We start from the raw sequence: 56355 nt of genomic DNA, 5'->3' as shown, positions 1-56355 counted from the left end.
TCGAGTTTCGCAACGGTCACGTGCGCGTCGGCGAGCAGGTCATCAGCTTCGACACGCTCGCGCAGCAGGCGTGGATGGGCCAGGTGTCGCTGTCGAGTACCGGCTATTACAAGACGCCGAAGATTTTCTATGACCGCAGCCAGGCGCGCGGCCGGCCGTTCTATTACTTTGCCTTCGGCGCGGCCTGTACCGAGGTGCTGGTCGACACCCTGACCGGCGAATACAAAATGCTGCGCACGGACATTCTTCATGACGTCGGCGCCTCGCTTAACCCGGCCATCGACATCGGCCAGGTCGAGGGCGGCTACATTCAAGGGATGGGCTGGCTGACGACCGAGGAACTGGTCTGGAACGACAAGGGCAAGCTGATGACCAACGGTCCGGCCGGCTACAAGATTCCGGCCGTGGCCGACATGCCGGCGGACCTGCGGGTGAAGCTGGTGGAGAACCGCAAGAACCCGGAAGACACGGTGTTCCACTCCAAAGCCGTGGGCGAACCGCCGTTCATGCTGGGCATCGCTGCGTGGTGCGCGATCAAGGACGCGGTGGCGAGTCTGGGCGATTACAGGCATCAGCCGAAAATCGACGCGCCGGCGACCCCGGAACGGGTGTTGTGGGGGTGTGAGCAGATGCGCGCGTTGCGGGTTGCGGCGCCGGAAGCGGAAGGTGTCGCCCATGAGCTGGCGGGTTCGCCGGTGTAGATCGTTTAGATCGTTCCCATGCTCCGCGTGGGAATGCAGCCCGCGACGCTCCGCGTCGACTAGGCGACGCGGAGCGTCATGGAGGGCGTGCCCACGCAGAGCTTGGGTACGATCAACATGGCTACGATCGATGCTTGAGGAGAATCACATGAATAACTGGATCAGCGCCCTCGCCGACTTGCAGCACTTGGGCGAGGCCTGCGTGCTGGTGACCATCATCGAGGAGCGTGGCTCGACGCCGCGCAATGCCGGCTCGAAAATGGTCGTCAGCGCCGGACGGATCTTCGACACCATCGGCGGCGGTCACCTGGAATACAAAGCCATGGAAATCGCCCGGGAGATGCTCGCCAGCGGCAGCCAGCAAACCCGTCTGGAGCGCTTCAGCCTCGGCGCCAGCCTGGGTCAGTGCTGCGGCGGCGTGAACGTGTTGCTGTTCGAACCCATGGGCCAGCCCCAGGCGCACATTGCGGTGTTCGGTGCCGGCCACGTCGGGCGGGCGTTGGTGCCGCTGCTCGCCAGCCTGCCCTGCCGCGTGCGCTGGATCGATTCCCGCGAGGCCGAGTTTCCCGCGCACATGCCGGAAGGCGTGACGCAGATCCTCAGCGAGGACGTCATCGAAGAAGTCGATAACCTCCCCGCCGGCAGCTATTGCATCGTCATGACCCACAATCATCAGCTGGACCTGGAACTCGCCGCCGCCATTCTCAAGCGGGGCGACTTCAGCTATTTCGGCCTGATCGGCTCGAAGACCAAACGCGTTAAGTTCGAGCATCGCCTGCGTGATCGTGGCTTCGACGCCGCTGTGGTGCAGCGGATGCTTTGCCCCATGGGCCTGACCGAAGTCAAAGGCAAATTGCCCATGGAAATCGCCGTGTCCATCGCCGGCGAAGTGATCGCCACCTACAACGCTCATTTCGGCGAGCAAAGCACCACCGCCGAACCTGTCGCCAAGCTGCTGCCGGTGTCCCGCCGCAGCCAGGCCCAATGAATCCCGGAAGAACGATCAACTGACATGACCTCTGATATCAGCACCACCAGAAAAGCCTACCGCGCCGCCATCATTCACAGCATCGCCGACCCTGCCGAAGTGGCCGTGGAAGCGTCGTACGAGTATTTCGAAGACGGCCTGATGCTGGTCGAAAACGGCAAGATCCTCGCCCTCGGCAATGCCGACGACCTGTTGGGGACCCTCGCCGACAATGTTGAAATCGTGACCTATAACGACGCGCTGATCACCGCCGGTTTCATCGACACCCATATCCACCTGCCGCAGACCGGCATGGTCGGGTCCTACGGCGAGCAGTTACTCGACTGGCTGAACACCTACGTCTTTCCCTGCGAGAAACAGTTCGAAGACCCCGAGCATTCGGCGCAGGTGGCCGACATCTTTCTCAAGGAATTGCTGCGCAACGGCACCACCACCGCGCTGGTGTTCGGCAGTCGTCACAAGGAGTCGGTGGAAGCGCTGTTCAGTGCGGCGGAAAAGCTCAATCTGCGCCTGATCGCCGGCAAGGTGATGATGGACCGCAACGCGCCGGATTATCTGGTGGACACCGCTGAATCCAGCTACGTCGACAGCAAGGCGCTGATCGAGCGCTGGCACGGCAAGGGCCGCCTGCATTACGCCGTCACCCCGCGCTTCGCCCCGACCAGTACACCTGAACAATTGATCCTCGCCGGCCAGTTGCTGACCGAATACCCCGACCTGTATATGCAGACCCACATCAGTGAAAACCTGAAGGAAGTCGAATGGGTCAAGGCGCTGTTCCCGGAGCGCAAGAACTACCTGGACGTGTACGACCATTTCAACCTGCTCGGCGAGCGCTCGGTGTTCGCCCATGGCGTGCACCTGTGCGACCAGGAGTGTGAGCGCCTGGCAGAAACCGGGTCAGCCATCGCCTTTTGCCCGACGTCCAACTTCTTCCTCGGCAGTGGGCTGTTCAACTTGCCGATGGCGGAAAAGCACAAGGTCAATGTGGGACTCGGAACAGACGTCGGTGCTGGCACCAGTTTCTCGCTGCTGCACACGTTGAACGAGGCGTACAAGGTCATGCAGCTGCAGGGCGCCAAGTTGAGCCCGTTCAAATCGCTGTACCTGGCAACACTGGGCGGGGCACGGGCGCTACGCCTGGAAGACAAGATCGGCAACCTGCAGCCGGGCAGCGAGGCAGACTTCGTGGTGCTGGACCTCAACGCCACGCCGCTGCTGACCTACCGCATGAGTCAGGCCACGAGCATCGAAGAGCGGTTGTTTGTGTTGATGACCCTGGGGGATGACCGGACCGTGAGCGAAACGTATTCGGCGGGGGCGTTGGTGCATAAGCGCTAAAGCGCCGCGGCACCCGTAGGAGCGTGGCTTGAAAGCGCCGCTGCACCTGTAGGAGCGTGGCTTGTCCCGCGATCTGCCGGGAACCGGCAGCAAATCCGGCTCTGACTCAGTGCCGCAACGGGTATACGACGGGTTCCCCGCCGATCGCGGGACAAGCCACGCTCCTACTGGAGATTTGCGTTCGACACGGATTTTGGAGGCGGGTACGAAATGGTAGGAGTGAGCTTGCTCGCGAAGGCGGACTGTCAGTCAGCTTAAATACTGCTGGCCCACCGCATTCGTAAGGCAGCTCACTCCCACATTCAGACCGCGGTGCTGCGCCCTGCCTTTTTCTTGGGCAGCATCAGGTGCGAGAACACGGCGTGGAGGTCGTCGGAGGCGCTGTCTTCGTCGAGGTTGAGCTTGCTGTCGATGTGATCCATGTGATGCATCATCAGGCTCACCGCCAACGTTGCGTCGCGGGCTTCGATGGCGTCGATCAGCTGGGTGTGTTCATCGTACGAGCAGTGCGAGCGGTTGCCGCTTTCGTACTGGGCGATGATCAGCGAGGTCTGTGACACCAGGCTGCGCTGGAAGCTGATCAGCGGGGCGTTTTTCGCCGCTTCCGCCAGCTTCAGATGGAATTCTCCCGACAGACGAATACCCGCCCCGCGATCCCCTTTGGAAAAACTGTCGCGCTCGTCGCTGACCATCTGGCGCAACTCGCTGAGTTGTTCCGCCGTGGCGTGCTCGACCGCCAGCTCAGTGATCGCCTTCTCCACCAGACGCCGGGCGAAGAACACCTGTCGTGCCTCTTCGACGCTCGGGCTGGCCACCACCGCGCCACGGTTCGGGCGCAGCAGCACCACGCCTTCGTGGCCCAGGCGCGAGAGTGCGCGACGAATGATGGTGCGGCTGACGCCGAAGATTTCACCCAGGGCTTCTTCACTCAGCTTGGTGCCGGGCGCCAGACGCTGTTCGAGAATGGCCTCGAAAATGTGCGCGTAGACGATGTCGTCCTGGGTGCCGCTGCGGCCGGATTTGGCCGTGCGTGAGTGTTTCTTGAGAGGTTGCAGCTGATCGTTCATGGGCACTCGTGGTAACAGAATCCGGCGCGGGGCCTTGCCGTGATCAGGGCGGGTACGACCACTGTTGGAGCAACCAATAGCAGATATCCCGGCAAAGTCACAGTAAAAGTAATGGCGCATTGTACACAGCCGGCAAAGTCTGCACAGGCCCCGAAATGACGGGGCGTTATGCACACAATCCGACAAATATTCAGCACAGGATCGAAAACATTATTTGCATTATTTGTATACAAAAGCATAATCCCTTCGTGCACGTTTCTGACCTTTCAGTCAACTAATCAGCCTGACAGGTCCATCCGCCTCCCGGAGCCGGCAACCGGCTTTGTAATAACAACAAAAACGTCCCGAGGATTTCACTGTGGAAAGTCGCAAAACCGAAGCCACGCCGCTGGATCTCACGCTGCCGCGCAAAGGCCTGCTTGAACGCCTCTTCAAGCTCAGCCTGCACGGCACGACCGTCCGAACCGAGCTGCTGGCAGGGCTCACGACCTTCATCACCATGGCCTATATCATCTTTGTCAACCCCAACATCATGGCCGACGCCGGCATTGATCATGGCGCAGCCTTCGTCGCGACCTGCATCGCCGCCGCGCTGGGTTGCCTGTTGATGGGACTGTACGCCAACTGGCCGGTGGGCCTGGCGCCGGGAATGGGCCTGAACGCGTTCTTTACCTACACCGTGGTCGGCACCATGGGCTACAGCTGGGAAACGGCGCTGGGCGCGGTATTCGTCTCGGGCGTGATCTTCATGTTCCTGACCCTGTCACGTATCCGCGAATGGCTGCTCAACAGCATCCCGGTCAGCCTGCGGTACGCCATGGGCGCGGGGGTCGGGCTGTTTCTCGGGCTGATCGGCCTGAAGACCGCCGGTATCGTAGTGGACAGCCCGGCGACGCTCATCAAGCTTGGCTCGCTGCGCGAACCAGGCCCGCTGCTCGCCGCCATCTGCTTTCTGATGATTGCCGTGCTCAGCTATCACCGGGTGTTCGGCGCGATCCTCATCAGCATCATCACGGTAACGCTGGCCGGCTGGGGCCTGGGGCTGGTGCATTACAACGGCATTTTCTCCACGCCGCCGAGCCTGGCGCCGACCTGGATGGCAATGGACCTGGCCGGAGTGTTCAACGTGAGCATGATCAGCGTGGTGCTGGCATTTCTGTTCGTGCACATGTTCGACACGGCCGGCACGCTCATGGGTGTGGCACAGCGCGCCGGTTTGGTGCGCGAGGACGGCCGCATCGAGAACCTCTCGCGGGCCTTGAAGGCTGACAGCGCGTCCAGCGTGTTCGGCGCGATGGTCGGTGTGCCGCCGGTCACCAGCTACGTGGAAAGCGCCTCGGGCGTGGCGGCTGGGGGTCGGACTGGTCTGACCGCCGTGACCGTGGGCGTGCTGTTCGTGGCGGCGATGTTCTTCGCCCCGCTGGCTGGCATGATTCCCGCTTACGCGACCGCAGGTGCATTGATTTACGTGGCGATGCTGATGATGGGCGGCATGGCGCATATCGACTGGGACGAAGCCACCGACAGCATTCCGGCGATCGTCACGGCGATCATGATGCCGCTGACGTTTTCGGTCGCGGACGGGATTGCCCTGGGGTTCATCACCTACGTGGTGCTCAAGGCCGGCACCGGCCGCCATCGGGAAATCTCCATCAGCCTGTGGGTGCTGTGCGCAATCTTCATCGCCAAGTTCGTGTTTTTGTGAGACTGCGTAGATCACAAACTGGCCCTGAATGGCCGAGTGATACACACGCCCCGTAGGAGCCGGCTTGCTGGCGAACGCGATGTGTCAGACGGCACATCCGTGGCCGTCGCATCGCATTCGCCAGCAAGCCGGCTCCTACAGGTCGAACGCGCACAAGACATGACGCAGCCCAGCCAGCGGCGTTTTTCTGCTTTCAAATAAACAAGGAGAACACCCCATGACACTGGAAACCTGGCTGCTGTTCAGCGGCGCGGCGTTGGTGGTCATTCTGATTCCCGGGCCGCTGTCACTGCTGATGATCGGCAACAGCCTGAATTACGGCCTGCTGCGCTCCTACCCCGCCTTCCTTGGCGGCGTCTGCGCGTCGATCTGCCTGCTCAGCGCCTCGGCCCTGGGACTGGGCGCCTTGCTGCTGGCGTCCGAACAGTTGTTCAGCGCCTTGAAGATCATCGGCGGTCTGTACCTGTTCTACCTGGCCTGGCAAAGCTGGAAGCAGTCGCGCCGGCCCGCCACCGCAGCCGAAGTGCCCGAGGCCACCAGCAAACCCGCTTTCGGCTCACTGTTCTGGCGCGCGTTCGTGCTGGGCGGCAGCAACCCGAAAGACATCCTGTTTTTCGCTGCCTTTCTGCCGCAGTTTCTCAAGGCGGATGAGCCGTTCTTCGGCCAGTTGATCACCATGATCATCACCTGGACCGTCCTCGACCTGAGCTGCAAGTTGTTCTACGGCCTCAGCGCCCAGGGCGCGGCCCGCTATCTGCGCACGGGCAAGGGCCAGACCTGGTTCAACCGCATCAGCGCCGGTCTGTTTGGAACTGCTGGCACCGTCGCCCTGATCAGCCGCTGAGTTCAGCAACAGGAAAACAGAGCAAAAAAAAGCCCGCAGTGTGGGGCGGGCAAGAGGAACGCGGGGAGCAACACGCGGCAGCGATCTAGCTGCCGCGATAAGTCGAATAGCTGTAGGGCGAAATCAGCAGCGGCACGTGGTAATGGTCTTGCCCGGCGTCGATGCCGAAGCGCAGCACCACTTCATCGAGAAACGCTTGTTTGGCGGACTGCACGCCTTTGCCACGAAAGTACTCGCCGGCCTGAAACTGCAACTGATAGACGCCAGATCGGTAGTCATCGCCCTGCAACAGCGGTGCGTCGCAGCGGCCGTCGCTATTGGTGACCGCCTCGGCGACTTTCTCCAGCCGGTCGCCCTCGACCCGATAAAGTGCGACGTGGATTGAGCTGCCGGGGCAGCCATGTGCAGCGTCCAGCACGTGAGTGGTGAGTCGTCCCATGGCGTGTCGTTGCCTCATTCAGTGAGAAATAGAGAGATGGCCTGCACCCGCAAGGGGCGTCAGTGGTAAGACATGAGCAGGATTAAGACAGTTTATTCTCGGATTGTACACAATTTAAATCAGCTAAATTTCCATCACTTGTCCGCTGCGGGCCTTCGCCCTGAAAATCAGTGCAGGCCGCAAAGCGACAACCTGATGAGCGCTTTATCTGACCACTCAGGCAGGTTTCTTGCACGGTGATACAGCGTGGCTCAGAGTGGGGTGGAATGAAAAAACAGGGTTACAAGTTGTAAATAAAGTTGTATACAATCTCACCATCGCAGCGACCGTCGCGGCACCCGGATACATCGGCCTGACGACCACCGCCACAGAACACATGTAGATAAGGAAGATTGCAGTGAGCGCCGACTACCCACGCGACCTGATCGGTTACGGCAGTAACCCGCCCCATCCCCGCTGGCCAGGCAACGCCCGTATCGCGCTGTCGTTTGTGCTCAATTACGAGGAAGGCGGCGAGCGCAACATTCTGCATGGCGACAAGGAGTCCGAAGCGTTCCTCTCCGAAATGGTCGCCGCGCAACCGCTGCAGGGCCAGCGCAACATGAGCATGGAATCGCTCTACGAATACGGCAGCCGCGCCGGCGTGTGGCGCGTGCTCAAGCTGTTCAAACAATTCGATATCCCGCTGACGGTCTTCGCCGTGGCCATGGCCGCCCAGCGTCATCCGGACGTAATCCGCGCCATGGTCGACGCCGGCCATGAGATCTGCAGCCACGGCTATCGCTGGATCGACTACCAGAACATGGACGAGGCGCAGGAACGCGAGCACATGCTCGAAGCCATCCGCATCCTCACCGAGCTCACCGGCGAACGTCCGCTGGGCTGGTACACCGGGCGCACCGGCCCCAACACCCGGCGGCTGGTGATGGAAGAAGGCGGTTTTCTCTACGACTGCGACACCTACGACGACGACCTGCCCTACTGGGAGCCGAACACCCCCACCGGCAAGCCGCACCTGGTGATCCCCTACACGCTGGACACCAACGACATGCGCTTTACCCAGGTGCAGGGTTTCAACAAGGGCGACGACTTTTTCGACTACCTGAAAGACGCCTTCGACGTGCTCTACGCCGAAGGGGCCGAGGCGCCGAAGATGCTTTCGATCGGCCTGCACTGCCGGTTGATTGGCCGCCCTGCCCGGCTGGCCGCCCTGCAGCGTTTCCTTGAGTACGTCAAAGGCCACGAGCAGGTCTGGTTCGCCCGCCGAGTCGAGATCGCACGGCACTGGCATGACGTCCATCCCCTCAACGGAGCCGCCGAATGAGCCGCTTTCAGACCCTGACGCCCTCTTCGCTCAGCCGCGATGAATTCGTCCGCACTTTCGCCGACATCTACGAACACTCGCCCTGGGTCGCCGAACAGGCCTGGGACCAAGGCCAGCTGCATGAGCTCGATGACATCGAGGCGCTGCACGCACGCATGAGCGACACCCTGTTGAGTGCTGATCACGCCGCGCAACTGGCGCTGATCAACGCTCACCCGGACCTTGCCGGCAAAGCCGCCGTGCAAGGCCAACTGACCGAAGCCAGTACCTCTGAACAGGCTGGCGCCGGTATCCACCAATGCACGGCCGAAGAGTTTCAGCGCTTCACCGAGCTGAACGACGCCTATAAAGCGAAGTTCGCGTTCCCCTTCATCATGGCGGTGAAAGGCAGCAACCGGCATCAGATCCTCGCGGCCTTCGAGACGCGCATTCACAACCCGGCAGACGCCGAGTTTGCCTGCGCCCTCGACGAGATCAACAAGATCGCGATGTTCCGCCTGCAAGCCCTCTGACCGACCTTTCCCACGCCCACTACCAAAGGCAGACAAAAAGAATGAAAGCTTACGCCGCACCCTTCGAGAAGTTCGTCAACCTGGCCGATGCGCGCTTGGGGACGAAGATCCTGTCCGTTACCGATGACTGGTTCGCCGACGCCAACCGCCTGTTCCAGCCGACCCCTGCGGTCTGGAAAGAGGGCGTGTTCGACGACAACGGCAAGTGGATGGACGGCTGGGAGTCGCGCCGCAAGCGCTTCGAAGGTTACGACAGTGCCGTGATTCGTCTGGGCGTCGCCGGTTCGATCAAGGGAGTGGACATCGACACCTCGTTTTTCACCGGCAACTACCCGCCATCGGCCTCGCTGGAAGCCTGCTTCCTGGCGTCGGGCGAGCCGGACGAGCACACCGAGTGGACCGAAGTGCTGCCGGCCGTGGAGCTCAAGGGCGACAGCCACCATTACCATGAGATCGGGGACGCCAAGGCGTACAGCCACTTGCGTTTCAATATTTACCCGGACGGCGGCGTGGCGCGTCTGCGGGTGTACGGCGTGCCTCATCGGGACTGGTCGGCGGTGGGTGACAACGAGCAGATCGACCTGGCCGCTGCGCTGAATGGTGGTCGTGCGCTGGCCTGCTCCGACGAGCATTTCGGGCGCATGAGCAACATCCTCAACCCGGGCCGTGGCGTGAACATGGGCGACGGCTGGGAAACCGCACGTCGCCGCACCCCTGGCAATGACTGGGTGATCGTGGCGCTGGGGCATGCCGGTGAAGTGGAGCAGATCGTCGTCGACACCCTGCACTTCAAGGGCAACTACCCGGACAGCTGCTCGATTCAGGCAGCGTTCGTCAAAGGCGGCACCGACAGCCAGATCGAAACCCAAAGCCTGTTCTGGCGCGAACTGCTGCCGAGCCAGAAGCTGGAAATGCACGCCGAACACACCTTCGTTGAGCAGATCAAGGCGCTGGGGCCGATTACCCATATCCGCCTGAACGTGTTCCCGGACGGTGGCGTGAGCCGGTTGCGGGTGTTGGGCAAGGTCGCGAGATAACACCTGACCTGTGGGAGCGTGGCTTGTCCCGCGATCGGCGACGAAGTCGTCGCAATAGCGGCAACTGCGCTCTGTCTGATACACCGCGTGCGCCGGTCTTGCTGACGCTTCGCGCCAGATCGCGGGACAAGCCACGCTCCTACAAAAGATTGCGTAGACCAAATACCACAGTGTTTTCATTTACGAATAACGAGAAAGAAGACCCCGCATGCGCACACTGATCATCGAGCCGTTGACCAAGGCAGCCTTCGCCCCGTTCGGCGATGTCATCGAAACCGATGGCAGCGATCATTTCATGATCAACAACGGCTCGACCATGCGCTTTCACCGTCTGGCCGAGGTCGAAACGGCGACGCCGGACGACAAGGCGATCATCAGCATCTTCCGCGCCGAGGCGCTGGACATGCCGTTGACCATCAGCATGCTGGAGCGCCATCCGCTGGGCAGCCAGGCCTTCATTCCGCTGCTCGGCCATCCTTTTCTGGTCGTGGTCGCGCCACTTGGCGATGCACCTGAACCCGAGTTGACCCGCGCCTTCATCACCAATGGCAGGCAGGGTGTTAATTACCATCGCGGCGTCTGGCACCACCCGGTGCTGACGATCGAAAAGCGGGATGACTTCCTGGTGGTTGATCGCAGTGGCAGTGGCAATAACTGCGATGAGCATTTCTTCGAAGAGAGTCAGAAGATGGTTCTCGATCCCCAACTATAAGAAGGGCCCGACCACCCGTTAAGCGGTGGAAGGCAAAGGGTAAAGACTGTGGCTGCACATCTGATGGAATGGCTGAATCTGGGCGTGCGCTGGATTCACATGATCGTCGGGATCGCCTGGATCGGCGCGTCCTTTTATTTCGTCTGGCTGGAGAACAACCTCAACCGCGCCAACCCCCGTGACGGTCTGTCGGGCGACCTCTGGGCGATTCACGGCGGCGGTATCTACCACCTGGAAAAGTACAAACTGGCGCCGCCGGCCATGCCGGACGACCTGCACTGGTTCAAATGGGAAGCCTACTGGACCTGGATGTCGGGCGTCGCGCTGCTGTGCATCGTGTTCTATTCCAACCCCACCCTTTACCTGCTGGCACCCGGCAGCACGCTGAGCGGCGGCGCAGGCATCGCCATTGGCGTCGGCTCATTGATCGCCAGCTGGACGATCTACGACATCCTCTGCGATTCGCCGCTGGGCAAGCGCCCTGCCCTGCTGGGCCTGGTGCTGTTCGTGCTGGTCATCGCGGCCTGCTTCGGCTTCAGCCAGGTGTTCAGCGGACGGGCGGCTTACCTGCACACCGGTGCGATCATCGGCACCATCATGGTCGGCAACGTGCTGCGCATCATCATGCCGGCCCAGCGCGCGCTGGTTGCCGCCATCGCCGAGAACCGCACGCCGGATCCGTCGCTGCCGGCCAAAGGCCTGCTGCGTTCACGGCACAACAACTACTTCACCCTGCCGGTGCTGTTCATCATGATCAGCAACCACTTCCCGAGCACCTACGGCAGTCAGTACAACTGGCTGATCCTCGCCGGGATCGCGGTGTGTGCGGTGCTGGTCCGTCACTTCTTCAACACCCGTCACAACAGTCACAAATACGCCTGGGCCCTGCCGGTCGGTGCGCTGGGGATGATGTGCCTGGCCTACGTCACCGGTCCTGCGCAAATGCCTCGCGGCCCGGACGTGGCGGAGAAAATCCAGTACCAGCCATTGCCGGGGACGGCCATTGGCGGTCATCGCGCTGATGAGCCCAAGCCTGAAGTCGCGCCAGCGCCTGCTCCGGCCCCAGCAGCTCCAGCCACTATCGCTGCCCCTGCCGCTGCCGCAACGGCCGAAGCGCAACCGGCGCAAGCCAGCACCGGCGGCGTGGATTTCGAGAAGGTCCACAGCGTGATTCAGGAGCGCTGCACCGTGTGCCACTCCGCCAAACCCACCAGCCCGCTGTTCAGCAGCGCGCCGGCCGGGATCATGTTCGACACGCCGCAACAGATCCAGCAACTCGCCCCGCGCATTCAGGCCCAGGCCGTGACCGCGCAGATCATGCCGCTGGGCAACATCACCCAGATGACCCAACAGGAACGTGACCTGCTGGGGCAATGGATCGATAAAGGGGCGCAGACGAACTAAGCAGCTCCAAGCTTCAAGCAGCAAGCTCCAAGCCAAGGCAGTACGCGATCCGCTTTAGCTTGAGGCTTGCTGCTTCACCCGATTCAAAGCTTCAACCCCAAAATAAAAACAAATGAGGTGTTGCATGTCCGAGTCAACTCACGCGCGCATCCCTGCCGCGCCGCCACGACAGCCCCTGCCCTTGCTGCAACTGATTCTGGTGGGCCTGCAACACGTCCTGTTGATGTACGGCGGTGCCGTTGCGGTGCCGCTGATCATCGGCCAGGCCGCCGGGCTTTCCCGGGAAGAAATTGCCTTTCTGATCAACGCCGACCTGCTGGTCGCCGGCATTGCCACGGTGGTGCAATCCCTGGGCATCGGTCCGCTGGGCATCCGCATGCCGATCATGATGGGCGCCAGTTTCGCCGCGGTCGGCAGCATGGTGGCGATGGCCGGGATGAGCGGCGTCGGCCTGCCGGGCATCTTCGGCGCGACCATCGCGGCGGGCTTCTTCGGCATGCTGATCGCGCCGTTCATGTCGAAAATCGTACGCTTCTTTCCGCCGCTGGTGACCGGCACCGTGATCACTTCCATCGGCCTGTCGCTGTTCCCGGTGGCGGTCAACTGGGCGGGCGGCGGCAGCAAGGCGGTGAGCTTCGGTAACCCTGTTTACCTCGGCGTCGCAGCGCTGGTGTTGCTGACCATCCTGCTGATCAACCGCTTCATGCGCGGGTTCTGGGTGAATATCTCCGTGCTGATCGGCATGGGCCTGGGCTACATCCTCTCCGGCTTCATCGGCATGGTCGACCTCAGTGGCCTGGGTCAGGCCGAATGGCTGAAGGTGGTCACGCCCCTGCACTTCGGCCTGCCGCAATTCAGCCTCGCGCCGATTCTGTCGATGTGCCTGGTGGTGGTGATTATCTTTGTCGAATCCACAGGGATGTTCCTCGCGCTGGGCAAGATCACCGACCGCGAAGTCACGCCGGGCATGCTGCGCCGGGGCCTGCTGTGCGACGCGGCCGCCTCGTTTCTCGCGGGCTTTCTCAACACCTTCACCCACTCCTCGTTTGCGCAGAACATCGGCCTGGTGCAGATGACCGGGGTGCGCTGCCGCTCGGTGACCATCGTCGCGGGCGGTTTTCTCATCGTGCTCAGCCTGTTGCCGAAAGCGGCTTATCTGGTGGCCTCGATTCCGCCTGCGGTACTGGGCGGCGCGGCCATCGCGATGTTCGGCATGGTCGCCGCCACCGGGATCAAGATCCTCCAGGAAGCGGACATCGCCGATCGGCGCAATCAGCTGCTGGTCGCGGTGAGCATCGGCATGGGCCTGATCCCGGTGGTGCGGCCGGAGTTCTTCAGCCAGCTGCCGCAGTGGATGGGGCCGATCACCCACAGCGGCATCGCCATGGCGACATTGAGCGCGGTGTTGTTGAACCTGCTGTTCAACGTGCTCGGCGGTGCCGACCGGGCGGCGATGGCCGGGCCGCTGCATTCACACTGAGGGGTGGTTGCCCTGTTTTCGACGGGAGTGCTCTGTCACAGAGCACTTGAGCACGGCTGCGCGAGTCAGTATCCTCCGCCGCCGCTCGAATTCAGTCCAATAACAACCCTGCAACTAACCTGACTGACCGGACAACTCTCCGATCAGCCTGTGCATCTTCCAAACGGCATCGATAAATCGACCCATCGACTGTTCTTTAAACAGCTGGCAGGACTTTTTTGTCTTTTTTCAAGGTGTTGGCTCAGCTCTTGCTATCCACTCAAAGCTGACCAAACAGACAACTTAGTTAATTAAAACCAAGGCGCCATAACAGAGCGTCAGTTCGCAAAAAACCACGACGTCAATCCAAGGGAGTAATTACATGAACCGCACGCTTTCCAGCCTGATGGCCGCCAGTTGCCTGCTTGCCGCCGCGCCGGCCATGTCGGGTGATCTGCTGCAGTGGCAGAGCAACAGCCTGACTTACCTCTACGGCAAGAACTTCGCCGTGAACCCTGAGAACCAGCAGACGTTCACCTACGAACATGCCGACGGCTGGAAATACGGCGACAACTTCGTCTTCCTCGATTACATCAATTACAACGGCAAGAAAGACGGCGGCCTGGGTAACGCCTCGACGTACGGGGAGATTTCCCCTCGCCTGTCCATGGGCAAGATTTTCGATCAGAAATTCCAGCTGGGGCCTATTACGGACGTGCTGCTGGCAACCACTTATGAGTTTGGCGAGGGCGATGTCGAGTCGTACCTGATCGGCCCGGGTTTTGACTTGAAGATCCCCGGCTTCGATTACTTCCAGCTGAACTTCTACAAGCGTTACAACGACGGCCACCGCGCCGGTTACGGTGCCTGGCAGATTACCCCGGTGTGGTCTTACACGATTCCGGTGGGCAAGTCGGACATTCTTATCGACGGCTTCATGGACTGGGTCGTGGACAACAAACAGTCCAACAGCAAAGGCGATTACCACTCCAACCTGCACTTCAACCCGCAGATCAAATACGACCTGGGCAAGGCGCTTAATCTTCCGGACCGGCAGTTGTATGTGGGCGTCGAGTACGACTACTGGAGCAACAAGTACGGCATCAACGACACGCGCTCTTTCGATACCGACCAGAACACCGCCAGTTTGCTGGTGAAAGTGTTCTTCTGATCGCCGCGACGCGGGGCTGACGGGAAGCCCCACTGGCCGTTGGCACGAGGCGTCCACTGCAGAATGTCCGGGGCATTACGCTCCGGGCAATTCATGCGCTTTTCATTTTGATACGACCGATTTTTAACTTCCGCTCCGGGATCATGGGCACCGTCGGCCACTGTCGGGCAGACACTCGAACCTCCCTGTCTGAACCACCCGGTAACTACAATGAACAAACTTCCGCAGATCACGCTCGCGTTCTGGGTCATGAAAATCTGTGCCACCACGTTAGGCGAAACAGCAGGTGACTTGCTGTCGATGACCCTCGACGTGGGTTATCTGATCAGCTCCCTTATCTTGATTAGCGTGTTTGTCGTCACGCTCATCACACAACTGGCCTCCAAACGCTATAACCCGGCGCTGTACTGGTTGGTGATTCTTTCCACCAGCACGGCGGGCACCACCATGTCCGACTTCATGGACCGCACACTGGGCCTCGGTTATGCGGCAGGTTCGGCCATTCTCGTGGCGATCCTGCTGGCTATCTTCACGGCCTGGTACTGGAGCGAAAGATCTTTGTCGGTCAGCCGTGTCACCACGCTGAAAGCCGAGCTGTTCTACTGGTTCGCGATCCTGTTCTCGAACACCCTGGGCACTGCGCTGGGCGACTTCCTGGCGGATGACTCGGGGTTGGGATTCATGGGCGGGGCACTGCTGATCGGTTCGGCGATTGCCGTGGTCGTGGTGCTTCACTACACCACCCGGTTGTCTTCGGTGGCGCTGTTCTGGATCGCCTTCGTGCTGACTCGCCCGTTCGGGGCGACATTGGGTGACGTGCTGACCAAACCCCATGAAAAAGGCGGGCTGGACTTCGGCACGGTAGGTTCTTCGATGGTACTGCTGGGCATTCTCGTGCTGCTGGTGGGCACCGCCATGTATTACAACCGCAAGCCCGCGCCGGCCTACGCGGCGATCAGCGACAAGTAAGGGCACGCGCTCCATCGAACTAAGGCGCGCTTGCCTGGGACCGAAGCACTTCAACCCTCGCTACACAGGCTGATGTTCAACGGTCACAGGCAAACGCGGCCAGGGTTACCCTCTCAGGAATGCCCTTCCCACGGCAGCGGCTTGCCCGCTCGCACCCTTGCGTTCAGCGAGCGCAACAGGTCGAGGGGATCCCGGTCTTTCATCGCATGACTCTGCTCGTCGACCCAGGTCATGACCTGCTGCCGGTCGAGCGTCGGCCGGCGGTGCAGGATTTCCACCAGTTGCCGCTCGCAATGCTGGGCATACGCAACGACGCTGGAAAACAATGGGCTGTTCATGCTGCCGACACCTCGCCACCGAATACGCGTTCAGCCTTGATAAGGCGCCAGTTCTGATAGTGCTGCTCTGTTAATACTCCCGGTACAACTCTCGGTACAGCCATCCGCCACACAATACCACTGGCGCGCGGTCCCGACAGTGGCAAGCCGGTGCGGGAAAGGGATGTCGTGGCGCGGGAGTGGCGATGTTGAGCCTGCGACGAGGCCGGTGCTAACATTCGCCACCGCCGAGCAGGCAAGGACATACCGGTTTATGAGCAGCATCCGCGAGCGCAACAAAGAACTGATCCTGCGCGCAGCCAGTGAAGAATTTGCCGACAAAGGATTCGCCGCCAGCAAGACCAGCGACATCGCCGCCAAGGCCGGTGTGCCCAAGCCCAACGTCTATTACTACTTCAAATCGAAGGACAACCTGTATCGCGAGGTGCTCGAAAGCATCATCGAGCCGATCATGCAGGCGTCGACGCCGTTCAATCGTGAGGGGGTGCCGGCCGAGGTGTTGACGAGCTACATCCGCTCGAAGATCCGCATCTCCCGCGATCTGCCCTTCGCTTCAAAGGTGTTCGCCAGCGAGATCATGCACGGCGCGCCGCATCTGACGCCCGAACAGGTTGAGCAACTGAATGGACAGGCCCGGCACAACATCGAGTGCATCCAGGGCTGGATCGACGATGGCCTGATCGCGCCGATCGACCCTCATCACCTGATGTTCAGCATCTGGGCCGCGACCCAGACCTACGCCGATTTCGACTGGCAGATTTCAACGGTCACGGGTAAGGCCAGCCTGGACGACGCTGATTACGAAGCGGCGGCCCAAACCATTATCCGGCTGGTGCTCAAGGGGTGTGAGCCTGACCGCTGAGGCTACTGGCTGTCGTGTTTGTCGTAGCCCAAGGCCTTGTTAACGCCTTGTAAAAGCTGGCCGAAACTCCAGGGTTTGCGAATGAACACGACCGGGTGAACGACGCCAGAGCTCTCGGGTGTCTCGTGACCTGACATGATGAGGATCGGGATGTGCGGATATTTGTTGCCCGACAGGTTCGCCAGATCGGCACCGTTCAACTGACCCGGCATCAGGATATCGGTGAGGAGGAGCGCCACGTCGTCCGAGTTGCTCTCGAGGTACTTCGCAGCCTCGTCGGCACTCTCCAGCGCAAAGGTCTTGAAATCTTCATCCTCGAGGATCTCGCAGACGAAGTCGCGAATGATTTCCTCGTCCTCAACTACCAGAATGAGTCTTTTGTTCGGTACGTCTGCTGCCATTTGCGCCACATCCACAATAATTATTTCCCATGCCTGCCCGGCCGGCCCTGTCCTGGACTCGGGTGTAGTCCGTACTGTGAGCAGCGCGAGCGCCGGAAATTCCATCGGGAAACAACATTTGGTCGAAACGTCGTACAGATTCGGGAAAAGAATGCCTACGGAAAGGCCCTTCGCCAAACCCCAGGCAATAAAAAACCCGCCGAAGCGGGTTTGTGCAACACCGTCCAACTTCCTGTTGGCCGCCAATGCCTGGCAACGGTCGATCATCCTTGATCCTGCAGCGGTCCGTTGCTGCAGTTGATGGATCCAATGTACCGCGCCGACGTGTCTCAACCTAGAGCCAAGTTCCTCAGCTTGTGTAAGCCTTTCGCTATAGCGGTATCGGATACGACGTCAGGCGAAGGCATTTCCTACGGCTAAATCTGGCTTATGGACCAGCAATTACAGATATATCCTTGGGGCACTCTCAGGTTTATCCCCGGCACGCCGAGACGCTTAATGACACCGCGTCCTCTCTCCGTCGTCTGACGGTCATCGATCCGCGGTCGAGGCGGTGTGCACGGCACGCTGGCCCTGAACGCCTGGCCCAATAAAAAGAACAAAGAAACGGAGTGACGATCATGAATATGCGCAATCTTTCCATCAGCCGCCGCTTGTGGCTGATTCTCATCGTCGCCGTGGTGATGCTGTTTACGTTGGCGGGGGCGATGCTCAAGCAGATCCACGACGATCTGTACGAAGCCAAGACCGTCAAGACCATGCACGTGGTGCAGACCGCCAGCGGCCTGCTTGACTACTACCATGGCCTGGAAACCGCCGGCACGCTGACCCGCGAGCAGGCGCAACAGCAGGCGATGGATGCCATTCGCGGGCTGCGCTACAACCAGACCGACTACTTCTGGATCAACGACCTGCGCCCGGTGATGATCATGCACCCGGCCAATCCCAAGCTGGTGGGCCAGGACCTGTCCGGCATCAAGGACCCGGACGGTTTTCAGGTCTTCAACGAGATGGTCACCCTGGCCAAGGCCAAAGGCGCCGGCATGGTCAACTACCGATGGCCCAAGCCCGGCGCCACTGACGCGGTGGGCAAGACCTCGTACATCTCGCTGTTCGCGCCGTGGGGCTGGATCATCGGCTCGGGCGTTTACATTGATGACGTGCAAGCCGAGTTCTACAAGCAGGTGGTCAAGGCGCTGTCGATCAGTGCCGGCATCATTCTGGTCATGGCGTTGCTGTTGATCTTTATCGCACGCAGCATCGCCGGCCCGCTCAAGGCCACCGTCGAGGCAATGGCCAATATCGCCAGCGGCGAAAGCGACCTGACCCGCACCCTGCAAACCGAGGGCAGCGACGAAGTCACGCAACTGGCCCGACATTTCAATGCGTTCACCGCCAAGCTGCGGCGAGTGGTCAGCGAGCTGCAGTCGTCTGCCGTCGGCCTCGGCCAGGCGTCGAGTGAGCTGGGCAGCAACGCCATTCAAGCTCAGGAGCGCAGCCAGCAGCAGTCGCTGCAGATGGAGCAGGTGGCGACGGCGGTCAATGAGGTCACCTATGGCGTGCAGGACGTGGCGAAGAACGCCGAGCACGCCGCCAGCGAGATGCGCAACGCCGAATCCCAGGCGCAGCAGGGTCAGGCCAACATCGACAGCAGCCTGAAGCAGATCGGGCACCTGTCCGGCACCATCGATCAGGCCGTGGAGGTCATTCGTACACTGGCCAGTGAAAGCACGCAGATCGGCGGTGTGCTGGAGGTGATCAGTTCGATCGCCGAGCAAACCAACCTGCTGGCACTGAACGCCGCCATCGAAGCCGCCCGCGCCGGTGATCAGGGCCGTGGCTTCGCCGTGGTCGCAGACGAGGTACGCCTGCTGGCCCAGCGCACGCAGAAATCCACCGCAGAAATCCAGACGATGATCGAGCGCCTGCAAGCCCATTCGGATGCGGCGGTAAAAGTGATCGCCGACAGCAGTCGTTCTTCGCAGCTGACGATTGAACAGGCCAACCTGGCCGGCCAGAGCCTGACCTCGATCAGCCAGGCACTGCGCAACCTCAACGGCCTCAACGCCTCCATCGCCAGCGCCACCCTTGAGCAATCCCACGTGGTGGAAGACATCAACCAGAACGTCACCCAGGCGGCGCAGCTGTCCCAGAGCACGGCGGTGGCGGCCGAACAGTCCAGCGCAGCGAGCCATCAGCTCAAGGGGTTGAGTGAACAGTTGAATGGGTTGTTGCGGCAGTTTCGGGTTTAAGCGACTGACGCCCTCCCGGCTAGAGCCGGTCCCACAGGGGCACGCAGTGTTAGTGGGACTGGCTTTAGCCGGGAAGAGGCCCGTTTTGACGCCATCAATATTTGCGGTGTGGCGCCTGGCGCTTTCCCGGCTAAAGCCGGTCCCACAGGGGCATTTTCCTCGTCCGGAGCAACGCGCTGGCGCAGCAAACCATGCCCTTGGGGGATGTGAGTGCCTGGGTGCCAATGAGGCGCGACGACCTAGTCCAGAAGTTCTGAAACCGAGACGGATTCGGCGCCCTGCACCAGATCGATCAACCAGGTGCGAAACGCCACGACTTTTTTCGAATTCGCGATTTCCAGCGGCGTTACCAAATAGAAACCCAGATCGGACTTCAGCTTGAGGTTGAACGGCGCGACCAACTTACCGGCTTTTAAGTCGTCATCGACATAGGTCGAGCGGCCAATACATACCCCCAGGCCGTCGATAGCAGCCTGTACGGCCATCATGGCCAGATCGAACGTCAGCCGCGTGCCTTCTGCCAGCCTCTTCGGCTGACCGGCGGCGCTCAACCACATGTTCCAGTCGTTGCTGGTCATGCCGCTGACCTGCAACAGCTTGTGATTGGCCAGGTCAACCGGGCTTTTCAGTGGCGTCGGTCCGGTCAGCAGCTTGGGGCTGCACACCGGGAAAATTTCGTCGGACATCAGCCAGTCCGACCGCAGCCCCTTCCAGTCGCCAAAGCCATAGCGGATCGCGGCGTCAATGCCGCCTTTGCGAAAGTCCACCAGATCGGTGGATGCCGTGACTCGCACATCGATATTGGGATACGCCTCCTGAAACGAAGCCAGGCGCGGCAGCAGCCATTTAGACGCCAGCGAGACCAACGTGCTGATGGTCAACGCGCTGTTGTTTGTGGATTCCAGCAGCATTTCCGTGGAATAGCGCAACTCATGGAATGCCGAGCGGATGCCCGGCAGATACGAATGCCCTTCAGTGGTCAGTGCCAGCCCATCCTTGAGCCGCAGAAACAGGCGAATGCCCAATTCGTCTTCAAGCCGGCGGATCTGGTGACTGATGGCGGTCTGCGTGACATTCAGCTCCTCCGCTGCTTTGGTAAAGCTCATATGGCGGGCAGCGGATTCAAAGGCTTTCAGTCCATTGAGAGAAGGAATTCTGGCAGCCATAAGGGACCGAGGGCTCATGAGATTTTGTCATAAGGTAGCACTCAAAAAGTCCTTTGCTAAGCCCAGCACAAGTCACCGATCCTGACGTCGCCGTTCGCTCAACACCCCACATGCCCCGTGCCCCGACGCGCGTCCGGTCACGCATCGCTTTCGCTCACAGGATAGACGGATGAAACTGTACTTCGCCCCCATGACCTGCTCACTGTCACCCCACATCGTGCTGCGTGAACTGGAACTGCCGTTCGAGCTGATACGCGTCAATAACAAGACCAAAGCCACGGCAGATGGCCGAGACTTCCGCGACATCAACCCTAAGGGATATGTCGCCGCGCTGGTGCTGGATGAGGGTCAGGTGTTGACCGAAGGTCCGGCGATCATCCAGTACCTCGCCGATCAGGTCGAGGGTAACTCGTTGGCTCCGGCCAATGGCACGTGGGAACGGACGCGTCTACAGGAGCTGCTGAACTTCATCAGCGCCGAAATTCACGCGGGCAGTGCACCGCTGTTCAATGCCGATATCCCCGAAGCCACCAAAGCAATCTTTCGCCACACCCTGTTCAAGCGTCTGGACTATCTAAACAGGGAGCTGATGCAGAAAGACTATCTGCTAGGCGCTTTCGGGCTCGCTGATGCCTACCTGTTCACGGTACTGAAGTGGCTGCCGTTCTTTAACATCGACGTCAAGCACTGGCCAGAACTGGCGTCATTCATGAAGCGGGTCGAAGCACGGCCAAGCGTCAAGGCCGCCATAGCCGCAGAAGAGGCAACGCAGGCGGTTTAAACGCAGACGATCAGTGCGGCCTTTTACGCGAACCGTTAAACCGGCAGTTCTGGTCGTACGGAATATGCGGGTCCAGCGCTGTTCGATGAGTACTCGCCTCCTGCCTTGTCGAAAAGTCGACTAAAGCCCATTATGTATACAATAATTACAACTATTGAATACATATATGCCAGCCATCCCTGCCCCGCCGCCCCAACGATGCCCCGACTGGGCCGAAACCCTGCTCAACGGCTTCAGTCAGGTGCTGCTGCAACGCAGCCCCCTCTGCGGGGTTTTCTGTCTGTTGGCGATTCTGATCAGCGCACCCTCCTCCCTGGGCGCCGCGTTGCTGGGCGCTGTCGCCGGTTTGCTCACGGCGCAACGGCGGGGCTATCCAAAAGTCAGGCGCCAGGCCGGGCTTTATAGCTACAACGGCGTTTTGCTGGGCCTGCTGATCGACTACCGCGTCGAATGGTCACCACTGGTGCCGCTGCTGATCATTGCCTGCGGCGGGCTGAGCGCGATGCTGATGCACGCTTGGCTGGAACGCACGCCACGGGCCTCCTGCCTGAACGCCTACACGGCGCCCTTCGTGCTGTTTGGCTGGCTGTTGTTGGTGTTTGTCGAACCGACGCAAGCGGCTGTCGCGGACGTGAACCCGATCCACGCGCTGCCCTTGGGTTTCGGCCAGGTCTTTCTGCTTGATCATCCGCTGGCGGGGGTGATGATCGGCGTCGGGCTGCTGATCGCCAATCGGCGCGCCGCGCTCTGGGCATTTGTCGGCTGCATCAGCGGAGTGGCGTTCGCGCTGTGGCCGTCGCAGCCGGATCTGGCGCTGCCCGGCCTGTGCGGCTACAACCCGGCGCTGGCCGGGCTGGCGTTCAGTCAGGCGCGGCACAGACCCTGGTTGCCGGCGAGCGCGATTGCGCTGTCGATTCTGTTGCAGCCGGGGTTTGCAGCCATGGGTCTGCCGACGCTGACCGCGCCCTTCATTCTGGCCTGCTGGCTGGTGCAGGCCAGCGCCCGGCTGCTGCGTCAGGGGATCGGTGATGACAGGTTGCGCTCCTGAGCACTTTGTCCCACGCTCTGCCGACCTTGCACGCGGAACGACCCCATGGACAGCAACATCAGCTGGCGCGAACAGCTACGCATCATCGTTTTTCAGAGTGACACCAAGCCCGGCCGGCGCTTCGACAAGATCCTGCTGGTGCTCATCCTGTGCAGCCTGCTCGTGGCGATCATCGACAGCATCGAGGCCGTGCACCGCAACTATGCCGCGCCACTGGCCTGGATCGAGTGGACCTTCACTTTCATCTTTGCGGTCGAGTATCTGGTGCGCCTGTACTGCTCGCCCAAACCCCTCAAGTACGCGTTCAGCTTCTATGGCCTGATCGACCTGCTGGCCATCGTCCCGGGCATCCTGGCGATCTATTACAGCGACGCGCAGTACCTGCTGATCGTGCGTGTGGTGCGCATGCTGCGGATCTTCCGCGTGCTCAAGCTCAGCCCTTATTTGAAACAGGCCAACTACCTGCTCGCCGCCCTGCGTGGCAGCAAGCAGAAGATCATCGTGTTTCTGGCCACCGTGTCGACGCTGGTGACGGTGTTCGGCACGCTGATGTACGTCGTCGAGGGACCCGAGCACGGCTTCACCAGCATTCCCAAAGGCATCTACTGGGCGATCGTCACGCTGACCACGGTGGGCTTTGGTGACATCGTGCCGAAGACGCCGATCGGGCAGATTCTGTCGTCGCTGGTGATGATCACCGGTTACTCGATCATCGCCGTGCCCACCGGGATTTTCACTGCCGAACTGGCCAACGCCATGCGCGGCGATCAGCTGCAGCACGACTGCCCGGTTTGCGCCAAGAACGCCCATGAACCCAACGCGGCGTTCTGTTCGCGCTGCGGCAATCCGCTGTTTCCCCGCAGCGAATCAAGGGACGCGCCTCACACCGCTCAAACTGACATAAGCACATGAGTTTTTGATCTATTGAGCGGCTGGGGACTTTGGTTATAGTCGCCAGCCACTGGCTATCTCGTCTGGTTATAACAACGGCTCTTCCAAGAGCGAATCACTCAACGCCCCCTGCTCAACGCCACAAGGAATCCACAGTGAAAAAAATCTTCGCCGCTTCCATGCTCGCCGCAGGACTGGCTCTGGGCAGCGCTGCACAGGCCGCCGCGCCATCGCTGCTCAACGTTTCGTATGACGTGATGCGCGATTTCTATAAGGACTACAACGCCGCGTTCCAGAAGCACTGGGAAGCCGAGCACAAGGAAAGCGCGACGATTCAGATGTCCTTTGGCGGATCGAGCAAACAGGCGCGTTCGGTGATCGATGGCCTGCCCGCCGATGTCATCACCATGAACATGGCCACTGACATCAACGCGCTGGCGGACAACGGCGAACTGGTGCCAAAGGACTGGGTCACTCGCCTGCCGAACAACAGCGCGCCGTTTACCTCGGCCACGGTGTTCATCGTGCGCAAGGGCAATCCGAAGGCGCTGAAGGACTGGCCGGACCTGGTCAAGGATGGCGTTGAAGTGGTGGTGCCGAACCCGAAAACCTCCGGCAACGGCCGCTACACCTACCTCTCGGCCTGGGGCTACACGCTGAAGAACGGCGGCGATGAAGCGGCAGCGAAAAAGTTCGTCGGCGAGCTGTTCAGCCATGTGCCCGTCCTCGACACCGGTGGCCGTGGCGCGACCACCACGTTCATGACCAACCACATCGGCGACGTGCTGGTGACCTTCGAAAACGAAGCGGAAATGATCGCCCGCGAGTTTGGTCGTGATCAGTTCGAAGTGGTGTACCCGAGCGTCTCCGCTGAAGCTGAGCCGCCTGTGAGCGTGGTGGACAAGGTGGTGGACAAGAAAGGCACCCGCGCGGTGGCCGAGGAATACCTGAAGTACCTGTGGTCCCCTGAAGGACAGGAAATCGCTGCCGCCAACTACCTGCGCCCACGGGATCCGGCGGTGCTGGCCAAGTACACCGACCGCTTCCCGAAAGTGGATTTCCTGTCAGTGGAAAAAACCTTCGGCGACTGGCGCACCGTGCAGAAGACGCACTTCAACGACGGTGGGGTGTTTGACCAGATCTATCCGGCGAAATAAGGCCCCCGGCTTAGTCCGCCAGGATCAAGAGCGTCTGCCTAACGGCAGACTTTTTCGCCTTCGGCGAGTTACTTGGAAAAGCACCCCAAGTAACCAAGGGTGCTTGCTCCTGGTTGGGCTCCTCGTTCCTCGGGGTTCCTTCACTCCGGTCTTGCTCCGTGGGCCCGCGCCGAACGGACATCCATGTCCGCAACGGCGCTCTCGCCGCATCCATGCGGCTCGGCCCACTGCGCAAAACCTGCGTTCAGCCTGCACCCAAGTCGCGATGGGTGTCGTCTGAGCTTCTTGCGTAAGAAGATCAAGATCAACAGCTTCCCGGCTGAAGCCGGTCCCACTAACAGACCGCGGGCGTATGTAGGATCGGCTTGATCGTTCCCACGCTCCGCGTGGGAATGCATCCCGTGACGCTCCGCGTCACCTCCCCAAGCCTTGATGCGCGTCGTATGCGGGACGCGGAGCGTCCGGGGCGGCGTTACCACGCGGAGCGTGGGAACGATCAGAATGGTGAGCAAACCGGCCTCTTCCCGGCTAAAGCCGGTCCCACTAACAGCAGCGCGTGCACCCAGTGGGACCGGCTTCAGCCGGGAAGCTCTTGATCTGCTCTTGATTTTCAAACGCAAAAAGCCCAGTCACCGCCAAACGCGACTTGGGTGCAGGCTGAACGCAGGTCTCGCGGAGTGGGCCGAGCGGCATGGATGCCGCGAGAGCGCCGTCAGGACATGGATGTCCGTTCGGCGCGGGCCCACGGAGCGTCGTCGAAGTGAGGGAAGCCGACGAGGTCGGGCCAAACTGAGAGCAAGCACCCTTGGTTACTTGGGGATGGTGCGACTTTCGACTTTTCCAAGTAACTCGCCGAAGGCGAAACGGTCTGCCCCCAGGCAGACGCCCTTGATCTTGATCTTGATCTTGATCCTGGCGTACTAGGCCCCCCGCCTAATTCAATTCCCGAACTGTTTACTCAACCCCGGCGGCACGCCACTGGCATCGGTCTCCTGCCAAGGCCCGCTTGGCGAAGTCGACCAGGTCCAGCCGTTGTTCCAGCGATAGTAAGTTCGCTGGCGATAGAACGTGTTCGGCACATTATCCAGCACATGCACGCCCAGGCGCGCGTCCCAATGGCTGTTGCCACCCGGCGGCGGAGCGAAGTGCGAGGAGGTTTTCGGGCCGGGCGCAGGAATCGGGGCAGAAGGCGGCGTCTCAGGCGCCGTGCGCGGAGTGCCGGGCTGGGGGGTCGGCGACGGACCCGGCATGGTCGGAATCGGCTCGGAACTCTGCGGCCCTGGATGCTGCACCGCACAGGCGGCGGTCAATCCCACCACCAGACTCAACAAGGCAAAACGGGCGACGCGATACATAGGGGCTCTCTACTCGTTGCGTTAACGGGGTTACTGATCGGGGCTGTCGATGGTCAGGGCCTGCAGCGCCGTCACGTTGCTCGGCAACGGCTGGCTGCGACCGATCCATTCGCCCGCCGTGGGCTGACCGGCGCGGGACACCCGGGCCACGAGTTGGACTTCGGGGAAGTTCGACAGTTTCAGCTGCGGTATCATCGCGTCGGCGTCAGTCAGCTCGACTTCCACCGGCAAATCGGCCACGGTCACGCGCTTGACCGCCAACGGTGCCGGCGGACCCGACACCGCGCGGGCAAACACAAACACCGTGTCGCCTGGCTGCACCTTGGTCTTCAACGCTTCCGACAGCGTGACGCGCACCTTCAGACGCGCGCCCTGCACCGCCACCGGCGGGGTGTTTTCCAGCGTGCCGCCGCTTTGCACCACATTGTCTCTGGCGCGTTTGATCCCGCCTTCCAGCGCCCCGCGGGAGGGATCGTTCGGCGGCAACACCGACAGCAGCCGCGTCCAATAGCTCACCGCCTCGTCGAAATGCTGGCTTTCGAAGGCGTTGATGCCCATCAGGCCCAGGCTGGTGACTTCCTTGGGATTGAGCTTCAGCGCTTCTTCGGCAATCCCCTGAATCTGCGGGGTCCAGGCCTTGTTGCCGGCGAAGTACAACGCCTGGGCCCACTGCCCGAGCAGTTCGGGCTGACGACCGGCCAGCTTGGCCGCGCGCTCAAACATCCGCGCGGCATCGGCCGGGCGATCCTGGGCCATGTAGGTCCGCGCGAGGAAATACGCGCTCTCGGCGGAATCCGGTTGCGCCTTCACCGCACGCTCAAGCCGCTCGGTCATCTGCGCCAGTGAACCCGGTGGCTGAGAGAACTCCCGGGTCAGCTCGACCTTGTCCGACGCGCCGAAATGCAGATACAGGCCCAACGCCAGGACCGGCACCAGAATCGCCGCGAGCAATGGCAGCGGCTTGCCAAGTCGCGACACCCGCTCGGCGCCCACGCCTTCAGTGTCGGCGAGCAATTCACGCGCAGCCTCGGCGCGACCGCCGTCCAGTTGCGCCGAGGAGAGCACGCCCTCCTCCTGCTGCGCTTGCAGCTCGGCGATGCGCTCCTGATACAAGGCGACGTTAAGGGCGGTGCGATCTTCCTCAGTCTGCGCGCGACGGCCACGCACCACCGGGATCAGCAGGAAACTCAGGGCCACCAGCAACAGCAGGCCGGCGGCCATCCAGAAATCGATCATTCGCGGTTCTTATCCAGCAAGTGGGCGAGGCGCTGACGCTCCTCGTCGGAAAGCACGTCGGCGTCTTCGCGGCCTGAGCGGCGGCGGCGCACGACAATCACACCAATCAACACCGCGCCGCCTAGCAGCAGGCCGGCCGGACCGAACCAGAGCAGCCAGGTGTGGGCATTGAGCTCCGGCTTGTAGCGCACGAACTCGCCGTAGCGATCGACCATGAAATCGATGATCTGCTGATTGCTCTGGCCTTCGCCGAGCATGCGGTAGATCTCTTTGCGCAGGTCGGCGGCGATGGGCGCGTTGGAATCGGCGATGTCCTGGTTCTGGCATTTCGGGCAGCGCAGCTCGCGGGTCAGCTCGGTGTAGCGGGCACGTTCGGCGTCGTCCTTGAAGGTGTAGGCATCAATCGCTGCCTGGGCCACACCTGCAAAACCCAGCGCCAATACCGCAGCGGCAGCCAATCGCCGCCCCCCCTGTAGCAGCGCGCTTGCCCGCGAAGAGGGTCGAACAGACGCCACATCATGACGGCTGATCATTGCTTGCCCTCATCCACCAGCGCCTGATACTGGCCCGCCAGCTTCTCGCGCCAGACTGTCTGGTCGATCACGCCAACATGCTTGTAGCGAATGACGCCCTTGGCATCGATCAAGAAGGTCTCCGGCGCGCCATAGACACCCAGATTCAAACCCAGGCTACCGGCCTCATCATTGATGTTCAGCTGATAGGGATCGTGAAAATCCTTAAGCCACTTCAATGCATCGGCATTCACATCCTTGTAATTGACGCCGTAAATCACCACGCCCTGCTTCGCCAGCTTCGTCAAAACCGGGTGCTCGTCGCGGCAGGCCACGCACCAGGTGCCCCAGACGTTAACCAGCGCCGGCTTGCCCAGCAGGTCGGCGCGGGTCAGCGGCTTGCCGCCTTGCACGGCGGGCAAGCTGAATTCAGGGAAGGGCTTGCCAATCAACGCCGACGGCAACTCCGACGGATCGAGATATAAACCTCGGTACAGCAAACCCGCCATGCCGAGAAACAGCACCAGCGGGATCAGCAACATCCAGCGCTTCATACCGCCGCCCCCGTCATGCCCAGCGCGTCACGCACTTTCGCGCGGACTTTGACGCGATAACGTTTGTCCAGCGCCGCCAGCAGCCCACCCAGTGCGGTGATCAGCCCGCCGAACCAGATCCAGCGCACGAACGGCTTGACGTGGACACGCACCGCCCACGCGCCGTTTTCCAGCGGTTCGCCCAGCGCCACGTACAGATCGCGGGTGAAACCGGCGTCGATGCCGGCCTCGGTCATCATCGAACGCTGCACGGTGTACAGGCGTTTTTCCGGGTGCAGCACGGTGATTTCCTTGTCGTCTTCCAGCACGCGAAGGGTGCCGCGATCAGAGGTGAAATTCGGGCCCTGGTAATGCTGGGCGCCCTCGAACACGAACCTATAGCCGCCCAGTTCCACCGACTCGCCCGGGGCCATGCGCAGGTCGCGTTCGGCGCTGTTCTGGCTGGACAACACCACGCCCAGCGCCAGCACCGCGATACCCAGGTGCGCCACTTGCATGCCCCAGTAACTGCGGGTCAGCGAGCGCATGCCCTTGAGCAATCCCTTGTGCCGCGTCTTGTCGAACAGGTCGCGCACGCCGGCCAGCAACACCCAGGCCGCGAGCAGGCAGGTGGCAAGCACCGCCCAGTGGAAGTCGGCCATGGCAAAACCGGCAATCACCGCCAAGACCGCGCTGCCGACCAACACCGGCGCGAGCATGCTCAATAGCCACTTGACCGGCGTGTCCTTCCAGCGCACCAGCACGCCCACCGCCATGACGGCCATGAGCAAGCCCATCAGCGGCACGAACAACGCATTGAAATACGGCGGGCCGACGGACATCTTCGCCCCGCTCAACGCATCCAGCACCAGCGGGTAGAGCGTGCCGAGCAGAATCATCGACGCCGCCACCACCAGCACCAGGTTATTGCCCAGCAGCAAGGTTTCCCGCGACCACAGGCCAAACCCGACGTGGCTTTTCACCACCGGCGCGCGGAGGGCGAACAGGGTCAGTGAGCCGCCCACCACCATCAGCAGGAAGATCAGGATGAACACGCCACGGGCCGGATCGGAGGCAAATGCGTGCACAGACGTCAGCACGCCCGAACGCACCAGGAAGGTGCCCAGCAGGCTCAACGAAAACGCCGCGATGGCCAGGAGAACCGTCCAGCTCTTGAACACGCCGCGCTTTTCCGTGACCGCCAGCGAGTGGATCAGCGCTGTGCCCACCAGCCAGGGCATGAACGAGGCATTTTCCACCGGGTCCCAGAACCACCAGCCGCCCCAGCCCAGTTCGTAATAGGCCCACCACGAGCCCAGCGTGATGCCGACGCCGAGGAAGGCCCAGGCGACGATGGTCCACGGCCGCGACCAGCGCGCCCATGCCGCATCAAGCCGACCGCCGAGCAGCGCAGCGATGGCGAAAGCAAACGCCACCGAGAACCCGACGTAGCCCATGTACAGCATCGGCGGGTGGACGATCAGGCCAATGTCCTGCAGCAACGGATTCAGGTCGCGGCCGTCCTGGGGAATCTGCGGCAGGATGCGGCTGAACGGGTTGGAGGTGAGGATCAGAAACAGCAGAAAGCCGACGCTGATCATGCCCATCACCGCCAGTACACGGGCGAGCATGACCTGAGGCAACTGTCGGGAAAAGATCGACACGGCGAAGGTCCAGCCGCCGAGGATCAGCGCCCAGAGCAGCAACGAGCCTTCGTGAGCGCCCCAGACGGCGCTGAATTTGTAGTACCACGGCAACGCGCTGTTGGAGTTCTCCGCAACGTAAGCCACGGAAAAGTCGTCGACCATGAACGAGTGGGTCAGGCAGCCAAAGGCAAACACAAGGAAGGCAAACTGCCCCCACGCCGCGGGCTGGGCGAGGCTCATCCACAGACGATCGCCGCGCCAGGCGCCCAGCAGCGGCACGATGGCCTGCACGATGGCGAAGCACAGAGCCAAAATCATGGCCAGGTGGCCGAGTTCGGGAATCATGATTTACCCCTGTTTGTCCGGGAGAGCGGCGGGCGTGGCGGCGGGCGCGGGCTGGCCGCTGTCTTTCAGCGCTTTGGCGACTTCCGGCGGCATGTATTTCTCATCGTGCTTGGCCAGCACTTCATCGGCGACGACCACGCCGTCGGCATTGAGCTTGCCGAGGGCAACGATGCCCTGCCCTTCGCGGAACAGGTCGGGCAGGATGCCGCGATAGGTGATGGGCACCGACTTGTTGAAATCGGTGACGGCAAACGTGACGTCCAGAGAATCCGACGAGCGCTGCAGCGAGCCCTGGACCACCATGCCGCCGGCGCGAATCCGCGTGTCACGGGGCGCTTCGCCGCCGGCAATCTGGGTCGGGGTGTAGAACAGGTTGATGTTTTCCTTCAGCGCGCTGAGTGCAAGGCTGACCGCAATGCCGACCCCGGCGAGGATCGCCAGGATGATCAACAGGCGCTTTTTTCGCAGCGGATTCACGTAATGCTCTCCCGGCGCAGACGGCGCGCCTCTTGTTGCAGGTAACGCCGACGCGCGAAAACCGGTGCCAGGACGTTGATCGCCAGCACGATGAAACAGATGCCATACGCCGACCAGACATACAGCCCGTGCCTGCCCATGGCGAGAAAATCGCTGAAAGACTCGAAGCTCATCGTTCGACTCCGTTGCGAGGAGGCGCTGAGTGGCCAAGGGTTTTCACTAACACATCCTTGACCCAACCAGCGCGGGCTTCGCGTTTGAGCACTTCCAGGCGCATGCGCAGCAGCAGCACCGCCCCGAAGAAGCAATAGAACCCCAGCACGGTGAACAGCAGCGGCAGCCACATCTCGGCAGGCATCGCCGGTTTTTCCGTCAGGCTGAAGGTCGCGCCCTGGTGCAGAGTGCTCCACCATTCCACTGAATACTTGATGATCGGGATGTTGATCACGCCGACGATGGCCAGCACGGCGCAGGCCCTGGCGGCGCTGTCGCGGTTAGTAATGGCGTTGCCCAGCGCGATCAGGCCGAAATACAGGAACAGCAGGATCAGCATTGAGGTCAGCCGCGCATCCCAGACCCACCACGAACCCCACGTGGGCTTGCCCCAGATCGCGCCGGTGACCAAGGCCAGGGCGGTCATCCACGCACCGATGGGCGCCGCGCATTGCAGGGCAACGTCGGCCATCTTCATCTTCCAGACCAGCCCGACCACGCCGCACACGGCCATCATCACGTAGCAGGACTGGGCCAGCATCGCCGCCGGCACATGGATATAAATGATGCGAAAGCTGTTGCCTTGTTGATAGTCAGGCGGCGCGAACGCCAGGCCCCAGACCACGCCGATGGCGATCAACAGCGCCGCAGCGATGCTCAGCCACGGCAGCAGACGGCCGCTGATGCCGTAAAACCATTTGGGCGAACCGAGTTTGTGGAACCAGGCCCAACTCAGGCCGCCTTTAGTCTTGGCACTTGTGTTCATCACGCTGCCTTTTCATCACGGTGCTTTTCATCACGGTGCTCGTTATCACAGTGCGTCTCAGCCAGAGGCGCTGTCAGGGCAAGGCGCTTCTTATGACTGAAGCGTCCGGGACCTGCCGACGGAAAAACTGTCCGCTCGGTCAGGGTGCGATTATTCGCCAACGCTGATCTTCAAACCAGCGGCAATTGCAAAGGGCGTCAGGGTTACCGCCAGTGCGGTCAGGCTGCCAAGCCAAAGCAGATAACCGGTCGCAGGCATGCCCTCAAGTGCGGCCTGCAAGGCGCCGCTGCCGAGAATCAGCACCGGGATGTACAGCGGCAGAATCAACAGCGCCAACAGCAGGCCCCCGCGCTTGAGCCCTACGGTCAACGCCGCGCCCACTGCGCCGAGCAGGCTCAGCACCGGCGTGCCCAGCAGCAGCGACAGCAGCAGCACCGGCAAACATGCGGTGGGCAGGCCCAGCATCAGCGCCAGCAGCGGGGACAGCAACACCAGCGCCAGCCCGGAAAACGCCCAGTGCGCCAGCACCTTCGCCAACACCAACAGCGCCAACGGTTGCGACGACAGCACCCATTGTTCGAGGGAGCCGTCTTCGAAATCGCTGCGAAACAGGCCGTCCAGTGACAGCAGCACAGACAACAGCGCCGCCACCCACACCAACCCCGGCGACAGGCGCTGCAGCAGTTGCGTGTCAGGGCCGACGGCCAGGGGAAACAGCGCGATGACGATGGCGAAGAACACCAGCGGGTTAAGCAGCTCGGCCGGGCGCCGAAACAGCAGGCGCGCTTCGCGGGCGATCAGCAGGGTAAACACCTGACTCATGCCGCCCACTGCCCCAGGTCCAGATCGCGATAGCCGGAGGGCGTGCGGCTCAGGGTGTGGTGCGTGGTCAGCACCACCGCGCCGCCGTTTTCACAGTGAGCGGCCAGATGAGCCTCAAGTTGCGCGACGCCCTGTTTGTCCAGGGCGGTGAAGGGTTCGTCGAGCATCCACAGGCGGGGGCCGGGCAGATACAGGCGGGCCAGTGCCACGCGGCGGCGCTGGCCGGCCGACAAGGTGTGGCACGGCACGTCTTCAAACCCACGCAGGCCGACCGCTTCGAGGGCGCGCCAGATGTCGGCAGCCTGCACCGGCGTGTGCAGCGCGCAGAGCCAGGCCAGGTTTTCCAGAGGGGTGAGTAAATCCTTGATGCCGGCGGCGTGGCCAATCCACAGCAGGTGGCGGGTCAACTCGTTGCGCTGACTGGCGAGGGGCTTGCCGTCCAGCAGCACGCTGCCGGCGGTGGGCTGCATCAGCCCGCACAACAGGCGCAGCAGGCTGGTCTTGCCGCTGCCGTTGGGGCCGCTGATCTGGACCATGTCGCCCGCGCTCAGCCGCAATTCGAGATCTTCGAACAGCAGGCGCCAGTCGCGCTCGCACGTCAGCGCCACGGCTTCAAGAACGGGGATGGACATGAAGGACCTTCTTTTCAGTAGCAGCGGCGCGGCGGTTCAAGTCGGGATCATGACGGCCGTTATACTGATGCAGCTTAACGGTGGACCGCCGACGAAGTCGGTGCCGGATTATACATACCCGGCCCCGCCATCCAGAGCGCAAATTTACCGAGTCGGGATCTGATGACAGGCGATATACCCAATCTTTCTCCAGTAACAGTGGCCACGGCCCTGCTGCGCGCCGGTGTGCCGGCCGGCGAAGTGCTCAAGCTGATGGAGCCGCGCGAAGGGCTGTTGATGTCGGGCCAGGTGGCCAGCGCTGAAGTGGTGAGCCTCAAGCAGTTGGGGCAGGACTTTCAGCTGTTGCTCAAACTGACCATGGACAACGGCCGGCAAACCACCCTCCCCGTCAGCAGTTCGCTGCCGCTGACGCCAGGCACCAGCGTCAACGTCGCCCAGGGTTCAGCCGACACCCTGACCATCAGCGTGCAGGACCTGCAGAAAGCCGCCACCAACAGCCTCACCAGCATCGACACGCGGCAGTTGCCTGCCGGCACCCTGTTGCAAGGCAAAGTGCTGACCACCCAGGTGGCGGCGCAGAATGTCGCGCAGTTGGCGGGGCAATCCCCCGGGCAATCGTCGGGTGGGGCGCAGCCGGCGAATTACCGCTCCATCGTCATCCTGCTCAACACGGCCCTGGCCGGCACCAGCCTGACCGTCGACAGCCCGCAACCGCTGCGGGTCGGCAGTCTGCTCAGCGCCCAGGTGCAGAACAGTCAGGCGCTGAATTTCGTCGCCCTGCCCAATCGTCTGGACGAACTGGCCCTGGCGCAGCAGCTGTCGACCCAGCAAAGCCGTCAGGGCTCGCTGCAGGGCCTGATCACGGCGCTGCAGAACATGCCGCCGCCGGCTGCCGATGGCGATAACCTCCCACCGTCGCTGCGGGCCAGCATCGAGCAACTGTTGGCCGATCTGCCGGACGTCCCGCAGATGACCACCGCCAAGGGAGTCGCCCAGGCCCTGAATGCCAGCGGGCTGTTCATGGAGTCGCGCTTGCTCGCCGGGCAGAACCCGACGCTGGTGCCGGACATGAAGGCCAACTTGCTGCGGCTGGTCACTCAACTCCTGCCGGGGCTGCCGGGCAACGTCAGTTATGACGCCGCTGCCGCCGGCAATACCCTGGCGCGGGCCATGCCCAGCGTGTTGCGCAGCGCCTTCGGCACCCTGGGGCTGGTGGCGCCGCCGAGCGAAACGATCAACTTCCCATTACCACCGCGCACCCTCGGCCATCCGGAGAGCAAGGACGATCTGGAGATGCTGCTGAAACTGGCGGCAGGGGCCATTTCGCGCCTGCAGAGCCATCAACTGGGCGGCCTCGAGCAGACCCGCACCCACGCCGACGGCACTCAGGTGACCACCTGGCAGCTGGAGATCCCGATGCGCAACGCCCACGACATCGTGCCGTTGCAGGTCAAGGTTCAGCGCGAGGAAACGCCAGAGCGCGACGACCCTTCCGATTCGCCGGTGCAGGAAGCCAAGGAGCGAGAAAAGCTCTGGCGGCTGGAGCTGGCCTTTGATCTGGAGCCCCTCGGCCCGCTGCACGTGCAGGCGCAACTGATTGCCGGGAGCATCGCCAGCCAGTTGTGGGCTGAGCGCGAAGGCAGCGCCGAGTTGATTTCCAGCGAGCTGGATAATCTGCGTGCGCGGCTGGTGGCGTGCGGTCTGAACGTCAAGGAACTGGAATGCAACCGTGGCGTGCCGCCCCAGGGGCCACGCGCCGTGCTCGAACAACGCTGGATCGACGAGAACGCCTGATGAGCAGACCCGAGCAGACACCGCGTCAGGCCATTGCCCTCAGCTACGACGGCCACCAGGCCCCGACGCTGACGGCCAAGGGCGATGACACGCTGGCGGAAGCCATTCTGGCGATCGCCAGGGAATACAAAGTCCCGATCTACGAAAACGCGGAACTGGTGAAAATGCTTGCCCGCCTGGAACTGGGCGACAGCATCCCCCAGGAACTGTACCTGACCATCGCCGAAATCATCGCGTTTGCCTGGCACCTGAAAGGCAAGTTTCCGGTGGGGTTTGACCCGGATGCCGGGCCGGTGGAACGGGATATCACGCCGCGTTGATTCAGACTCAGCCGGTCATATTCACCACGCCAATGGCCCTGTTAACGCGAATCTACTGCAGGAGCGCGCTTGCCCGCGAAGGCGTCGGCACCGCTGCCGCTGAATGACTGACTCACCGCGATCACTGTAGGAGCCCTCTTGCTGGCGAACGCGTCGTGTCAGTCGCCGAGCAGGTCACAGGAAAATCGCATTCGCCAGCAAGCCGGCTCCTACGGATGTTGCATACGACCGTGAGTATTCAACCGCCGCAAAACCCCGTGTAGGAGCGCGCTTGCCCGCGAACGCGTCGGCACCGCTGCCGCTGAATGACTGACTCACCGCGATCACTGTAGGAGCCGGCTTGCTGGCGAACGCGTCGTGTCAGTCGCCGAGCAGGTCACAGGAAAATCGCATTCGCCAGCACGCCGGCTCCTACGGATGTTGCATACGATCGTGAGTACTCAAACGCCGCAAAACCCAGTGCAGGAGCGCGCTTGCCCGCGAACGCGTTGGAACCGCTGCCGCTGAATGACTGACTCGCCGCGATCACTGTAGGAGCCGGCTTGCTGGCGAAGGCGTCGTGTCAGTCGCCGAGCAGGTCACAGGAAAATCGCATTCGCCAGCAAGCCGGCTCCTACGGATGTTGCATACGATCATAAGTATTCAAACGCCGCAAAACCCCGTGCAGGAGCGTGCTTGCCCGCGAAGGCATCGGAACCGCTGCCGCTGAATGACTGACTCACCGCGATCACTGTAGGAGCCGGCTTGCTGGCGAACGCGTCGTGTCAGTCGCCGAGCAGGTCACAGGAAAATCGCATTCGCCAGCACGCCGGCTCCTACGGATTTTGCGTACGGCCGTCGGTATCTAAACGCCGCAAATCCCAGTGCAGGAGCACGCTTTCTACCGATTACCGCCATGCATCTTGGTCATCAGCTGCGCTTCGGCCTGGGTCAGGCCGCAGGATTGGGTGAGTTCGTCGATGCTGGCGCCCATGCCGACCAGGCGGGCGGCCTGGGCGAAGGACAGTGTGGAAGGGTCGCGCTGTTCGAGCGCGGTGATCTTGTCGGGGAGCAGTGCGACGATGGAACGCAACTCGTGCAGTTCCTCGCCCATTCTCACCGTTCCGCTCTGGTAATTTTCCAGGCGCCGGGCCAGCTCGCGGATGCGCTGATCACGCAGCGAATCCGCTTCCAGCTGCTGCATGGCCAGGGTGCGCAGGCGTTTGGTGTGGGCCATGAACATCGCGACGCTCGCGACCCACAACACCGCCAGGAAAATGACCGCCACATCAAGAATCAATCAGATGTTCTCCAGCTCGGACCACTCTTCCTCGGACATCATTTTGTCCAGTTCCACGAGGATCAGCAGTTCGCCGTTCTTGTTGCACACGCCCTGGATGAATTTGGCGGATTCGTCGTTGCCCACGTTCGGCGCGGTTTCGACTTCCGACTGACGCAGGTAAACCACTTCAGCCACGCTATCGACCAGGATCCCGACCACTTGCTTGTCGGCCTCGATGATCACGATACGCGTGTTGTCGCTGACTTCAACCGGCGGCAGACCAAAGCGCTGACGAGTGTCGATGACAGTGACCACGTTGCCGCGCAGGTTGATGATCCCCAGCACGTAGCTTGGCGCGCCCGGCACCGGAGCGATCTCGGTGTAGCGCAGCACTTCCTGAACCTGCATCACGTTGATGCCATACGACTCGTTGTCCAGGCGGAAGGTGACCCATTGCAGAATCGGATCTTCGGAACCCTGTGCTGACGACTTCTTCATACCCCTAACCCCTTGCGTGTTGTGCCGTGCGGTCGACGTTTCTTACGCCGCCCTGTGTTGATCTGATGATGTTTATTGATGCATCTTCATCTGCTTGACCGCGCCACTGGCAATCAGCTCGGCCAGCTCGGAAACGTCCAGCAACGCACACATGTGCTCGATCACCGTCCCGGCAAGCCAGGGCCGCTGACCACGATGGGTGCGCCATTTGATTTCATTGGGGTCCAGGCGCAACGAGCGGCTGACCTGATGCACCGCCAGCCCCCACTCATAGCCCTGAACCGATATCACGTATTGCAGGCCCTGACGGAAATCGTCGCGGTAGCGGTCCGGCATGATCCAGCGCGCCGTGTCCAGCACCTTCAGGTTGCCGGCCTGGCTGGGCAGGATCCCGAGAAACCAGTCGGGCTGACCGAACAGCGGCGTCAAATCATGGCCCGCCAGCGGGTAAATCGAACCCAGGCACACCAGCGGCACCGCGAGAGTCAGACCGGCGACGTCGAACAGCAGGCATTCGAACGGCTCGGCCGCCCAGGCCGGGCGCTCGTCACCCGTGGGCGGAGGCGTCGGTGTGCGCTGGGCAGACAGATGCACGTCGACGACCGGCTCGATCAGGGCCACCGGTGGTTCTTCCACCGCCGGCGCTTCAACCTGCGGTTCTGGCTCAGGTTCAAACACCGGCGGCAGGATCACCGGCGGCAACGCCACTGGCCGTTCCATTACCCGTGCCGCAGCCGGTTCAGGCTGCGCCGAATAAGCGAGCGACACCGGCGCAGGCCGGCCCATGGAAGCAGGCTGCGACGCCGGCAACGCAGGGGGCAGCGCCGCAGCAACCGCCGCTGCTACCGCGGAACGCATGCGTGCGTCATGGGCCTGCTCTTCGAGCACGGCCGCTTGAAATTCATCCACAGACTCGACGACCTGCAGCTCCTCGGTCGCGTCATACAGCAACGCGTCCAGGTAGTTCTGCAGCGCCAGTTGTGGTCGTGAAGCGATGTCCAGGGGGCGGTTCATACAGGAGCCCGAAAAGTAGTGATGCGATTACCGCCTGAAACAGATATCGGCTGCATAGCCGATGGACTTGAGCGTGCAGGCGCGCCGCTCGACAAATAATGATCAGCGGCCACTCAGGCCACCTGCCCGACAAGCTGTTCGGTGAGCATGTGCTTGAGCAACGCGCGGTAGGCCAGCACGCCACGGCTCTTGTTGTCGAACTGTGACGGCGTCACGCCCGCGCGGCTGGCATCGCGCAGTCGCGTGTCCACCGGAATGAACGCATTCCAGACGTGTTCCGGGTAACTGTCGCGCAGCAGCTTGAGGGTGCTCATCGACGCCTGGGTGCGGCGGTCGAACAGCGTGGGCACGATGGTGTACGGCAGCGGCACCTTGCGCGAGCGGTTGATCATCGCCAGCGTGTTGACCATGCGCTCCAGGCCCTTCACCGCGAGGAATTCGGTCTGCACCGGGATCGCCAGTTGCTGGCTCGCCGCCAGGGCGTTGACCATCAACACGCCCAGCAACGGCGGGCTGTCGATGATCGCGTAATCGAAGTCCTGCCATAGCTGCGCCAGGCTCCTGGCAATCACCAGGCCCAGGCCGCTCTGCCCCGGCGACTGGCGCTCGAGGGTAGCCAGCGCGGTGCTCGACGGCAGCAGCGAAATGCGTTTGTCACTGGTCGGCAGCAGCAACTGGCCCGGCAAACCGTCCGGCACCACGCCCTTGTTGAGGAACAGGTCGAAGCTGCTGTGTTCCAGCGTATCGGGATCTTGCCCGAAATAACTGGTCATCGAGCCATGGGGATCGAGGTCCACCACGACCACGCGCTTGCCCGCCTCTGCCAGCAAGCCGGCTAAAGCGATGGAGGTGGTGGTCTTGCCGACCCCGCCTTTCTGATTGGCTACTGCCCAGACTCTCATGTACTCGTTTTCCCCCCGACCAAAGCGACGACCGGGTTTAAGGGGCAGATGACGAAGATTTGACGCCTTGCGGCGGCTTGGCCGGGACCGGTGCAGTTTGTGTGCCAGCACGACGCAGCGCAGCATCGGGTTTTGCATTGGCCGTGGTGCCCGAGCCCGTGAGGCTGCGGCGCACGTCCAGGTTGCGCGAGATCACCAGCACCACGCGACGGTTGCGCGCGCGGCCATCGGCGGTGGCATTGGAGGTCAGCGGCTGGAACTCGCCATAGCCCACCGAGGCCAGCCGCGCCGGGTTGATCCCGTCCATGGCCAGCATGCGCACGATGCTCGATGAACGCGCCGACGACAGCTCCCAGTTGGTCGGGAACTGCCCGGTGTTGATCGGCTGGTTATCGGTGAAGCCTTCGACGTGAACGGGGTTGTCGAACGGCTTGATGATCTTCGCGACCTTGTCGATCAGGTCAAACGCCTGATTGCTCGGCATCGCGTCGCCGCTGCCGAACAGCAGGCTGGAATTAAGCTCGATCTCGATCCACAGCTCGTTGCCGCGCACGGTCATCTGCTTGGAAGCGATCAGGTCGCCGAACGCCGCATTGACGTCATCGGCAATGGATTTCAGCGGGTCGTCTGCGGCCTGGCCCAACGCGGCGTCGGTCTGCTCGCTGTCCTGAACCAGCGGATCGGCAGGCCGGACGGTCTGCGGTTTCTGTTCGCCAATGGGGATCGGCTTGACGCTGCGCTCGGGCTCGTTGAACACCCCGACCAGCGCTTCGGACAGCACCTTGTATTTGCCTTCGTTCAACGACGAGATGGAATACATGACCACGAAAAACGCGAACAGCAAGGTGATGAAGTCCGCGTAGGACACCAGCCAGCGTTCGTGATTTTCGTGCTCTTCCTGGCGACGTCGGCGGGCCATCAGTCCATCACTCCATGAAGCCTTGCAGCTTCAGTTCGATCGAGCGCGGGTTCTCGCCTTCGGCAATCGACAGCAGGCCTTCGAGGAGCATTTCCCGGTAGCGCGACTGGCGGATTGCCACAGCCTTGAGCTTGTTCGCCACCGGCAGAAGAATCAGGTTGGCGGAGGCAACGCCATAAATGGTCGCCACGAACGCCACCGCAATGCCACTGCCCAGTTGATTGGGATCGGCGAGGTTGCCCATTACGTGGATCAGGCCCATGACCGCGCCGATGATGCCGACGGTTGGCGCGTAGCCGCCCATGCTTTCGTAGACTTTTGCCGCCTGGATGTCGCGGCTTTCCTGGGTGATGAAATCCACTTCCAGAATGCCGCGAATGGCCGCAGGCTCAGCGCCGTCCACCAGCAGTTGCAGGCCTTTGCGCGAATAGGCATCGGGTTCCGAGTCCGCCACGGCTTCAAGTCCGAGCAGGCCCTCCTTGCGCGCGGTGAGGCTCCAGGACACGACGCGATCAATGCCGCCGGCCAGATCGATGCGTGGCGGAAACAGAATCCAGATGAAGATCTGCATCGCCCGCTTGAACGCGCTCATGGGCGTCTGCAGCAGGCAGGCCGCCAGCGTACCGCCAAGGACGATCAAGGCAGCCGGGCCGTTGAGCAATGCGCCCAGGTGCCCGCCTTCGAGGAAGTTGCCGCCAATGATCGCGACGAACGCCAGAATGATCCCTATGAGCGTCAAGACATCCATCAGCTGCAGGCCTCCACCAAGTGGCGCCCGATGTCGTCGAGGCTGTAAACGGCGTCGGCCAGTTCGGCTTTGACGATCGCCATGGGCATGCCGTAGATCACGCAGCTGGCTTCGTCCTGCGCCCAGATCTGGCTGCCGCTCTGCTTGAGCAGACGCGCGCCTTCACGGCCGTCGGCGCCCATCCCGGTGAGGACGACCGCGAGGACTTTGTCGCTGTAGGATTTTGCCGCCGAGCCAAAAGTGATGTCCACGCAGGGCTTGTAGTTCAGGCGCTCGTCACCCGGCAGGATTTTCACCGCGCCGCGACCATCAACCATCATCTGCTTCCCACCCGGGGCCAGCAGTGCAAGACCGGGACGCAGGATGTCGCCGTCTTCGGCTTCCTTGACGCTGATGCGGCACAGCTTGTCGAGGCGTTCGGCGAAGGCCTTGGTGAAGGCGGCCGGCATGTGCTGGATCAGCACGATGGGCGCCGGGAAGTTGGCCGGCAGTTGGGTCAGCACCCGCTGCAAGGCCACCGGGCCACCGGTGGACGTGCCGATCGCCACCAGTTTGTAGGCCTTGCGCTTGGGCGCACCTGAGGTTGGCGCGTGGTGAGAGGCCGCCGGTGCATGATGCTGCGACGCCGGAGCGGGCGAACGTGCTGGCGCTGGCGCCGGACGTGAGGGGCTTGGTGCGGCAGACGTGCTGCGCGGTGCAGCGGGCGCAGCAGAGGGCGCGGGTGCCGAGGTAGCAGAAGGCGTGCTGCCATAACCGCTGAAACGACGGTTGCTGCGGGAGATGCTGTGCACTTTTTCGCACAGCATCTGTTTGACTTTCTCGGGGTTGCGCGAGATGTCTTCGAAATTTTTCGGCAGGAAATCCACCGCCCCGGCGTCCAGCGCATCGAGAGTGACCCGGGCGCCTTCGTGGGTCAGGGAGGAGAACATCAACACCGGGGTCGGGCAACGCTGCATGATGTGACGGACCGCGGTAATGCCATCCATCATCGGCATTTCGTAGTCCATGGTGATCACGTCGGGCTTGAGGGCCAGGGCTTGTTCAATGGCTTCCTTGCCATTGGTGGCAGTACCGACCACCTGGATCGTGGGATCCGAAGAGAGAATTTCCGAGACACGACGTCGGAAAAAACCCGAATCGTCCACGACGAGAACCTTGACTGCCATAAACACTCCAAAGAGCGCGCGCCACCCTGAAGGTCGGCGCGCCCTTAATCACGTAGCTTGGGTCACATTGGCGATGCGGGACAGGCCAGTGGGACCGGTTTTCGCGCGTTAAACAGGACCCGCGGGACCTGTAGGACCTATACCTGCAGGACCGGCTTTAGCCGGGAAAGCGTCGGGTATCACACCGAAAAATCAAGGGTGTTCACCCTGCCCTCTTCCCGGCTGAAGCCGGTCCCACTGAAAAACCTCGCAAGGCGCCCTCCGCATGCCGTTAGTGGGACCGGCTTTAGCCGGGAACACGTCAGTTGTCACACCGCAAAATTCACGGTGTCCACACCGGCCCCTTCCCGGCTAAAGCCGGTCCTACAGAACATCGCAAGGCCCCTACAGACATCGCAAGCCGCCCTGCCGAAGCCGATCCTGCTTAACCCATCCGTCGTGCCGCATAGCGCTTGAGCATGCTCGGGACATCGAGAATCAGTGCGATACGACCGTCACCGGTGATGGTGGCCCCCGACATGCCTGGCGTGCCTTGCAGCATTTTGCCCAGCGGCTTGATCACCACTTCTTCCTGGCCCACCAACTGATCGACGACAAAGCCGATGCGTTGCGTGCCCACCGACAGGATTACCACGTGACCCTCGCGTTGCTCCTCGTGGGCGGCCGAGCTGACCAGCCAGCGCTTGAGGTAGAACAGTGGCAGCGCCTTGTCGCGCACGATGACCACTTCCTGACCGTCGACGACGTTGGTGGTCGACAGGTCCAGGTGGAAAATCTCGTTGACGTTGACCAGCGGGAACGCGAAGGCCTGGTTGCCGAGCATGACCATCAGCGTCGGCATGATCGCCAGGGTCAGCGGCACCTTGATGATGATCTTCGAACCCAGGCCTTTGGTGGAATCGATGCTGATCGAGCCGTTGAGCTGGGCGATCTTGGTTTTCACCACGTCCATCCCTACGCCACGCCCGGACACATCGGAAATCTCGGTCTTGGTCGAGAAGCCCGGGGCGAAGATCAGGTTGTAGCAATCGGTGTCGCTGAGGCGATCCGCTGCGTCCTTGTCCATCACGCCGCGCTTGACCGCGATCGCACGCAGGACCGCAGGGTCCATGCCTTTACCGTCATCGGAAATCGACAGCAGGATGTGATCGCCTTCCTGTTCGGCCGCCAGAATCACACGACCGTTGCGGGGCTTGCCCGACGCCTCGCGCTCTTCAGGCGACTCGATACCGTGGTCGACCGCGTTGCGCACCAAGTGGACCAGCGGATCGGCCAGGGCTTCGACAAGGTTCTTGTCCAGGTCGGTTTCTTCACCCACCAGTTCAAGGCTGATTTCTTTCTTCAGCTGACGCGCCAGATCGCGAACCAGTCGCGGGAAGCGACCGAACACTTTCTTGATCGGCTGCATGCGGGTCTTCATGACCGCGGTCTGCAGGTCAGCGGTGACCACGTCCAGGTTGGAGACGGCCTTGGACATGGCTTCGTCGGCGCTGTTGGCGCCCAGACGCACGAGGCGGTTACGCACCAGCACCAGTTCGCCGACCATGTTCATGATTTCGTCCAGCCGCGCGGTGTCGACACGCACGGTGGTTTCCGCTTCGGTCGGCGGCTTTTCACTGGCCGCCGGAGCAGCAGCGCGGGCCGGGGCTGGAGCAGAAGCAGGAGCCGCTTTGGCCGGGGCCGCCGCAGCAGGCGCTGCTTTGGCCGGTTCGGCTTTGGCGGCGGGCTCAGGCTTATTGGCCGGTGCAGCAGGTGCTGCGGCAGGTGCTGCGGCAGCCACCGCAGGTTCAAACTTGCCTTTGCCGTGCAACTGATCGAGCAAGTCTTCGAATTCGTTATCGGTGATTTCGTCCGAGGCAGCGGCTTTCGACGGGGCGGCGGGCGCAACCGGCGCGGCAGGTGCAGCGGCAGCAGGAGCAGCAGGTGCAGCAGCGCCAACGGCCTCCGGCGAGAAAGAGCCTTTGCCGTGCAACTGATCCAGCAGCGACTCGAATTCGTCGTCTGTGATTTCGTCACTGGCCGGTGCGGCAGACGGCGTCGCAGCGGCCGGCGGCGTTACAGCGGCAGGCGGTTGCACAGCATCGACGGCGAACTGGCCTTTGCCATGCAGCTGATCGAGGAGTGATTCGAATTCGGCGTCGGTGATTTCATCGCTGGCCGCGGTGCCGGCCGGTGCAGCGGAAACCGCGGCCGCCGGTGCTGCGGCGACGGGTGCCGGTGCAGCAGCAACAGGCGCAGGCGCCCCTGCCGCTTGCGCCTTGACGGCGTTCAGCGAATCCAGAAGCTGTTCGAATTCAAGGTCTGTGATGTCTTCGGACGGTGCTTCAGCGACCGGTTCTTCAACTACCGGTGCCGCCGCAATTTCTTCTGCCGATGCCGGCTCAGCCAGGCGAGACAGCGCGGCCAGCAATTCAGGCGTGGCCGGGGTGACGCTGGAACGCTCGCGCACCTGACCGAACATGCTGTTGACGGTGTCGAGTGCTTCAAGCACCACGTCCATGAGCTCCGAGTCGACGCGGCGTTCACCCTTGCGCAGGATGTCGAACACGTTCTCGGCGATGTGACAGCATTCAACCAGCTCGTTGAGCTGGAGGAAGCCGGCGCCCCCTTTTACAGTGTGAAAACCGCGAAAAATTGCATTGAGCAGGTCCGCATCGTCCGGCCGGCTTTCCAGCTCGACCAACTGCTCTGACAACAGCTCGAGAATCTCGCCGGCCTCTACCAGAAAATCCTGAAGGATTTCTTCATCGGCGCCGAAGCTCATTGGGGGGTGCTCCTAAAATTAACCGTCAAACCGATCCGGAGGCTGCACTGACGGCCTGCGCGCCTTGCTTTCGTCGAAGCATTGGCGCGCGGGTCCAGCAGCCACTTTCACAGAAAACCTGAAGTCCGAATAAGAATGACCGAATCAGAATCCGAGGCTGGATAGCAGATCGTCAACATCATCCTGTCCGGATACAACGTCTTCACGTTTATCGGCATGAATCTGCGGACCTTCACCCTTGGAGTGAAGTTTTTCTTGTTCTTTTTGCTGACGGAACACTTCCTGGTCGTGCTCGATGCCCGCGAAGCGGTCCACCTGGCTCGCCATGAGCACCAGCTTGAGCAGGTTGCGCTCGACTTCCGTGACCAGTGTGGTCACGCGCTTGATCACTTGACCGGTGAGGTCCTGGTAATCCTGCGCCAGCAGAATGTCGTTGAGATGCGCAGAGACCTCGGTGGTCTCCTTCTCGCTGCGGGTCAGGAACACATCGACACGGCGGGCCAGATCACGAAACTCTTCGGCGCTGATCTCGCGGCGCATGAAGCGTCCCCAATCGGCGCTCAACGACTTGGCATCATCAGTGAGCCCGTGCATCAGCGGCGTGCTCAGCTCCACCAGGTCCATGGTCCGGTTGGCCGCGTTTTCGGTCAGCCTGACCACGTACGACAGCCGTTCGGTGGCGTCGGTGATCTGGGAGACCTCCTCGGCCTGCGGCATGTTCGGGTCGATCTGGAAGTTGACGATCGCGCTGTGCAGCTCGCGCGTCAGTTTGCCGACTTCCTGATACAGGCCGCGGTCGCGGGTCTGGTTAAGCTCATGGATCAGTTGCACAGCGTCGCCGAACTTGCCTTTTTCAAGGCTCGCGACCAGCTCTTGTGCGTGTTTCTTCAGGGTTGACTCAAAGTCACCCATTGTCGAATCTTTGGAATCCATAGCGCCCTCGCAGCGGACATCAGCTATTGACGCGCTCGAATATCTTTTCGATTTTCTCTTTGAGCACTTGCGCAGTGAACGGCTTCACCACGTAGCCGTTCACACCGGCCTGAGCGGCTTCGATGATCTGCTCGCGCTTGGCTTCGGCAGTGACCATCAGCACCGGCAGGCTGCGCAGACGCTCGTCGGCACGTACCTGACGCAACAGGTCAATGCCGGACATGCCCGGCATGTTCCAGTCGGTGACGAGGAAGTCAAAGGCGCCGCTTTGCAGCATCGGCAATGCGGTGAGTCCGTCATCTGCTTCGGCCGTGTTGGTGAACCCAAGGTCACGCAACAGGTTTTTTATGATCCGCCGCATCGTTGAGAAGTCATCAACGATGAGGATTTTCATGTTCTTGTCCAATTCGACCTCCAAGCAGTCTTTAACGCGTTCAGCACCTGAACGCGCGTTCAATCAATACCGGCTCCGAACAGAAAGAGGGATTGAAATCGACCGGGACGAGCGCAGCGAAACCGGATCATCTACGACCCGGTTCGACCGACTCCTGCCGTGTCTCTTCTGCTTCCCGCTCAACGTCTTGCACAGCCGGTCTTACAAGCAAAACACGCAGGCCTCTCGGCCTGCGCCTGATTCATGAACGTGCGCGCCACTCGCCAAGACGACCGCGCAACCGCGCCGCGCATTGGCTGTGCAACTGGCTGACCCGCGACTCGCTGACACCCAGGACCTCACCGATTTCCTTGAGGTTCAGCTCTTCGTCGTAGTACAGCGACAGCACCAGGCGTTCACGTTCGGGCAAGTTGGCAATGGCCTCGGCCAGCGCAGCCTGAAAGCGCTCGTCTTCCAGATCCCGCGACGGTTCGAGGGACTGGCTCGCGCCGTCCTCGTGCAGCCCTTCGTGTTCGCCGTCCTGCAACAGGTCGTCGAAACTGAACAGGCGGCTGCCCAGGGTATCGTTCAAAATCCCGTAGTAATCGTCGAGACTCATTTCAAGTTCGGCAGCAACCTCGTGATCTTTAGCGTCACGGCCGGTTTTTGCTTCGATTGATCGAATCGCGTCACTGACCATGCGCGTGTTGCGGTGAACCGAGCGCGGTGCCCAGTCCCCCTTGCGCACTTCGTCGAGCATTGCGCCACGGATACGAATACCCGCGTACGTCTCGAAGCTGGCCCCTTTGGTGGAGTCGTATTTGGTCGAGACTTCGAGCAAGCCAATCATGCCCGCCTGGATCAAGTCCTCGACCTGCACGCTGGCCGGCAGACGCGCCAGCAAGTGGTAGGCGATTCGTTTGACCAGCGGGGCATAACGCTCGATCAGCTCATACTGGGAGTCTTTGGACGATTTGCTGTACATGCGATAGCCACTTGCTGTCATGAGACGGGCCCTGCGCTGGTGTGATGCACGAGGCGTTCTACGAAAAATTCCAGGTGACCGCGCGGGTTCGCCGGCAGCGGCCAGGTGTCGACTTTCTGCGCGATGGCCTTGAACGCCAGGGCACATTTGGAACGCGGAAACGCTTCGTACACGGCGCGCTGTTTCTGCACGGCCTTGCGTACGCATTCGTCGTACGGCACGGCGCCCACATACTGCAGGGCCACGTCGAGAAAACGGTCGGTGACTTTGGTCAGCTTGGCGAAGAGGTTGCGCCCTTCCTGCGGGCTCTGGGCCATGTTGGCCAGGACGCGGAAGCGGTTCATGCCGTAATCGCGGTTGAGCAATTTGATCAGGGCGTAGGCGTCGGTGATCGACGTGGGCTCGTCGCACACCACCAGCAGCACTTCCTGGGCGGCGCGGACAAAGCTCACCACCGACTCGCCGATGCCGGCGGCGGTATCGATGACCAGCACATCGAGGTTGTCGCCGATGTCACTGAACGCCTGAATCAGCCCGGCATGCTGCGCCGGGGTCAGGTGGACCATGCTCTGGGTGCCCGATGCCGCCGGCACGATGCGCACACCGCCCGGTCCCTGCAGCAGGACATCGCGCAGCTCGCACCGCCCTTCGATGACGTCAGCCAGGGTGCGTTTGGGGGTCAGACCCAACAATACGTCGACGTTGGCCAGACCCAGATCGGCGTCCAGCAACATGACGCGACGTCCCAGCTCGGCCAGTGCCAGTGAAAGATTCACTGAAACGTTGGTCTTGCCTACGCCACCTTTGCCACCGGTCACCGCGATAACCTGTACGGGATGCATGCTGCCCATGTTAATTGTTTACCTTGTCTTGCTTAGACCTAAGCCACATGTCGGGCTGCACGTTCAGTGCCTGAACAATGCCTGGCAGACCATCGATGCAGGAAAATTCCACTGTCATTTTCTCTACCTAGCCCGCGCGCTTGCCGGTGCTGTGATAAAGATCCGCAAACATATCCGCCATCGCTTCCTCGCTAGGCTCCTCCTGCATCTGCACGCTGACAGCCCGGCTCACCAATTGGTGCCGACGCGGCAAATGCAGATCATCCGGTATCCGTGGGCCATCGGTGAGATAGGCCACAGGCAGTTCGTGTGTCACGGCCAGACTGAGCACTTCGCCCAGGCTGGCCGTTTCGTCGAGCTTGGTCAGGATGCACCCGGCCAGGCCGCAACGTTTGTAACTGTGGTAGGCCGCTGACAGCACCTGCTTCTGGCTGGTTGTCGCCAGCACCAGGTAGTTGCGCGCCTTGATGCCACGTCCGGCGAGGGTTTCCAGTTGCAGACGCAGTGCCGGATCGCTGGCTTGCAGGCCGGCGGTGTCGATCAACACCACGCGCTTGCGCAGCAGCGGCTCCAGCGCCTGTGCCAGGGACTGGCCCGGGTCGACGTGGGTGACCGGTACATTGAGGATCCGGCCCAGCGTCTTCAGCTGTTCCTGGGCGCCAATGCGGAAACTGTCCATGCTCACCAGCGCGATATTTTGCGCGCCGTATTTCAACACATATCGGGCCGCCAGTTTAGCCAGCGTGGTGGTTTTGCCCATGCCGGCAGGACCGACCATGGCAATCACACCGCCCTCTTCCAGTGGCTCGACGTCCGGCGTGGCAATCATGCGGGCCAGATGGGCCAGCAGCATGCGCCAGGTGTGGGCCTGATCGCCGGATTCCGGGACCATCGCCAGCAGATCGCGGGACAGCGGGCCGGAGAGGCCAACACGTTGCAGACGGCGCCACAGATTGGCCTGCTGCGGACGGCTGCCTTGCAGTTGATTCCAGGCCAGCGAGCCCAGCTGGACTTCCAGCAGTTCGCGCAGGCCGTTCAATTCGGAGCGCATCGCTTCGTAGGCGCGGTCGCCAACAGCAGGCTCGGCGTTGCGTTCTGCACGCTCGGCGGCCACAGCGGCGTGGATCGACGGGCGGAACGGTTCTTCCAGCGTTGGCTCGATCTGCTTGCTGTCATCCATCGCCAGGCCAACGAACAACTGGCGATTGGCGACAGTGTCCAGCTCGCTGCGGTGGGTCAGCTCAGCCTGAGCGGTGACGATGCGCGACTGGGTCTTGCGCAGCTCTTCTTCGAGTTCGATGTTCGGCACACGCGGGGCCAGCGCAGACAGCTTGTAATCCAGGGCGGCGGTCAGTTCCACGCCGCCGGCGATCCGCCGGTTCCCGATGATGGCGGCTTCAGCGCCCAGCTCATCGCGAACCAGTTTCATGGCTTGTCGCATATCGGCGGCGAAAAAACGCTTAACTTGCATGACTCACTACCTCAGCCGTTAGGCCCGACAGTCGCTACGATGGTGACTTGCTTATTGTCAGGAATTTCCTGGTAAGCCAAAACATGCATATTCGGTACAGCCAACCGTCCAAAGCGGGACAACATGGCGCGAACCGGACCTGCGACCAACAAAATAACCGGCTGCCCCTGCATCTCCTGACGCTGCGCCGCTTCGATCAACGAGCGCTGAAGTTTCTCAGCCATGCTCGGTTCGAGGAGAACGCCTTCTTCCTGACCCTGACCTGCCTTCTGCAGACTATTTAGCAATATCTGTTCCAACCTTGGCTCAAGGGTGATCACAGGCAGCTCCGGCTCAATGCCGACAATGCTTTGGACGATTGCGCGGGACAATCCGACCCGTACGGCAGCCACCAGCGCGGCAGTATCTTGACTACGCGCAGCGTTGTTGGCGATGGCTTCGGCGATGGAGCGGATATCGCGAACCGGCACCTGTTCGGCGAGCAGCGCCTGCAGCACCTTCAGCAGGGCCGACAGCGACAGCACGCCCGGGACCAGTTCTTCCGCCAGTTTTGGCGATCCCTTGGCCAGCAGGGTCATCAATTGCTGGACTTCCTCGTGGCCGATCAGTTCATGAGAGTGCTTGTAGAGAATCTGGTTCAAGTGGGTCGCCACCACGGTGCTGGCGTCTACCACGGTGTACCCGAGGGATTGCGCCTGGGCGCGCTGGCTGATTTCGATCCACACGGCCTCCAGACCAAACGCCGGGTCTTTGGCAGTGATGCCGTTGAGGCTGCCAAATACCTGGCCGGGGTTGATGGCCAGTTCGCGGTCGGGGTAGATCTCGGCTTCGGCCAGAGTCACGCCCATCAGCGTCAGGCGGTAGGCGCTGGGCGCAAGGTCGAGGTTGTCGCGGATGTGCACGGTCGGCATGAGGAAGCCCAACTCCTGGGAGAGCTTCTTGCGCACGCCCTTGATCCGCGCCAGCAGTTGACCACCCTGGTTGCGGTCCACCAGCGGAATCAGGCGGTAGCCCACTTCCAGGCCGATCATGTCGATCGGAGTGACGTCGTCCCAGCCCAGTTCCTTGGATTCCTGTGCGCGGGTCGGCGATGGCAGCAGCTCTTGCTGACGCTTGACCTCCTGCACGGCGGCCAGCTTGACCTGGGTCTGTTTCTTCCACAGCAGGTAGGCGCCACCGGCAGCCACCAGACCGAGGCTGATGAAGGAGAAGTGCGGCATGCCCGGGACCAGGCCCATGACAATCATGATCCCGGCCGATACCGCGAGCGCCTTGTGGGAGGCAAACATCTGGCGGCCCACCAGTTTGCCCATTTCTTCCGAACCGGACGCACGGGTCACCATGATCGCGGCCGCGGTGGACAGCAGCAGTGATGGCAATTGCGCCACCAAACCGTCACCGATGGTCAATAGCGCGTAGACCTTGGCGGCGTCGCCAAAGCTCATGCTGTGCTGCAGGACCCCGACCAGTACGCCGCCGATGAGGTTGATGAAGAGGATCAGCAGGCCGGCGATGGCGTCACCGCGGACGAACTTGCTGGCACCGTCCATGGAGCCGTAGAACTCGGCTTCCTGGGCGACTTCAAGGCGACGGCGTTTGGCTTCGGGCTGGTCGATGAGGCCGGCGTTGAGGTCGGCGTCGATGGCCATTTGTTTGCCGGGCATGGCGTCGAGGGTGAAACGCGCGCTCACCTCGGAGATGCGGCCGGCACCTTTGGTTACCACGACGAAGTTGATGATCATGAGGATAGCGAAGACGACGACACCGACGACGTAGTTGCCGCCGATGACGACTTCACCGAACGCCTGGATGACTTTACCGGCGGCGGCATGGCCGTCCTGGCCGTGGAGCATGACGACGCGGGTGGAGGCGACGTTGAGGGCCAGTCGCAACAGGGTGGCGACGAGGAGGATGGTCGGGAAGACGGAGAAGTCGAGGGGCCGCAGGGCGTAGATACAGACGAGCAGGACGACGATGGACAGGGCGATGTTGAAGGTGAAGAAGACGTCCAGAAGGAACGGCGGCATGGGCAGCATCATCATGGCGAGCATGACGAGGAGCAGCAGCGGTACGCCGAGCTGGCCACGGCCCAGGCCGATCAATCCGGTTCTGGCGTGGGAGATTATCTGAGAGCGTTCCACTGATGGGCACCTGCGCGTTAAATCAATCTTTTGACGCCGAAGCGTTGTATCGGGGTTATTGCAAGAAGGGGTCCAACATTTGGGATTGGGTGAAAATATCAGAGTGCCAGCATTCAGAATTGTGGCTGGCGACAGAAATGCAGTGTCTGGTCTATTGATGGAATCTGCCTGGGGGCAGATGTTTCGCCTTCGGCGAGTTACTTGGAAAAGCACCCCAAGTAACCAAGGGTGCCTGCTCCTGGCTAGGTCCCTCCTCCGTCGGGATTCCCTCACTCCGACGACGCTCCGTGGGCCCGCGCCGAACGGACATCCATGTCCTGACGGCGCTCTCGCCGCATCCCTGCGGCTCGGCTCACTGCGCGTCGTCTGCGTTCGGCCTGCACCCAAGTCGCGATTTGTGGTGTCTGGAATTTTTGCGCATGAAGATCAAGATCAAAAGCAGGTCAAAACCTTCCCGGCTAAAGCCGGTCCCACTGACTGCACGCGGTGCCCTTGTAGGACTGGCTTTAGCCGTGAAGAGGCCTGTGTGACCAGCACCCATTTCACTGAATGCACGCGCTGCTTTTTGTGGGACCGGCTTTAGCCGGGAAGGCGTCAGGTGCGACACTGCAAATCTGGCATCGCGCCTAAGGCCTGTGGCTGATCGTTCCCACGCTCTGCGTGGGAATGCCGACCTCGACGCTCCGCGTCCTCCGACCGAACGGGAGACGCTCATTGGCCAGTGCGTTCAGATCACTTTCACGGCGCGCCCAATGAACTGAATCGGCCCGGTAGGCTTGCCGGTCGGGGAGCCGTTGGGGTTTTCGAGGGTGAGTTCGAAGAGTTGGTTGGGCTGCAACGGTGGCAGTTTGCTCACCGGTACGGAGAGGGTCTGGCCGGGTTTGACCAGGCCCAGGGACACAGGCCCCTGCCAGCCGTCAGCCTTGGTCCAGAACTGGAGGGCCTTGTCGGTGGGGACTGGGGTGGCGCCCAGGGGTATCAGCTGGATTTCTTCAGGGTTGTTGGCCTGAATGACCCAGCCGGGGGCCTGGTTTTGTGGGGCGACCAGCACCACCAGATACGTCGTGGGGTTCACCGGGGCGGTTTGGGTCAACAGCAGCGAGCCCAGCAACAGGGTCGCAACCAGTCCTGCGCCGGCCAATCCGCGCCACAGTGGCAGGAGATCCCACCATGAGTGCGACTTCCCGGCCGCAGCCTTGACGGGAGTCCGGCGGTCGTGGCTGCTGACGCTGCGTTCGATCCGTCCCCACAGCCGCGGACTTGGGGTCTGTGGCTCGGCGAGTTCGGTCAACGCCAGCAGGCGCCCTTCCCAAGCGTCCACTGCTGCGCGCAAAGCGGCGTCCGTGGCGAGGCGGTTCTGGACGTCGAGTCGTTGCTCGGCCGGCAGTGTGCCCAACACGTACTCGCTGGCCAGTACGTCCATTTCATCGGCGCTGTCGTTTGACGGATAGCCTGTCATCCCATGCACTCCCGCAATGCCACCAGACTGCGTTTGATCCAGGCTTTCACCGTGCCCAGCGGCGCGCCCACTTTCTGCGAGATCTCCGCGTGCGAGTAGCCGTCGACGTACGCATGAAGAATGCAGTGGCGCCGCGCCGGTTCCAGTTGCTCCAGGCACCCGTAGATACGCCCCGAGCGGGCGCTGTATTCAAAACGGTCGACTTCGGTCGCAACGTCCATTGCAGCCTCGGCCAGCACCGCGTTTTCGCTCTGCTCGCTCACCTGGACTGTCTGCGCGTTGTCACGCATGAAATTCAGCGCCAAGTGCCGCGTCACGCTGAAGATCCAGCCACGGGCGGTGCCTCGCGCCGGATCGTAACTGCCGGCGCGGGTCCAGATTTTAATGAAGGCGTCGTGCACGATGTCCTCGGCCAGTGCGTCGCCGCGGACGATCCGCTTGGCGACGCCAAGCAGACGTGCGCTTTCCTGGGTGTAGAGGTCGTGCAAGGCCCGCCGCTCACCTCGAGCGCAGGCAGCCAGACAGGCTTCGTAGTCAAAACAGTCTTCAGGTAGGGACAAAATGTTCAACCGCCAACGAAAAGAAATACCCCGACCCAAAGGCCGGGGTGACGTCGGTGCAGCGTAGATGACTTTGTGCGTCAGCGGCGCGGCATGACGTGGGACGTTGGTCTACTTGGCCGCCCAGAAAATATAGTCCGCCTGATATTTCACGATTTCCTGCTTGCCCTTGGTCGCCATCGAACACTCCATCTTCGGCGCGACACCGCCTTTGGTCGCCACGCGCTGGATGTAGCTGACGTTGCTCATCGCGCCCTTGCCTTCCGCAGGGTTGGCTTTCACCAGCTGATACGGAATATCGCCCGTCCCGGCGGGGGCCACGGCGAGCTGGGTACCGGTGATCTTCGAACCGTCAGCGGCCTGCCACGTCGCCGGTGGCCCGAAGTACGTGCCGACCTGCTTGCCGCTGCGGTCATTCAATACCGCTTTCGGGCCGACGAATGTCCACTCGGTCTGGCCGGCAGCGTTGGGCTTGTCGCGGCACTCATAGGTGATCTCGCCCACGCCCACCGTCTCCATCGCGATCTTGTGACCGTCCGGAACCTTGACCGCGTCAGGCAACGCCATCTGCGCATACGCGCCCGGCGCCGTGGCCAGCAGGCAAGTGGCTGCCAATGAAACACCGAACGAACCCAGTAATTTTTTAGCGTTCATGCCATCTCTCCATTAGATAAACAGGTCAGCAGCCATCGCTACTGCTTGTACTACCCGGGGGAGAACGAACTGGATGCAGGGATTTGAAAATAAATGTGGGCGGGGAATAGCGACGGTACGGGAAGGTGAGCAGAGGGGGTCCGTTGCGCGACATGAAGTCCATCGCCAGGTCAGGCCCTGGACCCGGTGGACAGGGCTGTCCACCGGGTATAGCAGCGTTTACGCCAGCGGTTACGGCATCAGCACCGAGTCGACCACGTGGATGACACCATTGGACTGCATCACGTCAGCGATGCTAACCGCGCTCTTGCCGCCTTTGGCGTCCATCACCCACAGCTTGCCGTCATGGGGCATCACGGTGAGGGATTCGCCCTGTACGGTTTTCAGCATCACCTTGCCGCCGTTCATTTTGGCGTCCGCCATCAATTGTTTGGCGGTGTGGGTACCGGCGACGACGTGGTACGTCAGAATTTTGGTCAGGTCCGCTTTGTTCTCAGGCTTGACCAGGGTATCGACGGTACCGGCAGGCAGTTTGGCGAAGGCTTCGTTGGTGGGAGCGAACACGGTGAACGGGCCTTTGCTGTTCAGTGTGTCCACCAGACCTGCAGCTTTGACCGCCGCCACCAGGGTGGTGTGGTCCTTGGAGTTGACGGCGTTCTCGACGATGGTCTTGGTCGGGTACATGGCGGCGCCACCGACCATAACGGTGTCGGCGGCAAAACCAGGCGATGCAGCGAGGCAGAGGGCAGCGAAGGAGGCAGCGGCAATGCGTTTGGCAATGGTCAACATGGTACTTCTCCCAGATTCTTAGGTCCTTCGGATGAAGGTGAGAGAGATACGAAGCAGCTTCCGAAACGGATGCATCAAAGTGAAAATATTTTTCCCTGGGCGACGACCGGTCCGGTGGGCTGCCCGTTCGGAGACCCGTTCAACGGCTCAAGGGTGACCGCCAGCACTGCGCCGCTGGCGAGCAGGTCAGCCAGTTGCGGCGTTACGTTAAGCGTTGCCGAAGCATTGGCCGGCAGCACACCCAGCGATCGGGGCTTGCCATCGGCGGCGATCACCCAGGCTTCGGCACTCTTGCCTGGCCAGTCATTGTGGTGCGTGTTGACGAACAGCACGCTGCGCCGGTCAGGGTTGATCGTGGCGGCAAACAGCGTATCGCCGCTGCTTTGATCCAGACGCGCCAGCAGTGCAGGCCCTGATGCTGGCGCCGAAACAGGCTGCTGAAGGGTCAGCACAGACGCCAGCAACCCGGCAGCCAGCGCGGCGGTCGTCCAGCGCCAGAGCCCGAGGTTGTTCCACCAGCCTGACGCCCGTGACGGCGGATGACTGGCTCCCGCAAACAATCGCTGCTCAATCCTGCGCCAGGTAGCCGCCGGAGGGCTGGACGCGGGTAATTGACCCAGCCACTCGGCGAAGTGCGCCTGCCACTGCTCCATCGCGCGTTGATGGCGAGGCTCCCGCGCAATCATCGTCTCCACCCGATCACGCTCTTGGCGGTCGAGCACGCCAAGGGCGTACTCCGCGATCAGCAGGTCCGGGGTCTCGTCGGGAGGGAGGGGATGCTCGTTCATAGGCCAAGGCACAAGCGCAGTCGAAGCAACCCGCGACGAATCCAGCTTTTCATCGTCCCCAGCGCAATGCCGTGGCGCTCGGCGAGCTCGGCGTACGAGTAACCCTCGAAGAACGCGACGCGGATATAGCGTTGCTGCGCTTCTTCGAGGGTTTCCAGGCAGCGGTCCAACTGGCTGCCCTCCTGCTCGCGTTCGAGAGAGTCCGGGATGGAGTCCTGCGTGGATAATTCGGGGAGGGTTTCGAGAGGGTCGTGAGGGCGACGGGCCCTGCGCCGGTCAATGGCCTTGTTGCGCGCCATGGTCGCCAGCCAGGTCATGGCGCTGGCCAGTTGCGGATCGAAGCGAGAGGCCTTCAGCCATGCCATGATGTACACCTCTTGCAGGACCTCTTCAGCCTCGGCCCGATTGCCGGAATAGTGCAGGCAGATACCGAACAGCCTGGCCGACGTGGCGTGATACATCGCCTCGAACGCCAGTCGATCCCCTTTCCCGCAGGCCTGCAACAAGGCATTCAACGCCTCGGCGCCGGACTGGGCGTCAGATAACTGGGCTGCATTTGATCGAATGGTCAAGTGGCGAGGCCTTGAAGGAGACTGCGGTCACTCTAGACGGTTTTTGCCAGAGCGGTAATCCCCCGGCTACGCGAGCAGCCTTAATTGCGAAGATCAAGAGCGTCTGCCTAGGGGCAGACAGTTTCGCCTTCGGCGAGTTACTTGGAAAAGCACCCCAAGTAACCAAGGGTGCTTGCTCTCGGTTTGGCCCTTCGTTCCTCAGGGTTCCTTCACTCCGGTCTCGCTCCGTGGGCCCGCTGCCATCCGCCATCCATGGCGGGGGGCAGCTCTCGCCGCATCCATGCGGCTCGGCCCAC

General features: G+C 61.8%; 56 protein-coding genes (1 of these 56 only partly in view). 21 read left to right on the top strand and 35 right to left on the bottom strand.

The window, feature by feature from the left end:
• The 3 genes from xdhB to guaD all read left to right on the top strand — a co-directional run.
• A protein-coding gene (gene xdhB, locus ACQKEN_RS07035) for a xanthine dehydrogenase molybdopterin binding subunit (protein ID WP_427684672.1) crosses the window boundary here: on the top strand, positions 1 to 701 show its final stretch. Its footprint begins 1708 nt before the window's first position; only the last 701 of its 2409 coding nucleotides appear in the window; its start codon lies off the left edge, out of view; the stop codon is at positions 699 to 701.
• A gap of 148 nt (positions 702 to 849) precedes the next feature.
• A complete protein-coding gene (gene xdhC / locus ACQKEN_RS07030; RefSeq protein WP_427684670.1) occupies positions 850 to 1689 on the top strand; it encodes a xanthine dehydrogenase accessory protein XdhC in 840 nt (279 codons plus the stop codon).
• 24 nt (positions 1690 to 1713) lie between these two features.
• A complete protein-coding gene (gene guaD / locus ACQKEN_RS07025) occupies positions 1714 to 3030 on the top strand; it encodes a guanine deaminase (RefSeq protein ID WP_427684668.1) in 1317 nt (438 codons plus the stop codon).
• A 302-nt stretch (positions 3031 to 3332) separates the two neighbouring features.
• On the opposite strand, the gene ACQKEN_RS07020 is transcribed toward guaD, so the two are convergent.
• Positions 3333 to 4097 (bottom strand): GntR family transcriptional regulator, encoded by a 765-nt coding sequence (locus ACQKEN_RS07020; RefSeq protein ID WP_427684666.1) that lies wholly within the window; start codon positions 4095 to 4097, stop codon positions 3333 to 3335.
• Between the two features lie 358 nt (positions 4098 to 4455).
• On the opposite strand from ACQKEN_RS07020, the gene ACQKEN_RS07015 reads away from it, so the two are divergent.
• Together ACQKEN_RS07015 and ACQKEN_RS07010 are read left to right on the top strand one after the other, a co-directional pair.
• Entirely contained in the window at positions 4456 to 5802 is a 1347-nt protein-coding gene (locus ACQKEN_RS07015) for an NCS2 family permease (protein WP_282372148.1), read from the top strand.
• Between the two features lie 217 nt (positions 5803 to 6019).
• Complete coding sequence (locus ACQKEN_RS07010) at positions 6020 to 6646, top strand: LysE family translocator (protein ID WP_427684664.1); 627 nt, start codon at positions 6020 to 6022, stop codon at positions 6644 to 6646.
• A gap of 85 nt (positions 6647 to 6731) precedes the next feature.
• Here the strand turns inward: ACQKEN_RS07010 and uraH are convergent, their stop codons facing one another.
• Positions 6732 to 7085: a hydroxyisourate hydrolase gene (uraH, locus tag ACQKEN_RS07005; protein WP_427684662.1), complete on the bottom strand. Its 354-nt coding sequence runs from the start codon at positions 7083 to 7085 to the stop codon at positions 6732 to 6734.
• A 397-nt stretch (positions 7086 to 7482) separates the two neighbouring features.
• Here uraH and puuE point away from each other — a divergent pair, with 397 nt between their 5' ends.
• From puuE to ACQKEN_RS06965, 8 genes are all read left to right on the top strand, one after another.
• Positions 7483 to 8409 (top strand): allantoinase PuuE, encoded by a 927-nt coding sequence (gene puuE, locus ACQKEN_RS07000; RefSeq protein WP_427684660.1) that lies wholly within the window; start codon positions 7483 to 7485, stop codon positions 8407 to 8409.
• Complete coding sequence (gene uraD / locus ACQKEN_RS06995) at positions 8406 to 8921, top strand: 2-oxo-4-hydroxy-4-carboxy-5-ureidoimidazoline decarboxylase (protein ID WP_427684658.1); 516 nt, start codon at positions 8406 to 8408, stop codon at positions 8919 to 8921. Before puuE ends, uraD begins: the two co-directional genes overlap by 4 nt.
• A 41-nt stretch (positions 8922 to 8962) precedes the next feature.
• Positions 8963 to 9958, top strand: a complete 996-nt coding sequence (alc, locus tag ACQKEN_RS06990; RefSeq protein ID WP_427684657.1) for an allantoicase — start codon at positions 8963 to 8965, stop codon at positions 9956 to 9958.
• A 208-nt stretch (positions 9959 to 10166) separates the two neighbouring features.
• Entirely contained in the window at positions 10167 to 10670 is a 504-nt protein-coding gene (locus ACQKEN_RS06985; RefSeq protein WP_074889347.1) for an ureidoglycolate lyase, read from the top strand.
• Positions 10671 to 10718: 48 nt separating this feature from the next.
• On the top strand, positions 10719 to 12074 hold the full coding sequence (locus tag ACQKEN_RS06980) for a urate hydroxylase PuuD (RefSeq protein WP_427684654.1): 1356 nt from the start codon (positions 10719 to 10721) through the stop codon (positions 12072 to 12074).
• A 124-nt stretch (positions 12075 to 12198) separates the two neighbouring features.
• Positions 12199 to 13554 carry a nucleobase:cation symporter-2 family protein gene (locus ACQKEN_RS06975; RefSeq protein WP_427684653.1) on the top strand — a complete coding sequence of 452 codons (1356 nt, stop codon included), beginning with the start codon at positions 12199 to 12201 and terminating at the stop codon, positions 13552 to 13554.
• A gap of 361 nt (positions 13555 to 13915) precedes the next feature.
• Positions 13916 to 14704, top strand: coding sequence for an outer membrane protein OmpK (locus ACQKEN_RS06970; RefSeq protein ID WP_427684651.1), 789 nt, complete (start codon positions 13916 to 13918; stop codon positions 14702 to 14704).
• A gap of 210 nt (positions 14705 to 14914) precedes the next feature.
• Complete coding sequence (locus ACQKEN_RS06965; protein ID WP_427684649.1) at positions 14915 to 15673, top strand: hypothetical protein; 759 nt, start codon at positions 14915 to 14917, stop codon at positions 15671 to 15673.
• 113 nt (positions 15674 to 15786) lie between these two features.
• On the opposite strand, the gene ACQKEN_RS06960 is transcribed toward ACQKEN_RS06965, so the two are convergent.
• Complete coding sequence (locus ACQKEN_RS06960; protein ID WP_065988731.1) at positions 15787 to 16011, bottom strand: hypothetical protein; 225 nt, start codon at positions 16009 to 16011, stop codon at positions 15787 to 15789.
• 253 nt (positions 16012 to 16264) lie between these two features.
• Here ACQKEN_RS06960 and ACQKEN_RS06955 point away from each other — a divergent pair, with 253 nt between their 5' ends.
• Positions 16265 to 16873 (top strand): TetR/AcrR family transcriptional regulator, encoded by a 609-nt coding sequence (locus ACQKEN_RS06955; protein ID WP_122537323.1) that lies wholly within the window; start codon positions 16265 to 16267, stop codon positions 16871 to 16873.
• 2 nt (positions 16874 to 16875) lie between these two features.
• On the opposite strand, the gene ACQKEN_RS06950 is transcribed toward ACQKEN_RS06955, so the two are convergent.
• Complete coding sequence (locus ACQKEN_RS06950; protein ID WP_133775977.1) at positions 16876 to 17274, bottom strand: response regulator; 399 nt, start codon at positions 17272 to 17274, stop codon at positions 16876 to 16878.
• 620 nt (positions 17275 to 17894) lie between these two features.
• Between ACQKEN_RS06950 and ACQKEN_RS06945 the strand changes: the two genes are divergently transcribed.
• Positions 17895 to 19526, top strand: a complete 1632-nt coding sequence (locus tag ACQKEN_RS06945) for a methyl-accepting chemotaxis protein (RefSeq protein WP_427684647.1) — start codon at positions 17895 to 17897, stop codon at positions 19524 to 19526.
• Positions 19527 to 19765: 239 nt separating this feature from the next.
• Here ACQKEN_RS06945 and ACQKEN_RS06940 read toward each other — a convergent pair whose 3' ends face one another.
• Positions 19766 to 20692 (bottom strand): transcriptional regulator GcvA, encoded by a 927-nt coding sequence (locus tag ACQKEN_RS06940; protein ID WP_427684646.1) that lies wholly within the window; start codon positions 20690 to 20692, stop codon positions 19766 to 19768.
• Between the two features lie 169 nt (positions 20693 to 20861).
• On the opposite strand from ACQKEN_RS06940, the gene gstA reads away from it, so the two are divergent.
• From gstA to ACQKEN_RS06920, 4 genes are all read left to right on the top strand, one after another.
• Positions 20862 to 21473 carry a glutathione transferase GstA gene (gstA, locus tag ACQKEN_RS06935; protein ID WP_427684644.1) on the top strand — a complete coding sequence of 204 codons (612 nt, stop codon included), beginning with the start codon at positions 20862 to 20864 and terminating at the stop codon, positions 21471 to 21473.
• A gap of 166 nt (positions 21474 to 21639) precedes the next feature.
• Positions 21640 to 22521 (top strand): urea transporter, encoded by an 882-nt coding sequence (locus ACQKEN_RS06930; RefSeq protein WP_427684643.1) that lies wholly within the window; start codon positions 21640 to 21642, stop codon positions 22519 to 22521.
• A 45-nt stretch (positions 22522 to 22566) separates the two neighbouring features.
• Positions 22567 to 23433, top strand: coding sequence for an ion transporter (locus ACQKEN_RS06925; RefSeq protein WP_427684642.1), 867 nt, complete (start codon positions 22567 to 22569; stop codon positions 23431 to 23433).
• A 134-nt stretch (positions 23434 to 23567) separates the two neighbouring features.
• On the top strand, positions 23568 to 24569 hold the full coding sequence (locus ACQKEN_RS06920; RefSeq protein ID WP_427684640.1) for a sulfate ABC transporter substrate-binding protein: 1002 nt from the start codon (positions 23568 to 23570) through the stop codon (positions 24567 to 24569).
• A 938-nt stretch (positions 24570 to 25507) separates the two neighbouring features.
• Here ACQKEN_RS06920 and ACQKEN_RS06915 read toward each other — a convergent pair.
• The 10 genes from ACQKEN_RS06915 to ccmA all read right to left on the bottom strand — a co-directional run bounded on the left by ACQKEN_RS06915 (position 25508) and on the right by ccmA (position 33106).
• Entirely contained in the window at positions 25508 to 25924 is a 417-nt protein-coding gene (locus ACQKEN_RS06915; RefSeq protein ID WP_427684639.1) for a hypothetical protein, read from the bottom strand.
• A gap of 30 nt (positions 25925 to 25954) precedes the next feature.
• On the bottom strand, positions 25955 to 27160 hold the full coding sequence (gene ccmI / locus ACQKEN_RS06910; RefSeq protein WP_427684637.1) for a c-type cytochrome biogenesis protein CcmI: 1206 nt from the start codon (positions 27158 to 27160) through the stop codon (positions 25955 to 25957).
• On the bottom strand, positions 27157 to 27618 hold the full coding sequence (locus ACQKEN_RS06905; RefSeq protein ID WP_427684635.1) for a cytochrome c-type biogenesis protein: 462 nt from the start codon (positions 27616 to 27618) through the stop codon (positions 27157 to 27159). Before ACQKEN_RS06905 ends, ccmI begins: the two co-directional genes overlap by 4 nt.
• Positions 27619 to 27689: 71 nt before the next feature.
• Complete coding sequence (locus tag ACQKEN_RS06900) at positions 27690 to 28226, bottom strand: DsbE family thiol:disulfide interchange protein (RefSeq protein WP_427684633.1); 537 nt, start codon at positions 28224 to 28226, stop codon at positions 27690 to 27692.
• Positions 28223 to 30196, bottom strand: a complete 1974-nt coding sequence (locus tag ACQKEN_RS06895) for a heme lyase CcmF/NrfE family subunit (protein ID WP_427684632.1) — start codon at positions 30194 to 30196, stop codon at positions 28223 to 28225. Before ACQKEN_RS06895 ends, ACQKEN_RS06900 begins: the two co-directional genes overlap by 4 nt.
• A gap of 3 nt (positions 30197 to 30199) precedes the next feature.
• The gene (gene ccmE, locus ACQKEN_RS06890; protein ID WP_427684630.1) at positions 30200 to 30673 is read right to left on the bottom strand and encodes a cytochrome c maturation protein CcmE; all 474 of its coding nucleotides are present in this window, start codon (positions 30671 to 30673) and stop codon (positions 30200 to 30202) included.
• Entirely contained in the window at positions 30670 to 30846 is a 177-nt protein-coding gene (ccmD, locus tag ACQKEN_RS06885; RefSeq protein WP_427684628.1) for a heme exporter protein CcmD, read from the bottom strand. The genes ccmE and ccmD overlap by 4 nt, the downstream gene beginning before the upstream one ends.
• On the bottom strand, positions 30843 to 31652 hold the full coding sequence (locus ACQKEN_RS06880; RefSeq protein ID WP_427684626.1) for a heme ABC transporter permease: 810 nt from the start codon (positions 31650 to 31652) through the stop codon (positions 30843 to 30845). The genes ccmD and ACQKEN_RS06880 overlap by 4 nt, the downstream gene beginning before the upstream one ends.
• A 150-nt stretch (positions 31653 to 31802) precedes the next feature.
• Positions 31803 to 32474, bottom strand: a complete 672-nt coding sequence (ccmB, locus tag ACQKEN_RS06875; protein ID WP_205482733.1) for a heme exporter protein CcmB — start codon at positions 32472 to 32474, stop codon at positions 31803 to 31805.
• The gene (gene ccmA / locus ACQKEN_RS06870; protein ID WP_427684624.1) at positions 32471 to 33106 is read right to left on the bottom strand and encodes a cytochrome c biogenesis heme-transporting ATPase CcmA; all 636 of its coding nucleotides are present in this window, start codon (positions 33104 to 33106) and stop codon (positions 32471 to 32473) included. Before ccmA ends, ccmB begins: the two co-directional genes overlap by 4 nt.
• Positions 33107 to 33268: 162 nt before the next feature.
• Here ccmA and ACQKEN_RS06865 point away from each other — a divergent pair, with 162 nt between their 5' ends.
• Positions 33269 to 34900 (top strand): flagellar hook-length control protein FliK, encoded by a 1632-nt coding sequence (locus ACQKEN_RS06865; RefSeq protein WP_427684622.1) that lies wholly within the window; start codon positions 33269 to 33271, stop codon positions 34898 to 34900.
• Positions 34900 to 35220 (top strand): EscU/YscU/HrcU family type III secretion system export apparatus switch protein, encoded by a 321-nt coding sequence (locus ACQKEN_RS06860; RefSeq protein ID WP_427684620.1) that lies wholly within the window; start codon positions 34900 to 34902, stop codon positions 35218 to 35220. Before ACQKEN_RS06865 ends, ACQKEN_RS06860 begins: the two co-directional genes overlap by 1 nt.
• A gap of 880 nt (positions 35221 to 36100) precedes the next feature.
• Here the strand turns inward: ACQKEN_RS06860 and ACQKEN_RS06855 are convergent.
• The 20 genes from ACQKEN_RS06855 to ACQKEN_RS06760 all read right to left on the bottom strand — a co-directional run bounded on the left by ACQKEN_RS06855 (position 36101) and on the right by ACQKEN_RS06760 (position 56059).
• The gene (locus ACQKEN_RS06855; protein ID WP_133775873.1) at positions 36101 to 36499 is read right to left on the bottom strand and encodes a DUF2802 domain-containing protein; all 399 of its coding nucleotides are present in this window, start codon (positions 36497 to 36499) and stop codon (positions 36101 to 36103) included.
• Positions 36500 to 36979, bottom strand: a complete 480-nt coding sequence (locus tag ACQKEN_RS06850) for a chemotaxis protein CheW (RefSeq protein WP_065987319.1) — start codon at positions 36977 to 36979, stop codon at positions 36500 to 36502.
• Between the two features lie 72 nt (positions 36980 to 37051).
• Positions 37052 to 37993, bottom strand: a complete 942-nt coding sequence (locus tag ACQKEN_RS06845) for a chemotaxis protein CheW (RefSeq protein WP_427684618.1) — start codon at positions 37991 to 37993, stop codon at positions 37052 to 37054.
• Positions 37994 to 38106: 113 nt separating this feature from the next.
• Complete coding sequence (locus tag ACQKEN_RS06840; protein ID WP_192174161.1) at positions 38107 to 38895, bottom strand: ParA family protein; 789 nt, start codon at positions 38893 to 38895, stop codon at positions 38107 to 38109.
• A 37-nt stretch (positions 38896 to 38932) separates the two neighbouring features.
• Positions 38933 to 39814, bottom strand: coding sequence for a flagellar motor protein MotD (motD, locus tag ACQKEN_RS06835; protein ID WP_369307588.1), 882 nt, complete (start codon positions 39812 to 39814; stop codon positions 38933 to 38935).
• Positions 39815 to 39821: 7 nt separating this feature from the next.
• Complete coding sequence (locus tag ACQKEN_RS06830) at positions 39822 to 40562, bottom strand: flagellar motor protein (RefSeq protein WP_133775877.1); 741 nt, start codon at positions 40560 to 40562, stop codon at positions 39822 to 39824.
• Entirely contained in the window at positions 40562 to 41728 is a 1167-nt protein-coding gene (locus ACQKEN_RS06825; protein ID WP_427684615.1) for a protein-glutamate methylesterase/protein-glutamine glutaminase, read from the bottom strand. Before ACQKEN_RS06825 ends, ACQKEN_RS06830 begins: the two co-directional genes overlap by 1 nt.
• Positions 41729 to 42152: 424 nt before the next feature.
• A complete protein-coding gene (locus ACQKEN_RS06820) occupies positions 42153 to 44492 on the bottom strand; it encodes a chemotaxis protein CheA (protein ID WP_427684613.1) in 2340 nt (779 codons plus the stop codon).
• A gap of 144 nt (positions 44493 to 44636) precedes the next feature.
• Complete coding sequence (locus ACQKEN_RS06815; RefSeq protein ID WP_122536798.1) at positions 44637 to 45425, bottom strand: protein phosphatase CheZ; 789 nt, start codon at positions 45423 to 45425, stop codon at positions 44637 to 44639.
• Between the two features lie 19 nt (positions 45426 to 45444).
• Positions 45445 to 45819, bottom strand: a complete 375-nt coding sequence (locus ACQKEN_RS06810; RefSeq protein WP_172612850.1) for a chemotaxis response regulator CheY — start codon at positions 45817 to 45819, stop codon at positions 45445 to 45447.
• A 241-nt stretch (positions 45820 to 46060) separates the two neighbouring features.
• A complete protein-coding gene (gene fliA / locus ACQKEN_RS06805; RefSeq protein WP_122536797.1) occupies positions 46061 to 46804 on the bottom strand; it encodes an RNA polymerase sigma factor FliA in 744 nt (247 codons plus the stop codon).
• Complete coding sequence (gene fleN / locus ACQKEN_RS06800; RefSeq protein ID WP_037011520.1) at positions 46801 to 47634, bottom strand: flagellar synthesis regulator FleN; 834 nt, start codon at positions 47632 to 47634, stop codon at positions 46801 to 46803. The genes fliA and fleN overlap by 4 nt, the downstream gene beginning before the upstream one ends.
• A gap of 118 nt (positions 47635 to 47752) precedes the next feature.
• Positions 47753 to 49096, bottom strand: a complete 1344-nt coding sequence (gene flhF / locus ACQKEN_RS06795) for a flagellar biosynthesis protein FlhF (protein WP_074892898.1) — start codon at positions 49094 to 49096, stop codon at positions 47753 to 47755.
• Between the two features lie 11 nt (positions 49097 to 49107).
• A complete protein-coding gene (gene flhA / locus ACQKEN_RS06790) occupies positions 49108 to 51237 on the bottom strand; it encodes a flagellar biosynthesis protein FlhA (protein WP_427684609.1) in 2130 nt (709 codons plus the stop codon).
• Between the two features lie 727 nt (positions 51238 to 51964).
• Entirely contained in the window at positions 51965 to 52696 is a 732-nt protein-coding gene (locus ACQKEN_RS06785; RefSeq protein ID WP_427684607.1) for an anti-sigma factor, read from the bottom strand.
• On the bottom strand, positions 52693 to 53256 hold the full coding sequence (locus ACQKEN_RS06780) for a sigma-70 family RNA polymerase sigma factor (protein ID WP_427684605.1): 564 nt from the start codon (positions 53254 to 53256) through the stop codon (positions 52693 to 52695). Before ACQKEN_RS06780 ends, ACQKEN_RS06785 begins: the two co-directional genes overlap by 4 nt.
• Positions 53257 to 53367: 111 nt before the next feature.
• Positions 53368 to 53910 carry a DUF3455 domain-containing protein gene (locus tag ACQKEN_RS06775; protein ID WP_427684603.1) on the bottom strand — a complete coding sequence of 181 codons (543 nt, stop codon included), beginning with the start codon at positions 53908 to 53910 and terminating at the stop codon, positions 53368 to 53370.
• Between the two features lie 231 nt (positions 53911 to 54141).
• Positions 54142 to 54699: a fasciclin domain-containing protein gene (locus ACQKEN_RS06770; protein WP_133775885.1), complete on the bottom strand. Its 558-nt coding sequence runs from the start codon at positions 54697 to 54699 to the stop codon at positions 54142 to 54144.
• Positions 54700 to 54773: 74 nt separating this feature from the next.
• On the bottom strand, positions 54774 to 55487 hold the full coding sequence (locus tag ACQKEN_RS06765) for an anti-sigma factor (RefSeq protein WP_427684601.1): 714 nt from the start codon (positions 55485 to 55487) through the stop codon (positions 54774 to 54776).
• Positions 55484 to 56059 (bottom strand): sigma-70 family RNA polymerase sigma factor, encoded by a 576-nt coding sequence (locus tag ACQKEN_RS06760; protein ID WP_427684599.1) that lies wholly within the window; start codon positions 56057 to 56059, stop codon positions 55484 to 55486. Before ACQKEN_RS06760 ends, ACQKEN_RS06765 begins: the two co-directional genes overlap by 4 nt.
• Positions 56060 to 56355: the final 296 nt, after the last annotated feature.

Origin of the sequence: Pseudomonas sp. NPDC078416 (genome assembly GCF_050268485.1) — a bacterium.
In the GTDB taxonomy this organism is placed as follows: domain Bacteria; phylum Pseudomonadota; class Gammaproteobacteria; order Pseudomonadales; family Pseudomonadaceae; genus Aquipseudomonas.
Note: the sequence above shows the minus strand (reverse complement) of the source record. Positions and strands in the feature narration are given on the sequence as shown.

What these genes read in the sequence shown, in the direction of transcription:
- ACQKEN_RS06830 (WP_133775877.1), bottom strand. Translation starts at nt 40,562, where the DNA reads ATGGATGTCTTGACGCTCATAGGGATCATTCTGGCGTTCGTCGCGATC.
- fleN (WP_037011520.1), bottom strand. Translation starts at nt 47,634, where the DNA reads ATGGGCAGCATGCATCCCGTACAGGTTATCGCGGTGACCGGTGGCAAA.
- ACQKEN_RS06765 (WP_427684601.1), bottom strand. Translation starts at nt 55,487, where the DNA reads ATGAACGAGCATCCCCTCCCTCCCGACGAGACCCCGGACCTGCTGATC.
- ccmB (WP_205482733.1), bottom strand. Translation starts at nt 32,474, where the DNA reads ATGAGTCAGGTGTTTACCCTGCTGATCGCCCGCGAAGCGCGCCTGCTG.
- ACQKEN_RS06860 (WP_427684620.1), top strand. Translation starts at nt 34,900, where the DNA reads ATGAGCAGACCCGAGCAGACACCGCGTCAGGCCATTGCCCTCAGCTAC.
- ACQKEN_RS06895 (WP_427684632.1), bottom strand. Translation starts at nt 30,196, where the DNA reads ATGATTCCCGAACTCGGCCACCTGGCCATGATTTTGGCTCTGTGCTTC.
- ACQKEN_RS06945 (WP_427684647.1), top strand. Translation starts at nt 17,895, where the DNA reads ATGAATATGCGCAATCTTTCCATCAGCCGCCGCTTGTGGCTGATTCTC.
- motD (WP_369307588.1), bottom strand. Translation starts at nt 39,814, where the DNA reads ATGGCCCGCCGACGTCGCCAGGAAGAGCACGAAAATCACGAACGCTGG.
- ACQKEN_RS06915 (WP_427684639.1), bottom strand. Translation starts at nt 25,924, where the DNA reads ATGTATCGCGTCGCCCGTTTTGCCTTGTTGAGTCTGGTGGTGGGATTG.
- flhF (WP_074892898.1), bottom strand. Translation starts at nt 49,096, where the DNA reads ATGCAAGTTAAGCGTTTTTTCGCCGCCGATATGCGACAAGCCATGAAA.
- gstA (WP_427684644.1), top strand. Translation starts at nt 20,862, where the DNA reads ATGAAACTGTACTTCGCCCCCATGACCTGCTCACTGTCACCCCACATC.
- uraH (WP_427684662.1), bottom strand. Translation starts at nt 7,085, where the DNA reads ATGGGACGACTCACCACTCACGTGCTGGACGCTGCACATGGCTGCCCC.
- ACQKEN_RS06825 (WP_427684615.1), bottom strand. Translation starts at nt 41,728, where the DNA reads ATGGCAGTCAAGGTTCTCGTCGTGGACGATTCGGGTTTTTTCCGACGT.
- ACQKEN_RS06960 (WP_065988731.1), bottom strand. Translation starts at nt 16,011, where the DNA reads ATGAACAGCCCATTGTTTTCCAGCGTCGTTGCGTATGCCCAGCATTGC.
- ACQKEN_RS06840 (WP_192174161.1), bottom strand. Translation starts at nt 38,895, where the DNA reads ATGAGAGTCTGGGCAGTAGCCAATCAGAAAGGCGGGGTCGGCAAGACC.
- ACQKEN_RS06815 (WP_122536798.1), bottom strand. Translation starts at nt 45,425, where the DNA reads ATGGATTCCAAAGATTCGACAATGGGTGACTTTGAGTCAACCCTGAAG.
- ACQKEN_RS06845 (WP_427684618.1), bottom strand. Translation starts at nt 37,993, where the DNA reads ATGAACCGCCCCCTGGACATCGCTTCACGACCACAACTGGCGCTGCAG.
- ACQKEN_RS06900 (WP_427684633.1), bottom strand. Translation starts at nt 28,226, where the DNA reads ATGAAGCGCTGGATGTTGCTGATCCCGCTGGTGCTGTTTCTCGGCATG.
- ccmA (WP_427684624.1), bottom strand. Translation starts at nt 33,106, where the DNA reads ATGTCCATCCCCGTTCTTGAAGCCGTGGCGCTGACGTGCGAGCGCGAC.
- ACQKEN_RS06820 (WP_427684613.1), bottom strand. Translation starts at nt 44,492, where the DNA reads ATGAGCTTCGGCGCCGATGAAGAAATCCTTCAGGATTTTCTGGTAGAG.
- ACQKEN_RS06925 (WP_427684642.1), top strand. Translation starts at nt 22,567, where the DNA reads ATGGACAGCAACATCAGCTGGCGCGAACAGCTACGCATCATCGTTTTT.
- ACQKEN_RS06880 (WP_427684626.1), bottom strand. Translation starts at nt 31,652, where the DNA reads ATGAACACAAGTGCCAAGACTAAAGGCGGCCTGAGTTGGGCCTGGTTC.
- alc (WP_427684657.1), top strand. Translation starts at nt 8,963, where the DNA reads ATGAAAGCTTACGCCGCACCCTTCGAGAAGTTCGTCAACCTGGCCGAT.
- uraD (WP_427684658.1), top strand. Translation starts at nt 8,406, where the DNA reads ATGAGCCGCTTTCAGACCCTGACGCCCTCTTCGCTCAGCCGCGATGAA.
- ccmI (WP_427684637.1), bottom strand. Translation starts at nt 27,160, where the DNA reads ATGATCGATTTCTGGATGGCCGCCGGCCTGCTGTTGCTGGTGGCCCTG.
- ACQKEN_RS06930 (WP_427684643.1), top strand. Translation starts at nt 21,640, where the DNA reads ATGCCAGCCATCCCTGCCCCGCCGCCCCAACGATGCCCCGACTGGGCC.
- guaD (WP_427684668.1), top strand. Translation starts at nt 1,714, where the DNA reads ATGACCTCTGATATCAGCACCACCAGAAAAGCCTACCGCGCCGCCATC.
- ACQKEN_RS06950 (WP_133775977.1), bottom strand. Translation starts at nt 17,274, where the DNA reads ATGGCAGCAGACGTACCGAACAAAAGACTCATTCTGGTAGTTGAGGAC.
- ACQKEN_RS06865 (WP_427684622.1), top strand. Translation starts at nt 33,269, where the DNA reads ATGACAGGCGATATACCCAATCTTTCTCCAGTAACAGTGGCCACGGCC.
- ACQKEN_RS06955 (WP_122537323.1), top strand. Translation starts at nt 16,265, where the DNA reads ATGAGCAGCATCCGCGAGCGCAACAAAGAACTGATCCTGCGCGCAGCC.
- ACQKEN_RS06985 (WP_074889347.1), top strand. Translation starts at nt 10,167, where the DNA reads ATGCGCACACTGATCATCGAGCCGTTGACCAAGGCAGCCTTCGCCCCG.
- fliA (WP_122536797.1), bottom strand. Translation starts at nt 46,804, where the DNA reads ATGACAGCAAGTGGCTATCGCATGTACAGCAAATCGTCCAAAGACTCC.
- ACQKEN_RS06785 (WP_427684607.1), bottom strand. Translation starts at nt 52,696, where the DNA reads ATGACAGGCTATCCGTCAAACGACAGCGCCGATGAAATGGACGTACTG.
- ACQKEN_RS07020 (WP_427684666.1), bottom strand. Translation starts at nt 4,097, where the DNA reads ATGAACGATCAGCTGCAACCTCTCAAGAAACACTCACGCACGGCCAAA.
- ACQKEN_RS06965 (WP_427684649.1), top strand. Translation starts at nt 14,915, where the DNA reads ATGAACAAACTTCCGCAGATCACGCTCGCGTTCTGGGTCATGAAAATC.
- ACQKEN_RS06975 (WP_427684653.1), top strand. Translation starts at nt 12,199, where the DNA reads ATGTCCGAGTCAACTCACGCGCGCATCCCTGCCGCGCCGCCACGACAG.
- ACQKEN_RS06810 (WP_172612850.1), bottom strand. Translation starts at nt 45,819, where the DNA reads ATGAAAATCCTCATCGTTGATGACTTCTCAACGATGCGGCGGATCATA.
- ACQKEN_RS06770 (WP_133775885.1), bottom strand. Translation starts at nt 54,699, where the DNA reads ATGTTGACCATTGCCAAACGCATTGCCGCTGCCTCCTTCGCTGCCCTC.
- ACQKEN_RS06850 (WP_065987319.1), bottom strand. Translation starts at nt 36,979, where the DNA reads ATGAAGAAGTCGTCAGCACAGGGTTCCGAAGATCCGATTCTGCAATGG.
- ACQKEN_RS06970 (WP_427684651.1), top strand. Translation starts at nt 13,916, where the DNA reads ATGAACCGCACGCTTTCCAGCCTGATGGCCGCCAGTTGCCTGCTTGCC.
- ACQKEN_RS06775 (WP_427684603.1), bottom strand. Translation starts at nt 53,910, where the DNA reads ATGAACGCTAAAAAATTACTGGGTTCGTTCGGTGTTTCATTGGCAGCC.
- ccmD (WP_427684628.1), bottom strand. Translation starts at nt 30,846, where the DNA reads ATGAGCTTCGAGTCTTTCAGCGATTTTCTCGCCATGGGCAGGCACGGG.
- ACQKEN_RS06940 (WP_427684646.1), bottom strand. Translation starts at nt 20,692, where the DNA reads ATGGCTGCCAGAATTCCTTCTCTCAATGGACTGAAAGCCTTTGAATCC.
- ACQKEN_RS07010 (WP_427684664.1), top strand. Translation starts at nt 6,020, where the DNA reads ATGACACTGGAAACCTGGCTGCTGTTCAGCGGCGCGGCGTTGGTGGTC.
- xdhC (WP_427684670.1), top strand. Translation starts at nt 850, where the DNA reads ATGAATAACTGGATCAGCGCCCTCGCCGACTTGCAGCACTTGGGCGAG.